49 protein-coding genes and 1 tRNA gene are annotated in these 47,567 nt (G+C 40.3%); 22 read left to right on the plus strand and 28 right to left on the minus strand.

Annotated features, from left to right (window positions below):
• The first annotated feature begins 106 nt into the window (after positions 1-106).
• On the plus strand, positions 107-847 hold the full coding sequence (locus tag ASE55_RS07675) for an ABC transporter substrate-binding protein (protein ID WP_056217441.1): 741 nt from the start codon (positions 107-109) through the stop codon (positions 845-847).
• Between the two features lie 225 nt (positions 848-1,072).
• Here the strand turns inward: ASE55_RS07675 and ASE55_RS07680 are convergent, their stop codons facing one another.
• Together ASE55_RS07680 and ASE55_RS07685 are read right to left on the minus strand one after the other, a co-directional pair.
• Positions 1,073-1,522, minus strand: a complete 450-nt coding sequence (locus tag ASE55_RS07680; RefSeq protein ID WP_048509783.1) for a GAF domain-containing protein — start codon at positions 1,520-1,522, stop codon at positions 1,073-1,075.
• Positions 1,523-1,534: 12 nt separating this feature from the next.
• Positions 1,535-2,962: a TonB-dependent receptor gene (locus tag ASE55_RS07685; protein ID WP_056217443.1), complete on the minus strand. Its 1,428-nt coding sequence runs from the start codon at positions 2,960-2,962 to the stop codon at positions 1,535-1,537.
• A gap of 54 nt (positions 2,963-3,016) precedes the next feature.
• On the opposite strand from ASE55_RS07685, the gene ASE55_RS07690 reads away from it, so the two are divergent.
• The 3 genes from ASE55_RS07690 (at position 3,017) to ASE55_RS07700 (ending at position 4,734) form a co-directional block, all read left to right on the plus strand.
• Entirely contained in the window at positions 3,017-3,784 is a 768-nt protein-coding gene (locus ASE55_RS07690) for an MBL fold metallo-hydrolase (RefSeq protein ID WP_056217446.1), read from the plus strand.
• Positions 3,785-3,860: 76 nt separating this feature from the next.
• Positions 3,861-3,940 (plus strand) — tRNA-Leu (locus ASE55_RS07695).
• 557 nt (positions 3,941-4,497) lie between these two features.
• Positions 4,498-4,734, plus strand: coding sequence for a hypothetical protein (locus ASE55_RS07700; protein ID WP_056217448.1), 237 nt, complete (start codon positions 4,498-4,500; stop codon positions 4,732-4,734).
• Positions 4,735-5,098: 364 nt separating this feature from the next.
• Here the strand turns inward: ASE55_RS07700 and ASE55_RS07705 are convergent, their stop codons facing one another.
• Entirely contained in the window at positions 5,099-6,925 is a 1,827-nt protein-coding gene (locus ASE55_RS07705; protein ID WP_082474370.1) for an erythromycin esterase family protein, read from the minus strand.
• Positions 6,926-7,104: 179 nt separating this feature from the next.
• On the opposite strand from ASE55_RS07705, the gene ASE55_RS07710 reads away from it, so the two are divergent.
• Positions 7,105-8,163 (plus strand): sensor histidine kinase, encoded by a 1,059-nt coding sequence (locus ASE55_RS07710; protein WP_056217453.1) that lies wholly within the window; start codon positions 7,105-7,107, stop codon positions 8,161-8,163.
• Positions 8,163-8,840, plus strand: coding sequence for a LytR/AlgR family response regulator transcription factor (locus tag ASE55_RS07715; protein WP_056217455.1), 678 nt, complete (start codon positions 8,163-8,165; stop codon positions 8,838-8,840). The genes ASE55_RS07710 and ASE55_RS07715 overlap by 1 nt, the downstream gene beginning before the upstream one ends.
• Before the next feature lie 181 nt (positions 8,841-9,021).
• On the opposite strand, the gene ASE55_RS07720 is transcribed toward ASE55_RS07715, so the two are convergent.
• Positions 9,022-9,399, minus strand: coding sequence for a Fur family transcriptional regulator (locus ASE55_RS07720; RefSeq protein ID WP_056217458.1), 378 nt, complete (start codon positions 9,397-9,399; stop codon positions 9,022-9,024).
• Positions 9,400-9,469: 70 nt separating this feature from the next.
• Between ASE55_RS07720 and ASE55_RS07725 the strand changes: the two genes are divergently transcribed.
• The 6 genes from ASE55_RS07725 to ASE55_RS07750 all read left to right on the plus strand — a co-directional run bounded on the left by ASE55_RS07725 (position 9,470) and on the right by ASE55_RS07750 (position 14,369).
• The gene (locus ASE55_RS07725; protein ID WP_056217460.1) at positions 9,470-9,808 is read left to right on the plus strand and encodes a MerC domain-containing protein; all 339 of its coding nucleotides are present in this window, start codon (positions 9,470-9,472) and stop codon (positions 9,806-9,808) included.
• Positions 9,809-9,833: 25 nt separating this feature from the next.
• On the plus strand, positions 9,834-11,036 hold the full coding sequence (locus ASE55_RS07730) for a GTP-binding protein (RefSeq protein WP_056217463.1): 1,203 nt from the start codon (positions 9,834-9,836) through the stop codon (positions 11,034-11,036).
• A gap of 3 nt (positions 11,037-11,039) precedes the next feature.
• A complete protein-coding gene (locus ASE55_RS07735; RefSeq protein WP_056217465.1) occupies positions 11,040-11,951 on the plus strand; it encodes an NAD(P)/FAD-dependent oxidoreductase in 912 nt (303 codons plus the stop codon).
• A gap of 54 nt (positions 11,952-12,005) precedes the next feature.
• On the plus strand, positions 12,006-13,418 hold the full coding sequence (locus ASE55_RS07740; RefSeq protein ID WP_056217468.1) for an alkaline phosphatase: 1,413 nt from the start codon (positions 12,006-12,008) through the stop codon (positions 13,416-13,418).
• A gap of 94 nt (positions 13,419-13,512) precedes the next feature.
• Entirely contained in the window at positions 13,513-13,839 is a 327-nt protein-coding gene (locus ASE55_RS07745; RefSeq protein WP_056217472.1) for an ArsR/SmtB family transcription factor, read from the plus strand.
• 56 nt (positions 13,840-13,895) lie between these two features.
• Positions 13,896-14,369: a DUF6428 family protein gene (locus ASE55_RS07750; RefSeq protein WP_056217564.1), complete on the plus strand. Its 474-nt coding sequence runs from the start codon at positions 13,896-13,898 to the stop codon at positions 14,367-14,369.
• A 96-nt stretch (positions 14,370-14,465) separates the two neighbouring features.
• Here ASE55_RS07750 and ASE55_RS07755 read toward each other — a convergent pair whose 3' ends face one another.
• Both ASE55_RS07755 and ASE55_RS07760 read right to left on the minus strand, forming a co-directional pair.
• Positions 14,466-14,690, minus strand: a complete 225-nt coding sequence (locus tag ASE55_RS07755) for a hypothetical protein (protein ID WP_056217475.1) — start codon at positions 14,688-14,690, stop codon at positions 14,466-14,468.
• 169 nt (positions 14,691-14,859) lie between these two features.
• Complete coding sequence (locus ASE55_RS07760; RefSeq protein ID WP_128414524.1) at positions 14,860-15,210, minus strand: hypothetical protein; 351 nt, start codon at positions 15,208-15,210, stop codon at positions 14,860-14,862.
• 51 nt (positions 15,211-15,261) lie between these two features.
• Here ASE55_RS07760 and ASE55_RS07765 point away from each other — a divergent pair, with 51 nt between their 5' ends.
• The 3 genes from ASE55_RS07765 (at position 15,262) to ASE55_RS07775 (ending at position 17,930) form a co-directional block, all read left to right on the plus strand.
• On the plus strand, positions 15,262-15,558 hold the full coding sequence (locus tag ASE55_RS07765) for a hypothetical protein (protein WP_056217479.1): 297 nt from the start codon (positions 15,262-15,264) through the stop codon (positions 15,556-15,558).
• 589 nt (positions 15,559-16,147) lie between these two features.
• Positions 16,148-17,209, plus strand: a complete 1,062-nt coding sequence (locus tag ASE55_RS07770; protein ID WP_056217567.1) for a 3-oxoacyl-ACP synthase III family protein — start codon at positions 16,148-16,150, stop codon at positions 17,207-17,209.
• A gap of 214 nt (positions 17,210-17,423) precedes the next feature.
• Positions 17,424-17,930, plus strand: a complete 507-nt coding sequence (locus tag ASE55_RS07775) for a hypothetical protein (RefSeq protein ID WP_056217481.1) — start codon at positions 17,424-17,426, stop codon at positions 17,928-17,930.
• Positions 17,931-17,951: 21 nt separating this feature from the next.
• Here ASE55_RS07775 and ASE55_RS07780 read toward each other — a convergent pair whose 3' ends face one another.
• From ASE55_RS07780 to queG, 4 genes are all read right to left on the minus strand, one after another.
• A complete protein-coding gene (locus ASE55_RS07780) occupies positions 17,952-19,262 on the minus strand; it encodes a cryptochrome/photolyase family protein (protein ID WP_056217484.1) in 1,311 nt (436 codons plus the stop codon).
• The gene (locus tag ASE55_RS07785; protein ID WP_056217487.1) at positions 19,259-19,717 is read right to left on the minus strand and encodes an SRPBCC family protein; all 459 of its coding nucleotides are present in this window, start codon (positions 19,715-19,717) and stop codon (positions 19,259-19,261) included. Before ASE55_RS07785 ends, ASE55_RS07780 begins: the two co-directional genes overlap by 4 nt.
• 134 nt (positions 19,718-19,851) lie before the next feature.
• Complete coding sequence (locus ASE55_RS07790) at positions 19,852-20,529, minus strand: TIGR02117 family protein (RefSeq protein ID WP_056217569.1); 678 nt, start codon at positions 20,527-20,529, stop codon at positions 19,852-19,854.
• A gap of 345 nt (positions 20,530-20,874) precedes the next feature.
• Positions 20,875-21,825 carry a tRNA epoxyqueuosine(34) reductase QueG gene (gene queG, locus ASE55_RS07795; protein ID WP_056217490.1) on the minus strand — a complete coding sequence of 317 codons (951 nt, stop codon included), beginning with the start codon at positions 21,823-21,825 and terminating at the stop codon, positions 20,875-20,877.
• 122 nt (positions 21,826-21,947) lie between these two features.
• On the opposite strand from queG, the gene ASE55_RS07800 reads away from it, so the two are divergent.
• Positions 21,948-22,247, plus strand: coding sequence for a rhodanese-like domain-containing protein (locus ASE55_RS07800; protein ID WP_056217492.1), 300 nt, complete (start codon positions 21,948-21,950; stop codon positions 22,245-22,247).
• Between the two features lie 30 nt (positions 22,248-22,277).
• Complete coding sequence (locus ASE55_RS07805) at positions 22,278-22,898, plus strand: hypothetical protein (protein ID WP_056217495.1); 621 nt, start codon at positions 22,278-22,280, stop codon at positions 22,896-22,898.
• On the opposite strand, the gene ASE55_RS07810 is transcribed toward ASE55_RS07805, so the two are convergent.
• The 15 genes from ASE55_RS07810 to ASE55_RS07880 form a co-directional block, all read right to left on the minus strand.
• A complete protein-coding gene (locus tag ASE55_RS07810; protein ID WP_157844634.1) occupies positions 22,895-24,016 on the minus strand; it encodes a TlpA family protein disulfide reductase in 1,122 nt (373 codons plus the stop codon). The genes ASE55_RS07805 and ASE55_RS07810 overlap by 4 nt on opposite strands.
• 65 nt (positions 24,017-24,081) lie before the next feature.
• Positions 24,082-24,282: a bacteriocin-like protein gene (locus tag ASE55_RS07815; protein WP_056217502.1), complete on the minus strand. Its 201-nt coding sequence runs from the start codon at positions 24,280-24,282 to the stop codon at positions 24,082-24,084.
• 148 nt (positions 24,283-24,430) lie between these two features.
• Entirely contained in the window at positions 24,431-25,198 is a 768-nt protein-coding gene (locus ASE55_RS07820; protein ID WP_056217505.1) for an alpha/beta fold hydrolase, read from the minus strand.
• A gap of 12 nt (positions 25,199-25,210) precedes the next feature.
• The gene (locus ASE55_RS07825; RefSeq protein ID WP_056217573.1) at positions 25,211-26,155 is read right to left on the minus strand and encodes an NAD(P)H-dependent flavin oxidoreductase; all 945 of its coding nucleotides are present in this window, start codon (positions 26,153-26,155) and stop codon (positions 25,211-25,213) included.
• Between the two features lie 127 nt (positions 26,156-26,282).
• Positions 26,283-27,653, minus strand: coding sequence for a peptidylprolyl isomerase (locus tag ASE55_RS07830; RefSeq protein WP_056217509.1), 1,371 nt, complete (start codon positions 27,651-27,653; stop codon positions 26,283-26,285).
• A gap of 87 nt (positions 27,654-27,740) precedes the next feature.
• A complete protein-coding gene (locus ASE55_RS07835) occupies positions 27,741-28,664 on the minus strand; it encodes a PfkB family carbohydrate kinase (RefSeq protein ID WP_056217511.1) in 924 nt (307 codons plus the stop codon).
• A gap of 28 nt (positions 28,665-28,692) precedes the next feature.
• A complete protein-coding gene (gldD, locus tag ASE55_RS07840) occupies positions 28,693-29,250 on the minus strand; it encodes a gliding motility lipoprotein GldD (protein WP_056217515.1) in 558 nt (185 codons plus the stop codon).
• A 184-nt stretch (positions 29,251-29,434) separates the two neighbouring features.
• Complete coding sequence (gene mutY / locus ASE55_RS07845; RefSeq protein WP_056217518.1) at positions 29,435-30,478, minus strand: A/G-specific adenine glycosylase; 1,044 nt, start codon at positions 30,476-30,478, stop codon at positions 29,435-29,437.
• A 37-nt stretch (positions 30,479-30,515) separates the two neighbouring features.
• Entirely contained in the window at positions 30,516-30,971 is a 456-nt protein-coding gene (locus tag ASE55_RS07850; RefSeq protein ID WP_056217521.1) for a hypothetical protein, read from the minus strand.
• 78 nt (positions 30,972-31,049) lie between these two features.
• Positions 31,050-32,414 (minus strand): DUF5458 family protein, encoded by a 1,365-nt coding sequence (locus tag ASE55_RS07855; protein WP_056217523.1) that lies wholly within the window; start codon positions 32,412-32,414, stop codon positions 31,050-31,052.
• 21 nt (positions 32,415-32,435) lie between these two features.
• Positions 32,436-32,882: a type VI secretion system contractile sheath small subunit gene (locus ASE55_RS07860; protein WP_238585016.1), complete on the minus strand. Its 447-nt coding sequence runs from the start codon at positions 32,880-32,882 to the stop codon at positions 32,436-32,438.
• A gap of 256 nt (positions 32,883-33,138) precedes the next feature.
• The gene (locus ASE55_RS07865) at positions 33,139-35,235 is read right to left on the minus strand and encodes a M13 family metallopeptidase (RefSeq protein WP_056217529.1); all 2,097 of its coding nucleotides are present in this window, start codon (positions 35,233-35,235) and stop codon (positions 33,139-33,141) included.
• 350 nt (positions 35,236-35,585) lie between these two features.
• The gene (locus ASE55_RS07870) at positions 35,586-37,121 is read right to left on the minus strand and encodes an IS1182 family transposase (protein WP_056217532.1); all 1,536 of its coding nucleotides are present in this window, start codon (positions 37,119-37,121) and stop codon (positions 35,586-35,588) included.
• Between the two features lie 114 nt (positions 37,122-37,235).
• Complete coding sequence (locus ASE55_RS07875) at positions 37,236-39,263, minus strand: M13 family metallopeptidase (protein ID WP_056217535.1); 2,028 nt, start codon at positions 39,261-39,263, stop codon at positions 37,236-37,238.
• A gap of 141 nt (positions 39,264-39,404) precedes the next feature.
• Positions 39,405-40,655: a CinA family nicotinamide mononucleotide deamidase-related protein gene (locus tag ASE55_RS07880; protein WP_056217537.1), complete on the minus strand. Its 1,251-nt coding sequence runs from the start codon at positions 40,653-40,655 to the stop codon at positions 39,405-39,407.
• Between the two features lie 113 nt (positions 40,656-40,768).
• On the opposite strand from ASE55_RS07880, the gene ASE55_RS07885 reads away from it, so the two are divergent.
• Positions 40,769-41,245, plus strand: a complete 477-nt coding sequence (locus ASE55_RS07885; RefSeq protein ID WP_056217540.1) for a hypothetical protein — start codon at positions 40,769-40,771, stop codon at positions 41,243-41,245.
• A gap of 111 nt (positions 41,246-41,356) precedes the next feature.
• On the opposite strand, the gene ASE55_RS07890 is transcribed toward ASE55_RS07885, so the two are convergent.
• The 3 genes from ASE55_RS07890 to ASE55_RS07900 all read right to left on the minus strand — a co-directional run bounded on the left by ASE55_RS07890 (position 41,357) and on the right by ASE55_RS07900 (position 44,564).
• On the minus strand, positions 41,357-41,896 hold the full coding sequence (locus ASE55_RS07890) for a lipocalin family protein (protein ID WP_056217542.1): 540 nt from the start codon (positions 41,894-41,896) through the stop codon (positions 41,357-41,359).
• A gap of 89 nt (positions 41,897-41,985) precedes the next feature.
• Complete coding sequence (locus ASE55_RS07895; protein ID WP_056217548.1) at positions 41,986-42,720, minus strand: LytR/AlgR family response regulator transcription factor; 735 nt, start codon at positions 42,718-42,720, stop codon at positions 41,986-41,988.
• Between the two features lie 62 nt (positions 42,721-42,782).
• Positions 42,783-44,564 (minus strand): histidine kinase, encoded by a 1,782-nt coding sequence (locus tag ASE55_RS07900; protein ID WP_056217550.1) that lies wholly within the window; start codon positions 44,562-44,564, stop codon positions 42,783-42,785.
• A 129-nt stretch (positions 44,565-44,693) separates the two neighbouring features.
• Between ASE55_RS07900 and ASE55_RS07905 the strand changes: the two genes are divergently transcribed.
• From ASE55_RS07905 to ASE55_RS07920, 4 genes are all read left to right on the plus strand, one after another.
• Entirely contained in the window at positions 44,694-45,665 is a 972-nt protein-coding gene (locus ASE55_RS07905) for an SIMPL domain-containing protein (RefSeq protein WP_056217553.1), read from the plus strand.
• An 82-nt stretch (positions 45,666-45,747) separates the two neighbouring features.
• A complete protein-coding gene (locus tag ASE55_RS07910) occupies positions 45,748-46,098 on the plus strand; it encodes a hypothetical protein (protein WP_056217556.1) in 351 nt (116 codons plus the stop codon).
• Between the two features lie 135 nt (positions 46,099-46,233).
• Positions 46,234-46,911 (plus strand): SIMPL domain-containing protein, encoded by a 678-nt coding sequence (locus tag ASE55_RS07915; protein WP_056217560.1) that lies wholly within the window; start codon positions 46,234-46,236, stop codon positions 46,909-46,911.
• A gap of 153 nt (positions 46,912-47,064) precedes the next feature.
• A complete protein-coding gene (locus ASE55_RS07920) occupies positions 47,065-47,445 on the plus strand; it encodes an STAS/SEC14 domain-containing protein (protein WP_056217576.1) in 381 nt (126 codons plus the stop codon).
• Positions 47,446-47,567 lie beyond the last annotated feature (122 nt).

A 47,567-nucleotide genomic window follows, 5' to 3' on the forward strand; every position in this document is an offset into this window, starting at 1 on the left:
ATTCTTATTAGTAATAATATGTAATAATTAGTTTCCAATAAAACATTCATATAGAATCTATTATCTAAAAACTTTTGTAATTTTAGGCAACCTCTAAAATATAGTTATGAAAGTTGTTTCCCTGGTTCCCTCTATTACCGAGGCGTTATTTGATTTGGGCTTAACCGAAAATGAAGTCGTAGGAAGAACAAAATTCTGTATCCATCCTGAAGAACAGGTAAAAAACGTAGCTGTTATCGGCGGGACAAAAAACATCAATATTGATAAAATCAAAGCACTGCAGCCCGACCTGATCCTTGCCAACAAAGAAGAGAACGTCAAAGAACAGGTAGAAGCACTGATGGATGATCATAAGGTAATCGTAACCAATGTTGAAAATATTGAAGACAATTACTATCTGCTTAAACAATTGGGCAACCTATTTAATAAGGAAGACAAAGCCCAGCTTTTCAATCTGAAAATTTACGAAGTCCTGAACCTGGCGAAAATCAATGTTAAAATAAAAGCGGCCTATCTTATCTGGAAAAATCCGTACATGACGATCGGCTCAGATACTTTCATCGATAAAATCTTAGGCGAAATCGGTTTTGAAAATGTATTCAAGGACAGGACGCGCTACCCGGAGATCCGTACAGAAGACCTCGCTGAAGCGGATCTGATCATGCTTTCTTCAGAGCCCTTCCCTTTTAAAGAGAAACATATTGAGGAACTGAGGGAGTTCTATCCTGATAAAAAAATGATGATTGTGGATGGGGAAGCTTTTTCCTGGTACGGGACGCATATCGCCAAGTGCGGAGATTATTTTAAGGAACTGACTGCAGAAGTGGAACAGGCTTTTGTGAGTTGAATTTCAAAAAAATTTTAAATCTGCTTCTTCTTTAATCTTACTTATTTTTATTGACCGGAAAATTAAATCCGAATAAATCTGCATAATGAGTTCATCATAGTTACAACACCGTTCCGAAAACCCTGCTGTTGGATCTATTCAATTGAATTAAGACTAAAATAACAAGCGACTCCAGTCCTTCGGTCCGGAGTCGCTTGTTCAATATTTCAATATGCTGAAATGTAATTATAAAATTTTTGACACTTCATTGCACAGCCATTCAAGCAATTCGCGGTCTTCATCTGTAAATGGATCTACCGTGTGGGAATCAATATCTATCTGACCGATGTTCTGTCCGTCTTTAAAAATAGGGACTACAATTTCCGCTTTGGTATCGATGGAACAGCTCAGGTAATTGCTTTCTTCGTTCACATCCGGAACCACGAATGTTTCATTAGAAACCGCAACCTGTCCGCAGATTCCTTTTCCATAAGGGATAATGGTATGGTCTGTAGGTGCTCCTACGTAAGGCCCCAGCTTTAATTCGTCTTTATCGCCGTTTTTAAAATAAAAACCCGTCCAGTTAAAATAGGAAATTTCCTGGTCTAAAAGGTGGCATACCTTTTCAAGTTTTTCTTCGGTATTGTGTTTAGGACTTTCCAGGATTGACGAAAGCCTTTTTTTTAATTCTGACATTGTATGTTGTTTTTAAGAGAATTGTCTTAAGGAAAGCTCTTCTTTATAGCCGAACATTCCGCGTTCTTTGATCATTTCCGCAACGCCTTCCGGAACCTGTGTTTCCCAGCCTTTGATATTGCAGCTTATTTTTTTCAGAATATCTCTTGAGTAAATTTCCAGGAATTCAGGATTGTAGTTTTTAATGTCTACGATACGGTCGTTGTGCTTGAAATATTTATACAGTTCCTTTAGGTTTTCTTCTACTTTCAGGGTGGAAGAATCCAGCAGCTCATGTGTCTCAGGATCTTTATACGGATACAGGTATACCCTCATCCCGTTTCTGAAGAATTTACCGAACGCCTCTAAAATTCCGCCGGATAAGTTCTTGTAATACTTTTCGTCAAAAACCATCAGCAGGTTGTTAACCCCCATCGCCACACCGATATTTCCATTGGTATAGGAGGCGAAATAATCAATCAGTCGGTAATATTCCGAATAATTTGAAATGATTACGGTATATCCCAGTTTGCCCAGGACATCTACCCGGTCCAGGAAATCCCGCTCATCAATATCCCCGTCCGCCCGAAGGTTGGAAATGGTAATCTCAATAAGGATCTCCGTATCTTCATGGGTACAGATGGCATCTTTCAGGAACATATCCATACCGTTTTTCAGCATGTCGATATTCACTTTGGTTACCGGCCTGAAGCTCCCTCTTACCGCAAAAATATTCTTTTTGTATAAAACATCTGCAGGAAGCATATTATTGCCTTCGGAATTGAAAATAACGGCATCTGTCATCCCATGCTTTACCAACTGCAGAGACATCAGCCTGTTATCCACATATTCAAAGCCCGGCCCGCTGAAATCAATCATATCAATTTCAAGGTTGTCCTTGGCAACGTCATCATACAGGGACTCAATCAGGTTTCTGGGATTATCGTAATAATGGAATGCCCCGAAGATCAGGTTCACCCCAAGATTCCCTAATGTTTCCTGCTGTAAAGTGGCATCATTTTCCTTGAATTTCACATGGATAACAATTTCATTATAGCCTTCGTTCTCTTTTACCTGAAAGCGGATGCCTACCCAGCCGTGGCCCTTTACCGTTTTATCAAAATTAATAGTGGTTACGGTATTGGCATAGGAAAAAAACTTTCTGTTGGGGTTGTTTTCCCTGGAAATACGCTCTTCGATAAGGGATACTTCGTAGCGAAGCATTTTCCGTAACCGGTTTTGGGTAACGTACCGGTTTTTCACCTCTTTTCCGTAGATCGCATCACTGAAATCCTTGTCGTAAGCAGACATGGCCTTGGCGATTGTACCGGAAGCTCCTCCTGCTCTAAAAAAGTGCCGTACAGTCTCCTGCCCTGCTCCAATTTCCGCGAAAGTACCATAAATAGTAGGATCTAGATTAATTGTTAATGCTTTTTGTTTAGGAGTCAGTTTCTGATACATTAGGACATTAAATTTTTCGTAAATTTACCAAAATTAAACCAACCTGAAAAGAAAATGAAGTTGAAATTTTTAGGAACGGGAACTTCCCAGGGCGTGCCCGTAATCGGCTGCACCTGCGAAGTGTGCACGTCAGAAAACCCCAAAGACAGCAGGCTCCGGTCTTCTGTGATGGTGACGACGGATGAACACAGGAAAATACTGATCGACTGCGGTCCGGATTTCAGGCAGCAGATGCTGGCCAATCATGAACATACGGTTGACCTTACCCTGCTCACGCACGAACACAATGACCATGTCATCGGGCTGGACGATGTACGCCCCCTGATTTTCAAGAGCGGGAAAGATATGCCGCTTTACTGCTACTCAAGGGTAGGAAATGAAGTCAGGAACCGTTTTCCTTATGCTTTTGCTGATGTTCGGTACCCCGGAGCGCCGGCTTTTGACCTGCATGAAATTGAAAACAAACCGTTCACCGTCCTGGATACGGAAATTACGCCGGTTGAAGTGATCCATTACAAAATAACAGCTTTCGGCTATAAGTTTAAAAAGCTGGCCTACCTTACGGATGCCGGCTTTATCTCTGATACGGAAAAGGAAAAGCTCAATGATCTTGACGTACTGATTGTCAACTGCATCAGGAAATTCGATCCCCACCCTGCCCACTTTATCCTTCCCGATGTGATCGCCCTGTTTGAAGAGCTTAAACCTAAAAAAATGTTCCTGACCCACATCAGCCATCATCTTGGGCTGCATGATATTGAGGACACCCTGCTTCCGTCCGGCATGCATTTAGCCTACGACGGTATGGAGATCAATTTTTAAAATTTTCTTAAAAATATTTTTAAGTATTGATAAAAGTTTCTATATTTGCACACCAATTAAAAGCATGGTAACACCGGCCCAGGTGGCGGAATTGGTAGACGCGCTGGTCTCAAACACCAGTTCTTAGGAGTACCGGTTCGATCCCGGTCCTGGGTACAGAAACCCTCTGAAATCATTTGATTTTCAGAGGGTTTTTCTTTTTAGCTGATTAAAGCGATAAATAGTTTTTCACACATCTGCACCCTAACCTACATTTCATAAATTAACTTATCCACTCCATTTCATTCATCAGCCAAATAAGAAAATGACGCAGTTGTATTTTTACAAAAGATCACCCTATGCTTAATACTCCGAATTACTGTATAATCTTCTGTTGTCTCCATGACTTTTTTTTGCAAACTAATTTACGTAATGCGACAAAACTTGACGCATTATAGCAGACTTACCACAAAAAAATCCCCGAGGCTTTCCCGGGGATAAAACTAATAACCATGAAAACTCAAATTAAACATGAGTATTTTTATATACGAATAAGTATTATAGTTGGTTTTGATTTACAAAAAAAATGCGGGAATAATTCTGTACTGGGAATATTACTGATTTGACTATTGAGTAAAGGCACCCCCAGCCTTAGCCGAGGAGTGAAAGATCTGATTACGTGATTAGGATCCAAAATTATTCCTTATATTCGGAAAACTAAAAATCAATAACTTATGAGCAATCAACAATTAGATGATCTTAATCAAGAAAATGCCGATAAAAAAATTGCAGATATCCTAGGTATCACATACGAAGAACTTTCAGAATTAGAATATGACTTTGGAGATATTGAAAGCAACGATGGACAAATATATCAAAACTATATTCAATTTAATCCAGAAATACGCAAGGATATCCTTAAAAAAATCAATTTAGATTCTGATAATACTTATTATTTCGATCCTGAGTAAACAATATAGCATTTAAATAAAAATTTTTGAATTAATTTCTTATTGAAAACCGAATTATTGCATTTTCACCTAACATGAAAATGAACTCAATGATGATTATACTTTATATAAAGATGGCACAGTAATCCATGATTTTGATGAGCATCGTTATCCCGGTAGATACAATCTGAAAAGAAGACTATACGCCAGTGAATTAAAGGATGAAATTAAATCTAGATTAATAAATGTAACTAATCAAGAAGATAAAGAATTGGCTAGAACTCTTTTAAATTTATAACAGAATTCCCCGATAAGATAATAAATCAGAAAAATATATCTTATTCTAAATGATAAGTGATTGTGCAGATTAACTTACCGGCTCATTTTACTCAGCAGCCAAATAAGAAACTGACGCAGTTGTATTTCTACAAAAGACTACCCCATCAAAGGTCTTGCTTAATACCCCATCATATTTATAATCATCCTCGTCTCCTGATTGTATATAAGGAATATCCAGCTGTTTCATAGGTACAGTAAGCCATGATGCCTTTTTTTGTTTCAAAGCCGGGATGTTTAACGGAAGAAAATACAAGTCATTTTTTGCTTTTCCAAATACATAGGAGTAAGTGCCACGGTACGCTTTTTCAAAGGGAAAGGATTTCCATACTTTCTGTGTATAGTTCTGGGCAGCGGTGTAACTGCCCGAAGCAGAGGTAAAAGCAATAGGTACGTAGGACTCTTTAAAATAGTCTGTAAGCCAGGCTCCCATTTTTTTGGAATGATCAGCCGTCAGATTTGAAATATGTGCATTGTGTGCCCATACCAGTATTTTGTCATCTGGATGATGTTGTGAATAAAATTGGATATTGTCAGACATATAATGATCCCGCGCATCCGGAGCGTAATTATAGAATCTCGTATCAAGCCACTGCAGACAGACTCTCAGATAGGTTTGTAACTGAAAATGTTGTTCAGCGTTCATATCATAGTTCTGTACATTAACCATTGACTGCAGATCAATTATTGCCGATTTTAAATCATCTGCTAAACTTTTTATAGCCTCCGGCTTATTTTCAGGATTGTTTTTAACGATTAAGGTGTCCAGCTTCTGATTGATCCTTTGAATCTTATCCACAGATGCAGGATTATATTGTCTCAAAACCTTTTCTATCATTCCGCGTGAAGAACGCATCCTGATATCTTCCATATCGATACCGATAAGTTTTACTTTTTTTTGATGGCTCAGATTATATCGGTTTATCCAGGTGAATAACTCGTTCATTTCAGAAGTTTTCCATAACTTATAAAACGGCATGGCGAGAAGGTTTTCTTTAATGGCCGGAGTCTGGGTATTCAGCATATCATTCATCTGATCACAGGTGGGGATTACTTCTTCCAGTGCAATGGTGTTAAATCCTTTCTGCGTCACCAAATATTCCAGCAACCTCAGCTTAAACTGCAAAGCTTCATGGGTACCGTGTGTAGGTTCCCCGATACCCACTACTTTCGCATCGGCACACAATTTACCGATGGCCGCCATATCCTCATACTTTGGCTGAATACTGACCGAGGTCAGCGGATAAATATGTTTATTTAACCACGTTATATTTTTGGCATCAGGCTCCTGATAGAGACTTGCTGGTTCATTCACTACCGATCCATCTACTTTTACGGTGATGTTATCTGCCCAGGCCAAAGCCGGTTTATTAAAGGTCAGGCCGTAATAAAAGCCAGCCCAGGATTCTTTAGCATCGACGGTATATTTTACTGTTACAAGCTGCCATTGATTTAATAATGGCCTTTCCGTTTTAGCAAAGCTGGTAAAGATTTTTTTTCCTGTTAAACTTTGAATGAAAATCCCCAACGCCTCATCTGAGGCATGCGCAAGTTTAATATGGGCACTGATCTCAATGGTGCTGATATGCTTTGATGACGCCAGGCCATACCCATTATAGACAATCGCGCTGGATGCCTTGGAATTATTGTCAGCCTTAAACTGCAATGCATATTTTCCCTTATATACATTGTTAGAATCCAGCTGAATCCCATAATCGGGTGATTGAATTGCTCTTGTCCATCCCCGGGAGATGCTCTTTTTACTGTTAAGTTCAAAACTGCCGTTGACGGTTTCCTGAACATACGTCTGCTGGGCGTAGCTGTTACTTTTAAACACGGTCAGCATAAATAGAATAGCACATAAGAAGTTTTGCATGCGGTAATTTTTTGTTTATTAGACTGCAAAGATAAATTTCAGATGAAACGCTGCTTAAGTTTTTCGACAGACGGCCTGCGCTGCCCGATTAATTGAATTACAGATGCTTTTTGTCGGGTACACCATACTGATCGTCGAAAATTACACTATTATAAACCTGTTTTCTTTAAATTAGCACCGTGCTGAAAATTCCAAAATTTACGTTCCCTGTTGTGTTTGAATGGCTGATATGGCTGTTTTATGTCGGAATATACAAGTATTCCTATTTTGTAGAACAGTCGGATCTGCCCCATATCCCCGAAACTAATTTCCCTTACCCGGAGATCTGCGCTTATGGCTTCGCCGTTACGTTATATCTTATCCCCTACTATCGCCGGGCGGTACCGAAGATGCTTGAAAGCAGGCGATATGGTTTACTTCTGATTTCTACAATAGTACTGCTGCTGTTTTTCAGCATTTTCAATAATGCCGTAATAGCCCGGCTATTTATGGGTTTTACCAACGGTCCCCTTCATCATTATTTTAATCTGCATTATAAGGCGAGATATGTAGATTTCAATCTGCTCCTTACTGATTTTCTTGCTTTTTCCTGTCTCGCTTTTGCACGTTATTCGTATCATAAAGAATTAATTAACCGCCTCATAGAAACGGATCATCTCAAACTGCAGATAAGCATGCTTAAGTCACAGCTTCATCCTCATTTCTTATTTAATACACTAAACGGTTTATATGGAATAAGCTTAACCCACTCCGAAGACACTCCCCGCTATATTTTAATTTTATCGCAGATGATGCAGTATATTTTATATGACTGTGACCAGGATTATGTAGAAATCAGTGATGAAATTGATTTTATAAAAGGGTACTTTGAACTGGAACAGAAAAAGTTTCCTGCGGCGAATATCAGTTTTAAAGTTAACGGGATAGCCAATAATATAAAGATCCCTCCGTTATTATTTTTGCCGCTCATAGAAAACAGCTTTAAACACGGCCGGCATAAACTTATAGACCATGCCGAAGTCAACGCAAGACTGACGGTGTATGATGACCACACCGAATTCATCATATCCAATGATGTTTTGCCGGAGATACTCCTGATAAATAAAGAGAAAAAAGGAGGAATAGGACTGGCTAACCTCCACCAACGCTTAAATCTTTATTACAGCGGCCACCGTCACCAAATGACTGTTTTACAAAATGAACACACCTATTCAACCACTTTAATATTAAAGCATTGATGAACTGCATAATAATTGACGATGAACCGCTAGCGCATCAGGTGATTGCGCATTACATCAGTAAAATACCGGCGCTGACACTGGATGCCAGCTTCCGCAATACGGTTGAAGCTTTTGAATACCTCAACAAAAAAAATACAGACCTGCTTTTTTTAGATATCGAAATGCCTCTGGTTGACGGAATTCATTTTTTAAAATCATTAGCAGACCCACCTGCCACAATTTTCACAACAGCGCATAAACAATATGCCTATGAGGGATTCGAGCTTAATGCAATCGATTATTTACTGAAACCCTTTTCTTTTGAGCGTTTTGTAAAAGCTGTTGAGAAAGCCGAAACTTTCCGGATGACTGCCACAAACCACCAAAGCAATATATTGCATCTTAAAGACGGAAAAGGTACCCAGATCATTAACCAGCTGAGTATTACCCATATTGAAGGATGCGGGGATTACGTAAAAATATATACACCCAGCCGGATGTTGATCATTTATCACACCCTTAAAGCCTTACTTGAAAAACTGGATAAAGATTTATTTCTGCAGGTGCACCGTTCCTATATCATAAATACATCAAAAGTCAGCTGCATTATGCCGAATAATGTAATCCTGGAAAATCAGGTCAGTATACCTTTAGGCCGGTCATTCAAGAAAGAAGTTATTGAAAAGCTTTCATAAAGTAACGGTTACATGCATGTAACAAAGCAGAAAGTGGTAATGTAATGATAACAGAATCTCAAATATCTTTCCGGAAGAAGTTCCTGTGTTCAAAAAAACGCTTCATCCAATCATTACCAATATGGCTTTAGGTTCCGGTATAATCTCAGGTTGCTGGTTTTACAATCATAAAAGCCCGCGGCTAAGAGCATTCCGGGCAGATCCCGCTCACCACGAAATTACAGTTATGCACTGTAAATTTTTCCGGCAGCTGAATTTTGGGAACAGCACTTTCAATGCAGATTACTTTTTTACAGTTTTCGCAGCTGAAATGGATATGGTCATGATGATGCCCCGTTTCACAATGCTGGCATGTCGCATATTTTACCACACCATCCATATTGATGATTTTATGAACCAGCCCTTCCTGGGTAAGACGGTCCAGTATACGGTATATCGTTACCCTGTCACATGTTCCGCCCATCAGGTTCTGAATTTCAGCATGTGAAAGGGCAACCCCGGAACTGCTGATCAGGGCTGTAATCTCGGCTTTGGGTTTTGTATTTCTGATCTGTTTCATTATTTTTACTGCAACAAAGTTGCATTTAATGTTATTTTGACTAATTTTGCAACAAAGTTACAATAAGAAAATGAACTTAAAAATTTTTGACCTTATCGGTATTTCGGCAGCAACCCTGTGCCTGATCCACTGTATTTTATTTCCGCTGATGATGATCATTCCACTGGGTATTCCGCACAGTCCGTTAATAGACGCGGCATTTCTGGCAATCGGCTTAACCGTTGTTTTCAGGATCACGAAAACCATCGGTTCAGTTAGGCTGAAAACTCTTTTCTGGGTTTCCATTGCCCTGATTGCCGTTTCTGTAGGCCTGGATTTTATGTTTCACTTTCATTCCGGGCTGATTTATTTCGGAGCCGCAGGCCTGATCACAGCGCACATCATCAATTTTAAAAATCACAAACACTAACTAACTTCTGTTTTATTCTGAACTTATGCAAAAAAGAATTCCTGTTACTGTTCTCAGCGGCTTCCTGGGCGCGGGGAAAACTACCCTTCTCAACCACGTGCTTCATAACAAAGACCATCTTAAAGTTGCCGTCGTAGTAAATGATATGAGCGAAATTAATATTGATGCCAGGCTGGTGCAGAATGAAGATTCACTTTCCCGAACAGAAGAAAAGCTGGTGGAAATGAGCAACGGCTGTATATGCTGTACATTAAGAGACGACCTTCTGGTAGAAGTGGAACGCCTGAGCAGGGAAAACCGTTTTGATTATCTGCTGATTGAGGGCACGGGAATTGCCGAACCTCTGCCGATTGCCCAGACCTTTTCCTACGCCGATGAAGAAAGCGGGATTGACCTTTCTCTTTTCAGTTATATTGATACGATGGTAACGGTAGTGGACTGCCTTAACTTCCTTAAGGATTTCGGTTCCGGCGAATTGCTAACAGACAGGGAGCTTACTGATATCGAAGGAGATCACAGGACAATTGTGAACCTCCTGACTGACCAGGTTGAATTTGCAAATGTGATCATCCTCAATAAAACCGATCTGGTAACGGAAGAAACAGTCGGTTTCCTGAAAGCCGCCATCAGGAAACTCAATCCCGGTGCAAAATTCATCAGTTCGGAATTCGGGAAAATAAATCCCAATGAGATCCTGAACACAGGACTTTTCAATTTTGAAAAAGCCCAGGTTTCCGCCGGATGGCAAAAAGAGCTACAGAAAGAACATCATATACCGGAAACCGAGGAATACGGAATCGGCTCTTTTGTGTTCAGGCAGAAAAGACCTTTCCATCCGATGCGCTTCTGGACCTACCTGAATCAGGGATACCCTGCCGGTATTATGCGTGCAAAAGGACTGTTCTGGCTGGCTTCAAGACCGGATGACGCCCTTAATTTTTCGCAGGCAGGCGGTTCCTTCCGTCTGGAAAAAGCAGGGGTCTGGTGGTGCAGTATGCCGATGGGTCAGCGTGCCATGCATGTATCATTTGCAGAAAATCAGGATTTTATAGAAAACAGATGGGATAAAGAATGGGGTGACAGGATCAATGAAATGGTTTTCATCGGACAGGATCTGGACCCGGAACAAATGTTTCTTGACCTTGAAAAATGCCTTCTGAATGACAGCGAAAAGCATCTTTTTGACCGGAAAACACCATTATCAGACCCATTCCCTAAAAATATTTAAACAATGAAAAAATCATCATCCAATCATTTCGATGTCATCATCATCGGCGGAAGCTATGCAGGCTTGTCTGCAGCAATGGCGCTCGGAAGATCGCTCAGAAAAGTTTTGATCCTGGACAGCGGAAATCCGTGCAATGCAAAGACGCCTCATTCTCACAATTTCATTACCCAGGACGGTAAAAAACCGGCTGAAATCTCAAGGCTTGCCCTGGAGCAGGTTTTAAAGTATGACACGGTTAAGCTGATTAAGGAACAGGCCGTCAAGGCAGAGAAAACAGATTCAGGATTTGATATCAGCACAGGATCTGAAGAATTCTCAGCAAAGAAAATCATTTTGGCCACCGGCATCAGAGATATTCTTCCCGGGATCATCGGCCTGAAAGAATGCTGGGGCATTTCAGTAATCCATTGCCCGTATTGCCACGGTTATGAATTCAGGCACCGGAAAACCGGGATTATGGCTAACGGTGACAGGGCCTTCCATATTGCAGGCCTGGTTAACAACCTAACGGATGACCTGACGGTATTTACCAACGGGGAACCTGAATTTTCCGAAGAACAGTTCAATAAACTCACCGAAAACAATATTCCGGTTATTGAAGATCCCGTTTCGGAAATCATCCATCGCGGTGGAAATCTGTCTGAAATTATTTTGTCAAACGGGATCTCCTTTCCGATGGACGCGTTATATGCATCTCTGCCTTTTCAGCAGCATTCGGATATTGCAGCGCAACTGGATTGTGAGCTGACGGAAACCGGGCATATCAGGGTAGACAGTTTCCAGAAAACAAATATTGACGGTGTTTTTGCATGTGGGGACAATGCTTCACCAATGCGTTCGGTTGCCAATGCGGTTTATGCAGGAAGTGTTGCCGGGGCAATGGTTAACCACCAGCTGGTACAGGAAGCTTTTTAACATTCAGTTCATCAGCGTTAAAAAAATAAAGTATAAATTAGAAAAAATTTCATTATGAACAGGCGGAAATTCCTTAATGCTTCTGCATTACTTACAGGGGCACTGGCCGTGAATCCTTTAGGCCTATTCGGGAAAAATCCTGAAACGGAGCTGGGCTTCAAAGGCAGAAAAGCTAAGAATATCATCTTTATGATCAGTGATGGGATGAGCAACGGCACCCTTTCAATGGCTAACCTTTACTCTAAAAATATCTTGGGAAAGGAAACCAACTGGATGAACCTGTACCTTGAACATAAAGCTTCGCGGGCATTAATGGATACTGCATCCGCAAGTTCTATTGTTACCGATTCTGCTGCGGCAAGCTCTTCTTTCGGAGGCGGTTTCAGGGTAAACAACGGTTCGCTCAATGTAGGCCCCAATGGAGAAAACCATCTTCCGGCCTGGCAGAAATTTAAAAAGAAAGGAAAGAAAGCGGGATGCGTAACAACAGTAACCATTACCCATGCCACACCGGCAGGCTTCTGTATCAATTCTGCCAGAAGAAATGCCGAGCCCGAAATTGCCGAAATGTATGCGGAATTTGGTTTTGATGTGATGATGGGCGGCGGTGACGAGTTTTTTAACCCGGCAAAAAGAGCAGATAAAAAAGATGTTTATTCTATGTACATGGCAAAAGGCTATCAAATCCTGAAAGACCGTTCCGGCCTCAAAGCCATTGATAAGAATAAGCCTGTTCTCGGTATTTTCAATACGGGTGCGCTCCCCTATTCCATCGACAGGAAGAATACGCCGGCGCTGCAGAATACCCCTACCCTTGCGGAAATGACAAAAGCAGCCATCGACCACATGAAAGACCATAAAGAAGGTTTTGTACTGCAGGTTGAGGCCGGTAAGGTAGACTGGGCAGCACATGCCAATGATGTAGCCGCGCTGATTCATGATCAGCTTGCTTTTGATGAAGCCATAAAAGTGGTGATGGATTTCGCAGAGAAAGATAAGGACACGCTGGTTATCATCACAACCGATCATGGAAATGCCAACCCGGGAACGATATACGGTCCGGATGCTACCAGGAACTTCAACAGTATTTCCGATTATAAATTTACAAATGAATATCTGCTGAACAGCATCCATCCGGATTTTAATCTTCGGCAGGTCAGAGACCTGATTTCAGGAAACAACGGATTCTCTGTCTCAGATGATGAGGCCAACCATCTTTTAAATTATTATAAAGGCCTGGAAAAGGATGAAGAAGGGCTGTACAATTATAAGCGGCTGCCCTATAAAGCCTATTCTGAGATCCAGAAAAAACACAACAGCGTTGGCTGGATCAGCATGGACCACAGCGGCGATTATGCAGAGCTGGCAATGTACGGGCCGGGAAGTGAACTCCTGAAACCTTTTGTTAAAAATACCGACTTACATTACCTGATGTTAAAGGCTGCTAACGTGGAAAATGTATTTTAAAATACATTAAACAAACGGCGGCTTTAAGTTATTATAATATAAAATGTTTTTCAGTCCAGTAATTAATCGTAATATTGCGATAGAATTTTAACTTATGGGGGCAACCAAAACCGGTCATTTTACAGATGAACAGAATAAAATAGCCATTATTGCCAAAGCACTGGGGCATCCGGCAAGGGTCGCTATTATTGAATACCTGCTCAAGGCAGATACCTGCATCTGCGGTGATATTGTCAATGAACTGCCTCTGGCACAGGCAACGGTATCCCAACACCTGAAAGAACTGAAGAATGCAGGACTGATTAAAGGGACTATTGAAGGGACTGCCATCTGTTACTGCATTGATGAAAACAATTTTGGAATACTGAAAGATTACTTTTCAAAAATCATCGTGACGGCTACCAATCGGAAATGCTGTTAAGGCATTTTTTTACTCAAATCTATCGCAATATTGCATTTAACCAATACATAAAAATCATGAAACTATCTGAAATCAAAGAAATTTTACCTACGCTGAACAATGTTGAATTTCAGCTGGAAAACGGGGATCTTGTTCCGGAACACTTCCATGTAACCGAAGTGGGAACTGTTACAAAAAATTTCATTGACTGTGGCGGAATGGTCCGCAGTGAAAAAACCGTAAATTTCCAGCTGTGGAATGCTGATGATTTTGAGCATAGGCTGAAACCGGCAAAGCTCCTTGGTATCATCAGATTATCAGAAGAAAAATTAGGTATTGAAGATCACCAAATCGAAGTTGAGTACCAGAACACCACAATAGGAAGATTCGATCTGGAATTTAACGGGAAAAATTTTGTCCTTAAAAACAAAACAACGGCCTGCCTGGCTCAGGATGCCTGCGGCATTCCTCCGGAGAAACAGAAAGTGAAATTGTCTGATCTCTCTCCTGATCAGGCGTCCAGCTGTACCCCGGGTTCCGGATGCTGCTAAAACCTACACCTAAAACCAGGAACTATGGATCAGGCTTCCTTGCGTAATTCTATACAACTGATAATTGAATTGTATCTGAAAAACCAATTTTCCTGATTATGAAACTTCCGACATCTCTACTTTCTCCTGTTCCGGTTTTTCTATTGTGACGAAATCGGATGAGGGCATGGAAAGCGTACTGAGAAAAGTAATGGTGGTACGGTTGCCGTGTTCATCTACTTTTAAGATGATAGCTCTGCAGCAGGGTGATGCATTGAAGTAGTTTTCATAACGGGCTCCGCACTTGAAGCATTCCGTGATGGTAATGTCAATTTTTTCCATAATTCATTTTGTGTTGCATAAAAACCGGCCAGCCATGAACCGACCGGTAAAAACTAATAACCACACTCAAAAAACTGAGATGTACTTTTACTCAATAAGCCGCTGCTCTGTCTGCAGATTGCTTATTCAGTTATTTTTTACCGATGAAATTTTTGGGTTGATATAGAATTCAGTCTTCTACCTGCAGCTTATTGAGTTGTGCCACTATATAAAGCGCATCTATAATTTTCATGTCATCAGTTCTTGTGTTTTTCACCTGCCTTATATAAGCAGGATCTTTTTTATCTTCTTTTAGAATCATATTTACTGAACTTGTGTAACGCGCCGGTAACCACTGATCGATGAAATCAAATTTCCTATCGTTCATTTCCTGATTGTTAGGGGTCGACAATTTGCCCATATAAATGAAATAATTTATTAAACCTTTTTCGTAATTTTGTGCCTGTCTTTCGTAAGACAATGATACAGCAAATATACGATTATATATTTGACAAACAACACATTGTTGTAATTTTTTCAATTATTTATTGTTTTATTATTTTTTAACCACGAGAGAAAAACCTTAATCATCATGAAAATTTACGAGAAAATCCGCGAGTACAGCAAGGGAAAGGGAGAAACCATGAAACACATAGCAGATGGATACGGCGTTACGCCGCAGTCTATCCAGCTTTATTTCTCAGGAAAGAATGCCATGCCCCTCAGCTTTTTGTCATGGTATATTGAAACCCATCCGGATATTGACCTGTACGCGCTCTTCAGCAAAGAACAACAGAATATTGTTTCTGAACCGAATGCTGAATACCGCAGGAAATCCAAAAGCGATATAATCGACCGGATTGTAACCATTCTTGAAAAAGAACTATAGCCGATACCTTTTTAAATCAACAATTCCGCACATCACGAAAATCCTGCCCGGAGAAATACATCTGCGGCAGTATGATATCATGATATCAATTGATAGAAGAAGTATGAAGTAGTACAACAACCCTATTACTCATTACCTCTTACCTATTACGCATAACCATCACTCACAACTCATAACTTATCACTCCTGACCTTTCCAAAAAACCGCATTACAATCATAAACATTTTAAAGTTTCTACATTTATTCTGTTATTCTATTCATGCCATCGTTAATTATGTTAAAATTTTTATGATATCGGTTTTTTATATGTTTATTTATTTTTAATGAGTTACCTTTATCGAAAATTGCGAAAACACAAAACGTTCTGATATTTTATAGTACTTTGATCTGTAATTTAATTCAGAAAAAAGTATTAACGGATGAAATATAATCAGGCTATGATCATCAAATAAACGGCTGGTTTGTCGGATTTAGATCATTAATCAACATGTTTTTGTTTTTGATATGGAGGAGGTTTATTGATATCATGCTGAACTCATATTCAGCTATTTTATTTTTAAAGAAAAAAAGATTAGAATCTTATTTGAACATGACAAGCAAAATCACAGGTGTAGGAAATTACATACCCTCAGAAACCATCACCAGGTTATTTTTTGACAATCATATTTTCCTGAATGAACAGGGTGTTTTGTTAAAAGATGACAACGCTGCTATTACAAGCAAATTACAGAAAATTACCGGTATTGAAGAGAGAAGATATGCCAACAGCACGCAGGTAACTTCAGACCTCGGCCTTATTGCCGCACAGGCTGCCATAGAAAATTCAGGAGTTGATCCTGAAACTTTAGATTATATTATTTTTGCCCATAATTTCGGAGATGTGCGTTTCGGTACCATTCAGTCTGATGCTGTTCCGAGCCTTGCCTCAAGGGTAAAGCATCTTTTAAAAATCAGGAATAATTTCTGCGTGGCGTATGACGTCCTTTTCGGATGCCCGGGCTGGCTTGAAGGAGTGATCCAGGCGAATGCATTCATCAGATCCGGCATTGCCAAAAAATGCCTGGTGATTGGTGCAGAAACCCTGTCCCGCGTTGTAGACGTCCATGACAGAGACAGTATGATCTATGCTGACGGTGCCGGTGCAGTAGTACTGGAAGCCAATGCTGATGATGATTCCGGAATCAAATCCCATTTATCAGCCTCGCATACCCTGAATGAAAAAGATTTCCTGTTTTTCGGAAAATCCTATAACAATGAAAGCTGCCCCGATACCAAATACATCAAGATGGACGGGAGGAAAATATATGAATTCGCGCTCGTTAATGTTCCGGATGCGATGAAGAAATGCCTAGACAGCAGCGGATATTCCATTAATGAGCTGAACAAGATCATCATTCACCAGGCCAATGAAAAAATGGACGAAGCGATTGTTGACAGGTTCTACCAGCTGTATGATGTTCCGACGCCTGAAAATATTATGCCTATGGTCATCAGCAAACTCGGAAACAGCAGTGTGGCCACCATTCCTACCCTGCTTACCATGATTCTTAATGATGAACTGGAACTTCACAACATTAAAAAAGGCGATGTGGTACTTTTTGCATCTGTCGGTGCAGGAATGAATATCAATGCGCTTGTTTATAAGTTTTAAACCATAACGGAAAGCAGCCTGATAATTTCAACGGCTTTCTGTGTACAGTATAAAGATTAAAAGACTGATATCAATAATATATCAGTCTTTTTTATTTTAAAGCTTCAAAAAAGTCTCCCATCAGGAATTTTAAAATAATTTTATCCTTTTTAACAATTTACTTATCTTCGTTTTTTTCAAAACGATATTATTAATTTGCCTTAAGAAAGTACGTATGCCCATCAATGCCTCTCACAGACTGATTCCGATGACGGATTTTGTTATTGAATATTATTCACATGAAGGATATGCCGATCTTCAGACCTTAAAGCTGATGAATAATTATGCGAATTTTCTGAAAATGCCCCTTACCCTGGATCTGTTTGTACCGATAGACCAGGCGGGAAATATCCTGAAAGAACCAAAGAATTACGTCTCCTGGAAATCGCTCGAACATAACCGGAAAGAACCTGGCCATAATTTAAGCAGCATTCCTTTGGATGAATACAGGCTGTATCAGGAAGCTGAGCAGAAATGTCTTTTTGAAGGTTTTAAAATCGCTTATAACGGCTATTCCGTAGTCAGGATCACCGCTGCATACAATGAATCCATTGAGCTTTCATTCAACAAAAATGAGCGTCAGTTCCAAAAATTCAAAGATGTGGAGTCGCTCACGTATTTTGATGAAATCTACCTGAATGACACCGCACTGAAAAAACTCGGACTCACCACTACATTATAAGTTGGCAGTACTGATGACTGCCTAACTTTTCACCGCTTTTCCGTACACTTCCAGTGCTCTTTTCCTGGCAGACACGTGTTCTACGATCGGTTCGATATTCCGGTCTGCTTCACTGAGCCATTCATTGATGTATTGATGATCTTTATCGAACTTTCTGGTCTGTTCGGAAGGATTGAAGACCCTGAAATAAGGCGCCGCATCACAGCCGCAGCCTGCTGCCCACTGCCAGTTCCCGTTGTTGGAGGATAATTCATAATCCAGAAGTTTACCGGCAAAATAAGCTTCACCCCAACGCCAGTCGATCAGCAGATGTTTCGTAAGGAAGCTGGCCACCACCATTCTTACCCGGTTATGCATGAAGCCGGTTTCATTGAGCTGGCGCATGCCCGCGTCTACAATCGGATATCCGGTTTTCCCTTCGCACCAGAGCGCAAATTCCTTTTCATTATTCCGCCACTCTATATTTTCATACTTTTCTTTGAACGGATGATTGATCACTTTCGGGAAGTGATGGAGGATCTGCATAAAAAATTCCCGCCAGATCAGCTCATTCAGCCAGGTTTCGTTATGTTCGCGTGCAAACTGTACACATTTACGCACAGAGATGGTCCCGAAACGCAAGGCCACACCCAGACGGGTGGTATGGTTCATACCCGGAAAATCCCTGTATTTGTTATAATCATCAATAACCAATTTTTCCAGAGACGGCTTATGAAACGTAACATCCGTCTTTTTGAAACCGATATCTTCAAGATCAGGAAAGTTTGGTGCCTCATATTTCAGGAAATGTGAAAAATCTGTTGTAAAGCTTTCAGTTTTACCTGAACCCAGGGTCTCTTTCCATTTCCGGGAAAACGGAGTATACACGGTATAAGGCGTTCCGTCCTTTTTTACCACTTCATCTTTTTCAAAAATGACCTGGTCCTTAAAACTTTTAAATCCGATATTCTTCTGCTCGATAAAATCTTTAATCTCTTTGTCGCGTTTTACCGCTGCCGGTTCGTAATCCGTATTGGTGAAAACCGTACCGATCTTATAATCTTTTACTATTTCCCTGAATATTTCCAGAGGCTTCCCGGTAAAAACACGAAGCCCGCTTTTATATTTTTTAAGCTCTTTATGGATTCCATTTAAAGCCTGATGAAAATAATCAACTCTTTTATCCGATTTATTATCCAGTCTATCCAGGATTTCCTTATCGAAAATAAAAACCGGAAGTACATCAGATCCTGCTTCCAAGGCATGGTAAAGGCCGGCATTATCTTCCAGCCTGAGATCCCTGCGGAACCAGAAAATATTGACGGGATCCTGCGCTGTAGTATCTTTTATCATCTGTTGAAACGTTCTTCCAGGATTTTAAACCGGTACCCAAAAATATGGTTCAGTTTAGACTTTACGAAAAGTGTATGTGCTATTTCTCCCAGGAACCCGAAAGGCAGCTCATAGTCAACCGTATCTTTCATCAGAACACCGTTTTCATTTTCTATGAATTCATGATGGTGATGCCACAGCTTGTAAGGACCTTTTTTCTGGAAATCGGTAAAGCTTTTTCTCAAATTTACCTGGATGATTTCTGTTTTCCATTTCATTTTAATACCTAACAAGGGAGAAACGAAATAATCAATGATCATCCCTTCATAAATCTCATCATTGTCAAAATGTGTTAAAACGGTAAATTTCATTTCTTTCGGAGTGATTTCAGAAAGATTGTTAGCGGAAGAAAAGAATTTCCATGCGGTATCCAGGTCGCAGTTGAGCTGCTGTTCACGGTAGAGACGGTGCTTCATTATTTTTTATGACGTTGAACTGCAATAAAAATACCACACTATCAATTGTCTGTATTTTATCTGATCGGTTTAAATATCAGCCTTGAAACAGCTTGCTTCTCATCAGCTTTCAGAACAGGAAAATCATAAGAATATTATTTATAATGAATGAAAATCCCGTAATCCGTAGGAGTCCAGAGTGCGGCTTTCTGTCCGGCGGCTTTTAACGCGTTATTGGTCCAGGTATTACAGGTATCCAGAAAGCTGTAGGTTCCCTGGGCGTCGTAAAAAGCATCATTGTTGCCGTATACTGCTTTGGTAGGAATCAGGATAAAGTTCCCTTTTTCGTCGCGGTCAAATTTTTTCTCAACAAAAGCTGTGAGTTTCTTGTACTGGTGTCTGCTGATCATGATCATTTTACAGTCGGCTCCTTCTTTCATCGTACGGTAATACGTGCAGTGCATCGCGGATTCGCTCAGCCAGAATGCCGCTTTAAAGGCAGTTGAAAATTTAAGGTCTGCCCAGGTCGGGGTGTCCAGGTAAAAGCCTTTGTCGCCCCAACCGATCCCTACGAAGTTGTAATCTATTTCCCCGGATTTTGTATTGGCAAACGGAATTTTGGCTCCCCAGTCCTGCAGATCGTTTTTCACGGGCATAACGATATCGGTATGTACACCGTTGGTATAGATATAAACCGGGATTTCTTTTTTTTGCCCGTCGTCTTTTGCCGGAACTTCAATAAAAGGAAGAAGATACCCTAATGCGACATACATTACTATAATTCCTACCAGGATTCCTAAGGCTTTAAGAATAAGTATTGCCATTTTTTTCACCGTCATGTTTTTTTTAATATGATTGATAAATTAACGTATAATTTTTATAAAGGTATTTTGTCTGAACGGAAATTTATTTAAATTTAAGTACAAAATATTCACAAATATGCGTAAAAACAACAAATCAAACAAAAGATTTAAAGTAAGAGTAAAAGTGGCTCCGAAAAGAACGCAGAAAAAACGTTAATTTCCGGCCAGAATTTATGTATTCGGAAGTTTTGTTCTCTTTAAATGTTTTTGTTACATCCTATTCAGTTTCTTTACAGCTCTCGTGTAAAGAACGGGAACTTTAACTATTCATTCCGGGATGATGAAATTTCGTATAGAGGTTTGTATTCAGAAGTGTTAAATTATATCGCTGTCTGAAGGCTTTTCCAGAAACTCGATATTGCGTTTCAGGCCTGCAAATTTTGTCCGCTTTACGGGTGATTTCCTGAAGATTTCCGAGAACAGTTCCTGGGTCAGTTCCTTCCATTCCCCTTTTTTAAAATTCTTTAATGCTTCATTCGGACGGAACCTGCTCTGGTGGTTGGGCATTGAAAACCTGTTCCACGGGCACACATCCTGGCATACGTCACACCCGAACATCCAGTCGTCCATCTTATCCTGAAAATAGTCCGGAATCTCACTTTTAAGCTCAATAGTCGCATAGGAAATACATTTGCTTCCGTCGATCAGTTTCTCTGAAACAATGGCACCGGTAGGGCACGCATCAATGCATTTCCGGCAGGTCCCGCAGTGGTCTGTCGTTTCATGATCTGCAACCAGTTCCAGGTCACAGATAATTTCTGCCAGGAAGTAAAAGGAGCCGTTTTGTCTGGTAATCAGGTTGGCATTCTTCCCTACCCAGCCGATCCCGGATTTCCTGGCCCAGCTCCGTTCCAGAACCGGAGCGGAATCTACAAAAACACGGAAACCGAATTCACCGATCTCTTCCTGCAACTCAGCCACCATATCACGCAGGATTTCTTTAATCACTTCATGATAATCTTCTGCATAGGCATATTTAGAAATCTTAAAATTGTCTAAGGTTAAGATTTTCTCTTCCGGGAAATAATTATACGAAAGGGAAATGACCGATTTTGAGCCGTCTACCAACAGCCTCGGATCCAGCCTTTTATCGAAATGGTTTTCCATGTATTTCATTTCGCCATGGAAATTATTCTTCAGCCAGTTTTCCAGCGGCCTCGCCTCTTCTTCCAGGAAATCCGCTTTCGAAATACCGCAGGCCTGAAACCCAAAGCGTTTTGCCGTGGACTTTATAAGTTGCGAATATTTTTCAGCGTTTGAATTCATGATTTTTACCTTGCAAAACTAAGATTATTTTATAAATTTGTTTGGGCTTTGAATCATTGAATTGCTGTATTGCTCTTTTTTATGATTTAAATCCAAGTTCTAACCTTAAATATTAATATAACATGTCTTTATCAGAAGTTTTAAAATCAGGAAATTATGAATTAATCGACGTTCGCGAACCTATGGAATTGGAAATGGACGGACATATAGATGGTGCCAAAAATATCCCGCTAGGTGAAGTGGAAGACAGACAGGATGAAATCCTATCCCTTGAAAAACCGGTAGTGATCTTCTGCAGAAGCGGAAACAGAAGCGGAAAAGCATTGGAATATTTAAATGCTCAAGGCTTAAAAGACGGCCATAACGGCGGCGGCTGGGCTGAACTCAAACAGGCCATCGAAGCAAATCAGGGAACTTTTTAAAGTTCCTTTTTTTATTTAAAACCGACACTCATGAATTTAAAGGAAAGGTTCTCTGAAAACTGTTTCTTATTCACAGAAGACAAAAGTCTTGTTGAAGGCTTATGGTCTGATATTGAGAAAAAGTATACCGAGAAAGGCAGGCATTACCACAACCTCGGACATCTGGAGCATATGTTTGCTGAGCTCGATGCTGTAAGAAACAAGATCGGGAATTTTACCGCGATCTCATTTTCCGTTTTTTACCATGATGTAATTTACGAGGCAACTTCAAAAGCAAATGAGGAAAAAAGTGCGGAGTTTGCTGCATCAGCCCTGCGAAAGCTAAACATGCCTCATGATGCGATTGAAACAATTTCCAACCAGATTACTGCTACAAAATACCATCAGAAATCTGATGACCCCGATACGAATTACCTTCTGGATGCTGATCTTTCGATTCTCGGAAAGAATCATCAAACCTATATTGAGTATACCAGAAAGATCAGAAAAGAATATTCCATTTATCCCGATTTGCTGTATAAGCCGGGAAGAAAAAAGGTCCTGAACCATTTCCTGGCATTGGAAAGTATTTTTAAGACTGAGGATTTTAGAGTTCAATATGAGGGTAAGGCGCGGGAGAATATCACCAATGAACTCAAGGGATTTCATTAAAGATTATTTTTTAGAAAAGTTTCAAGCTCTTCGGAGGATATATCTTTTTTAATGATTTTTCCTTGTGAGTCTAAGAGAAAATTAGTCGGGAACTTTTTAATCTGAAATTTTGTTGTTTCAATTCCATTTTCATCAATGAGGTTTTGCCATACCAAATTATTTTTAGTTATTACCTTCTGCCAATTAGGGATGTCCTGAGTTCTGTCAGTTGATATACCGATATATTCAAAACCATTCTTATTATACATATCATATATGGATTTATGCTTTGGCATTTCTTCCAGGCATGGCTTGCAATAAGAAAACCAGAAATCTATTAAAGTATATTTTTTCCCTAACGCCGATGTAACCTTTTTGCCATTGACCTCCATTGGTGGGAAAACATTTCCATTGTCAAAATATTTTAATGTCATCAGCTTATCATAAAAGATATTTCCTACCTGCGACTTTGTTATTGAATCATCAAAACTTTTGAAAATATTTTCATAAATCAGTTGATAATTATTAACCTTAAAAACCAAATTCCAGAAAAGCACATAAGATTTTGGGTTTTTCTTTACATATGCTTCATACAAAGAATTTTCTTTATTTAATAATTGAGTAAAAGACTTTTTAAGTAATGTTATACTATCATCTTTTTTATCAGTGCTTTTGATAAGATTATAATATTTACGATTAAGTATATTTTTTTCAGAGTTTATTTTCGAAAAAAAAGTATTGAACTTTAAAATTTCATCATAAAGTAGATTATGTTTTGAAAATTTAACAGCTCCATTGTCCGAATCAAATTTTACAGTTTGATCTGAATCTTTAAGATAAAAAATTTCAGAATTTATATAACTCTTATTTTTCTCCAGAGGAATTCCCAATTTATAAGGCCTCGGAAAATTATCTGTGATGGATTTAAGGTTAAATAAAAATTCATTTCCTTTAAGTCTCGAAGAATCTAAAACAGTATAATTATTCATATATGTTTTATCACAGGCAGAAGCGATCATAATGTTCTGGGGCGAAACTTTTTTATCAGATTCATCTCTAACAGAAATGATCATTTTTTTCTGGCAGAAAACTGTTAAGAATATAAAGTGAAGCGAGAGTATTAAGAGTTTATTTTTCATAATAAAATAAAAAATGCCAAGAAAAAGAAAACCTGGCATTCATTATTATTAAATTAATAAAAATCTTAATTAATCTTTTTTGGAGGGCAAGCACAACACTCTTCTTTCGGTCCGCCGCCTAATCCCAAATCAATTGTAACTGATCCACAAGCACACCATGATGAACTACCACAACCGCCTGTGCCAAGATCAAAACTTGCAGGTTCTCCTCCTGCCCCATTAACTTTTTTCAATTCATTTCTCGAAATTTTTTTTAAATTTTTCATAGCTATATTATTAGTTCCGTCATTATTGACAATTCAAATCTAATAATAATATTTCACTTTTATAAGATTATTAGATTTTTTTTATAAATTCGCTAAGGTTTTACGATAAAATTAGTTCCAATAATGCAGAAGGCATCATAATATGTTTTTATACCCTGTTGATAAAGCCCGCACATTTTTGCAGCACCACATCCGGCATTTCCTTATGCGGTGTATGCCCGGCCTCCGGGATGATGAACCTTTCTGCACTTCCGCTTACCTGGGAAACTGTTTTTTCCACCTGGTCCAGTGTTCCGTATTCATCTTTTTCACCCTGTATAAATAACAGCGGCGCCTTTATCTTTTTTAAAAGAGATTCAATGTTCCAATTTCTGAACTGTTTGCTGAGCCAGATTTCCGTCCAGGCTTTTACGATCATTTCAACCTTATCACCATGGTATTTTGCCAGGCGTTCAGCAAGATTAGTGGTCTGATAAGCTGTTAAGGAATCTTTTACTCCTTTTACGGTTACATCTTCCACGAAAATATGTCCGGCTTCGCAGATTACGGCTTTTACTTTTTCAGGGTATCTGGCTGCGGTAATAAGCGCAATGGTACCGCCGTCGCTGTGGCCGAAAAGGATCGCTTCCTCTACGCCCAGGATATCCAAAAGGTCATCCAGCACATCGGCTTCCAGTTCCATGTAATTATTTTCCCTTTCATGAGTAAGCATCGGATAAGATTTCCCATATCCAAGACGGTCGTAAACCAGGACATTGCATTGCACCGCTGTTGCCAGTTGTTCAGGAAAATCGCGCCAAAGCTGCGTGCATCCTAACGAATCATGCAGAAAGACCAGTACCGGCCTGTTTTTAAATAAATTGGTGTATTCAGTATATAATTTTTTGCCTCTGACATCAATGATTTTCCTTTCCATCAATACAGTTCACTATAATCCGGGGTTGCCTGCTTCATTAAATTCTGCCAGTAAATTCCGGAATACCGTTTCTACAGGAAGTACTTCATCAATTAAAGCGGAAACCTGCCCGATCTCCAGTTCACCTTCCTCCATATCACCTTCGAACATTCCGCGCTTTGCCCTTGCCCGGCCCAGAGAGGCGATCAGGGAGTCTTTATTCCTTCCGGCTGTATAAATATCTTCCAGTTCATTAAAGAACTTATTTTTCACCATTCTTACGGGTGCGAGTTCTTTTAAAGTCAGATGGGTATCGCCTTCCTGGAGTTCCGTAATTTTCTGTTTCCAGTTATCGTGGGCGCTGGCTTCAATGGTTGCCGCAAAACGGGACCCGATCTGTACGCCGTCCGCTCCGAGAATCATGGCTGCTTTCATCTGCGAACCGAGGGCAATTCCGCCGGCTGCAATCAGGGGTTTTGAGATATGTTTTTTCACATTGGGAATCAGGCAGAACGTTGTGGTTTCATCCCTTCCGTTGTGGCCTCCCGCCTCGAATCCTTCGGCTACTATTGCATCAACACCAGCGTCTTCACACTTCATGGCAAATTTTGTAGAAGATACCACGTGGGCAACCTTTAATCCTTCTTTCTGCAGGGTTTCCGTATAAGTTTTCGGGTTTCCGGCAGAGGTAAAGACAATTTTCACGCCTTCTTCCAGAATGATCTGAATGACTTCATCCAGATTGGGATAGAGCATCGGCACGTTAACACCGAAAGGCTTATCGGTAACCTGTTTGCATTTCCGGATATTTTCCCTGAGGATATCAGGATACATACTGCCGGCACCAATCAGGCCAAGGCCTCCGCAATTGGAAACCGCTGAGGCCAGCTTCCAGCCGGAATGCCAGATCATTCCTGCCTGGATTACCGGATACTGAATACTGAACAGCTGCGTAATTCTATTTTGACTTTGCTGCATTTCGTGAAGTTTTTTAGCCGAATTAAAATCTATAAAATTGCTCATGCCGTAAAAATACTAAAAACTACGATGTAACGGGGCTTTAAGGCATAAAAAAACCTTCAGGTATATTCTGAAGGTTTTGGTTTTATTTCTTAACTGAATCTTTCTTCCAGCTTCCTTTAAGATTACATGTATCATAACGGCCGTCAATTGAAATAAATGTGGTCGGGAGCCTTGAACTCACAAACTTCTCAACCATTTCATTTCTCTTTTTGTTGAGTGCCATCTGCTTGATCCGGTCGTAATCGGTTTCCAGCGTAATCTGGTGTGCAGGAATTACATCTTCAACTTTTACAATCTTCACCACTTTTCTCTTTCTTTCATCTTCATCATCAAAAGCATTGGTAATATCCCCTTTGTTTAAACCGGCCAGCTCGTAGCTGATGGTTCCGGGAACGGTTTCTCTTTCAATTTTATTGGAACCGTCAGCTCCCGGAATAACCCCGGCATTGAACTTGGTTCTTTTATCATCTGAGAATTTAAAGGCTGCGTCTTTAAAAGTTATTTTACCGCTCTGAACAAGTCCTTTGATACTGTCCAGCTTTACTCTTGCCGTTTTCACTTCATCATCCGTAGGCGTTGCCATCAGAAGAATATGCTTTGCTTCGTAGATCTTTCCTGATTTTTTTACCAGCTGGATAATGTGATACCCGAATTCCGTTTCTACAGGTTCTGATATTTCCCCTTCCTGAAGGTTCAATGCTGCCGCCTCGAAAGGTTTTACCATCTGTCCTTTTGAAATGTTCTTCATCAGACCGCCGTTGGAAGCGGATCCCGGATCTTCAGAATAAATCCTCGCCTGGCTTTCAAAGGTTTCGCCTCCCTGTATATCTTTCTTGATTTTATTAAGCCTGTTGACCAGATCCTGCTTATGGGCTTCCGTCAGCTTGGGAAACATCATGATCTGGGACAATGACACTTCATCCTTAATCTCAGGAAGCTGTGCTTTATACTGATTATAAAAGTCGGTTACTTCGTTAGGCGTAACATCAGCCTTTTCGGTAATTCTCTGGTATTTGGCCTGTCCGTAATACTGGTCGATATCGATTTTCTCAATCGCATTTTTCATTTCATACCCGTTTCTGAACTTATAGGCCGTCAGCATTGCTTTTTCATCCGGAAACTGGGAAAGAAGCTGCTGGTATTTTGCATTAGCCTGCTCTTTAATTGCTGCAGAACGGTTTTCAATCAACGTATCTTTTCTGGCTTCATATACCAGAAGTTTATTGTTCAGAAGATTTTCCAGAAACTCACACTTATCAATATTGGAAGCTCCCTGCTGTTTTGCATAATTCATCTGCTCATTCACATCAGATTCCAAAACAATTTCATCACCGATTACCGCTGCAATACCATCGATGAGATCTCCCTGTTTCAGCTGGGCTTTCATGGTATTGGCCCCCATCATCATGATGAAAATTCCAAAAAGAAAAGTGATCTTAAGTTTATTTGTCATTTTACTATTTTAAACAAGTTGCAAATTTAGAATTCTTAATGAATTACACTAAATTTTTTATTATAAATATTTCTTAAAAAGAAGGAGTTACTGGAGTTCTATATCAAAAGTTGTCAGTTCTTTAAACTGTCTCAATCTTTCAAACATATCCTTTTCATTTACTTCCTGGATTCTCTCCGTCCCGAATTTCTCTACCGTAAAAGAAGCCATTGCAGAACCTACGATCAATGCAGATTTCATGGTTTCAAAATCAGTTTTCCCTTTTTTGGCAAGATATGCTGCAAAGCCTCCGGCAAACGTATCTCCGGCTCCGGTAGGATCGAACACTTCTTCCAGCGGAAGTGCTGGGATGGCAAATACTTTATCTTCATGGAAAAGCAGGGCACCGTGCTCCCCTTTCTTGATAATTACATATTCAGGGCCCATATCATGGATTTTCTTCGCTGCTTTTACCAGAGAATATTCTCCCGAAAGCTGTCTTGCCTCTTCATCGTTGATGGTAATAACATCGGTTTTTGCAATCATGTCCATCAGGATATCCCAGGCGCTGTCCATCCAGAAATTCATTGTATCCAGGATAACAAGCTTCGGGCGGTTGTGCATTTTTTCAAGCACTGAAAGCTGCACGCCAGGATGAAGGTTCCCCAACAGCAGAATTTCTGCATCCTGCATGGATTCAGGAATCTTAGGGTCGAAGTTCTCCAGGACGTTGACTTCTGTTGCTAAAGTATCTCTTGTATTGAGATCATTGTGGTATTTTCCGGACCAGAAAAAGGTCTTTCCTTCTTTTACGATCTCAATCCCTTCAATATTGATGTCCCTGTCTGTAAACATATCAAGATGCTCCTGCGGGAAGTCTCCTCCCACTACAGAAACAATTCCGGATTTTACCCCTAAAACGGATGAGGTGATCCCGATATAGGTAGCGGCACCTCCTAAAATTTTATCTGTTTTGCCGAACGGCGTTTCAATAGCATCAAATGCAACACTTCCTACAACTAAAAGTTTCATATTATTTTCAAAGTATATTAAAAGTAAATTAATTTTTCCATTCAAAGGTATCCAGCAGGTGCTTCATATCTTTTTTGATATAATCCACCGCGGGAGCCAGGGAATCAGGCTTCGGCCTCGTGTTAAAATATAAGTAAGCCGTTACGAAATGTCTTGTACTGTCTGTAATATAAAATTGCAGGTTGGAGGCACTCTGCCCCTTCAGTTCATAAAAATTTCCGTAGACTTTTTTATCAGGATATTCAAAAGACTTGGTATCAATGGCGCTTGCTTTAATGGTATGCTCATACACCATTTTTTCAGCTTCCCGGATGTGATCGGCAAAATCATTCTGTATCGGGTAATACGTTACAAAAATCTTGGCTTTCATTTTGGGATAGTTCAGGTAATACCAGCAGGGCTTTTTGGCATCTGTCATTTTTGCAAAATCAGAGTATTCAAAAGTATAGGAACAACTGTTCTCAAATTTCTGGTATTTCGGTGCCGGATATTCCAGCCGGAGTTCCCCGTAAGGCTTCGGTACAGAATCTTTTCCGCAGGATACCAGAAGCAGGGCTGCAAAAATAAAAAGGGCATTTTTAAACATTTTGCAAAAGTACAAATTAGATTTCAGATTTCAGGAGACAAATTTCAGGATTTCAGCGGGTTTAAATCCCGGTCAGAGGCTTCAGACCTGTCTTCAGGCAAAGTTTGTGATCCATTTAAATTATATTCTGTATGAAATGTAAAATATTCAGATTGGAAATTCTTCAAGGCTCATCTATCATTAATTAAAAAAACAGTTCTTCACTTCTGCTCCGGATATAATTTTCCAGCGGTTTCGGAAATGACTTTTCTTGAGATCCTGCATCATCGGTAATGATATACTGGTTTTCAGCAGCAAAGCGGTCCCAGACCGATTGTGAATCTATTTCAACATTAAAAATTTCCAGGCTCAGGTTTTTATGGGTAAGCTTATGCTGCATGGTTCTTACGCTCCTGATAAAAGGCATCAGCTCTTCCGGAATTTCCTCAGGGAACTCAAACAGCTTTTTCCAGATGAAATCATCTTTTCTCTGGCGGATTAAAAACTGTCCGTTCCTGTGAACAAAATAATATTTGAGATGAAGATCCTGAACCTTTGCTTTCTTTGTTTTTACCGGAAATTCCGAAACCCTGTTTAATGAAAAAGCCAGGCAGTCTTCACGCAACGGGCATTCATGACAGAGCGGATTTTTCGGTTTGCAGATTTCCGAACCCAGGTCCATCATCGCCTGGTTAAAATCCCCGACATTTTCCGGCAGGACCAACTGGGCCAATTCTGAAAAATAGGTAAACGCGCGGGAACCTGAAATATCAAAATCATCAGCAAAAACACGGCTGAGAACCCGGTAAAAATTACCGTCAACAGCAGGCATCTTACCGTCAAAACAAATGCTGGAAACGGCTGCTGCTGTATACTTCCCTACGCCCTTCAGCTTTAAAATCTCTTCATACTGATCCGGAAAAGTTCCGTTATACTCATTCATAATCTGCTGTGCAGCCTTATGTATATTGATGGCTCTTGAATAGTAGCCCAATCCTTTCCAGTACAGAAGAACCTCATCTTCTTCAGCATCTGCCAGAGTTTGTACATCCGGAAATCTTCCGACGAAATTATTGTAGTGCCCGAGCCCCTGGCTGATCCTGGTCTGCTGGAAAACAATTTCACAGATCCAGATTTTATAAGGATCCCTGGTCTGCCTGAACGGCAGGTCCCTGGCATTTATTTTATACCAGGCCAGAAGTTTAGTGCCTATCTGCTTAAAGTTTGAATCTTCTTTTGTCTTTTCCAAAAAGCCATCTCATTTATGCCTGCAAAGATAAGATAATTTACTCTTCTTTCTTTACGGAATAAACCGGCGCCGTTTTCAGCCATTGGTATTTCAGATTTTTTTCTTTGGCAATAAAAGGATAGCCTTCCAGCTTTTTAAGATACATGTACATGGAATCTTTTTTCAATTTCAGCCTTTGGTTAGACAGTATCTGAAGCGGAAAAACAACAACAGAATCCCTGTTCGATTTCAACACCTGTCCTGAAGCAATTTTATAGATAAAAACAGACGGGCCACGTCCGGAGGAACTGTCTGCCAGTTTTACATCCGAAGCAGAAACCACCATATCACTGGCGTTAAAACATTCCTGCTCATCCATAACGTAAGCGGTCCCTTCCTCCCTTTCATTGGCAAAAAGGTCAATTTTATGCTCGTTGTGGAGTTTTTTATCTTCGCAGCTTACTGAAAGAGTCATGAAAAGTACCGGTAAAAAGTACAGCAGCTTTCTTTTCATCGTTATAATTTTAATGATTTGGTAGAAAAAAACCGATGTAAAGTGCATCGGTCTTTTTTTATTGTTGATAAATATTTTTTATTCCTGAGTATATTCTGCATCCCATTCGTTCCCGTCATCTCCTTTGTGTCCGTCAAGCTTAATCACAAAACTTTTGGTAGGGAAATAAGGGGTTAAACGGATATCCAGCCATACACGGTCTTTGTTGACCCTGTCCTGCTCGAAGCGGACAATCTTAAATTTTTCGATCAGTTTATCCGGTCCTTTGATATTATCCAGAAACTGAACTACCTGTCTTCTCAAATCATCCTCATTTTTAGCATTCCAGTTTTCGAACGCTCTTCTGTTCAGGAAATCCAGCAGTACTTTGGTTACATAATCGAATACACGGACTACGGAATAGGTCTGAAGGCCGATATTATCTCCTGTAAACAAGGTTTTTGCAGAGAATGCCATGATTTTCCCGTATTCATTTACCATAGGAACCAGTCCCATTTTTTCCAGTTGGGAGATTTCGCTCTTTTTAAGCTCGAATTTTACGGCGTCCACTTCGTTGATGTTCCCGTGCTTTTTACCTGCCGCTACCTGGGACATCAGTGTTTTATGGATTTTTCCTGCCAGTGAAGTAGAAGGCGGAAGCTCAACATTCTCCTCCTCTCCTATTTCTTCTGCTTTTCCACGGCCTACCAGCCAGTTACATGTCATAATCACATTACTTCTGTGAAGCTCGCCGCCCGTAAGGTTTGCTGAGTGGAATAAGTCTACTACATCATCAGGTTTATCAAGATTGGCAAAATCCGTAACCATCATTACTTTGTTCTCGTTACAGATCTTCGCCCATTTTTCGATCACTTTATTGGATCCCAGATATCCGGGGATCGCAAGGATGGAATAATTATCCCTCAGATCAAGGCGGTCATAGTAATTCTTAAATTCTTCCGAGATCGCATCGATGAAAACTGGGTTGTCAAGGTCTGAAACCTGGTTAAGGCTTGCATTGACGATGCTTACGTTATCCACTTTATCCAGTTCGGTATTTTTGTAAAACTGGGCAACTGTTCTGTAGTTGGTTTCCAGTTCACGAACGGTATCAAGTGTATTTTTAAGGTTGAGCTTTAAATTCTGTTCTGCGGACTGTGCTTTATTTTTACACATATCTGCCATTTTATCTGCAGATTCATTTCCTTCCAGAAGATCCACCCAAAGGTTTATTTTTTGAAGCAGCTCCTTCCGTTCTTCTGCTTTATTGCTGTCGGTAAGAAAAATCTCTTTTCTTGCTTTCCTGGTAGGGTTCATATTGGCGATGCCGTCTACAACGGATTCTACAAAACCAAAACCTCCTATTTTATTGAGTTCGGCAACCGGATTGCCCTTTGGCTGACCTGCATGTTGCTGCTGTCCCTGCTGTTGCTGGTTTTCAGCTGCCTGTAATTTACTGTCCATGATTAATTTAACGTCTTTAGATTATTTTTCAAGTTCCTGAGCCACTTCTTTTAGCACTTCGACAAACGCCGCCCGTGTCTGGTCATTTTCCAGCATATTCCGAAGAATTTTATTGGTTTTCAGCTGGCGTACAATCTTGTTGTACTGTTCCTGTTCCATGCTGAGCTGCTGTAAATAATCTGATTTCTGGGTAAGACTTTTCGGAGTGAAGTCGCCGAGACTCTGAAAACGGAACTCTTCTTCCACCACATTGCCGTCTTCCGTTTCGTGCTGCACACTTACAGAAGGCTGGAAATGCCTGAAGACGTCATCCATTGTTTTTAAGCCGGTCACAATTTCAGGTACATAAGATTCGTCGGTAGTAAGCTGGCTTACAATCAGCGATTTATTTTCCTGTATGTTCTGAATAGCTTCATTAGCGTCCACTTTTATTTCGTTTCCGCCAACGCCATAATTAAACATTGCCATATTATTGTTATTTTGAGATGTTATAAGTTGGTGTGAATCGTTTTTATCAGCATCAAATAGCTGACCAATCCAATGTTTAAATTTAAAAAAAAACTGTAACATAAAAAATTTTGTCAAGGTTTTTATTAAAATATTTAATAATCCGTTAAAATATCAATCATATTAATATTTTATCCTTTTACTAAGCTATGGAAAAATAAAACAAAAACGCACCGTTTCTGATGCGTTTTTATATTCTGAAAATTTTGAATCCGGTTTACCAGATTTTTATCCTGTCCTGAGGAGCCTTATACATTTTATCTCCCGGCTTGATATAAAATGCTTTAATGAATCCATCCTGGTTCACCAACGGCCCGAAAGCCCTGAATACACCCGGGGAATGCGGATCCGTCTTTACCTGATTGGTCATGTACTGGTCTGTGGATTTTGTACGCCAGACCGTTGCCCAGCTCATGAAGAACCGCTGGTCCTGCGTGAACCCGCTGATCGGTCCCGGATTTCCGTGATCTTTAAGGTACATCTGAAGTGCGTCATACGCCACCGCTACTCCGCCCAGGTCGCCGATGTTTTCACCGCTGGTGAATTTACCGTTTACAAAACTTCCTTTTACCGGCTCGTAAGCGCTGTACTGTGCTGCCAACTGCCCCACTTTTGCGTCAAAGTTCTTACGGTCTTCATCGGTCCACCAGTTGTTCAGGTTACCGTCGCCGTCAAACCGTGAGCCACTGTCGTCAAAACCGTGGGAAATCTCGTGGCCTATTACCGCCCCTATTCCACCGAAATTTACGGCAGCATCGGCTTTGGGATTATAAAACGGAGGCTGAAGAATGGCTGCCGGGAACACGATTTCGTTATTTGAACCGCTGTAATAGGCGTTCACCGTCTGCGGAGTCATGCCCCATTCTGTCCTGTCAACAGGTTTCCCTACTTTATCAAGGCTTCTCTGGTATTGCCATGCGGAAACATTCTGAAGGTTGGAGTATAATGTAGCTCCCTGTTTCGGGGCTTCTACTTTAAGTTCGCTGTAGTCTTTCCATTTATCGGGATAGGCGATTTTTACCGTGAACTTGGATAATTTCTCCTGCGCTTTTACTTTGGTTGCGGGAGACATCCAGTCCATATCATCAATATGGGTCTTGAATGATTTCAGGATGTAATCAATATAGGTTTCCATCTGCTGTTTCGCTTCAGGCGTAAAGTATTTCTCAACATAGAGTTTACCGAACGCTTCCCCGAGGACACTGTTTACGAGAGAAAGGCCTCTTTTGTTCATCGGACGCTGTTCTTTCTGCCCCTGAAGGTATTTGGAATAGAAATCAAACCTCACCTGTTCCAGTTTTTCATCCAGGTTGCTTGCATTGCCGTTAATTAGATGGTATTTCAGATAATCTTTCAGCAGAGGAAGGTTTTTCTGTGTCAGGAACGAGTCCATATTCTGATAATATTTCAGCTCCCCGACAATGACTTTATCGGTATTTACACCGGCTTCTTTCAGGTATTTTGCCAGATTGACGTTTTTGACCAAAGCAGGAAGTTCCGATGCATTTTTCGGATTGTACCTTAGGTTTGCATCCCTGTTCTGCTCAAGCGTCAGCAGGTAATTGGCCAGCTGTTTTTCAAAATCAACAACATTCTTTGAAGCAGCATCAGCATTTTTATATCCTAAAACACCGAATAATTTCCCGACATACGCCTGGTACTCTGCTAATGTTTTGGTATTGGCTTCGTTCACTTTCTGGTAGTAATCCCTTCCCAAACCAAGATCAGGACCTCCAAGATATACGGCATTCATCTTGGAATTTTTCATATCTGCGCTTACCCTCCAGCCGTAGAATGAATTATCACCCAGTTTCGTGGCTTCGAGCAGATATTTCTGAAGGTCATTCAGATTTTTAATGGCATCAATCTTTGCCAGGTCTCCTTTTATCGGAGCCAGGCCTTCTGTATTTCTTTTATCAACGTCCATAAAAGAGGCATACAGGTTCTGGATCTTTTGTCCCTCGGAACCTGCGGTATAATTTTCGGATAAAATTTTATTTAAAATATCCAGAGAAGAATCGTCTACATTTTCTCTCAAGGCATTAAAGGATCCCCAGCTTGCTTTATCAGAAGGAATCTGCGTGGTTTTCACCCAGTTTCCGTTGACATAGCTGAAAAAGTCATCCTGCGGACGGACGCTTTTATCCATGTACGACAGATTAATTCCCTCTTCTTTTATTTCTTCTTTTTTCACCGTCTCCGTAACTACTTCTTTAATAGGTTCAGGCTTTTGACTGGCCGTTTTTGATGCACCACATGAATTTAAAAATACAAGCCCGGATAAGGCCAGTATTCCGATATTTATCTTTTTCATTAAATATAATTTTGATTTACACAACTTATCAAATATACGAAATATGATGATTAGTTATCACTGATAAATGATTAATGGTAAAAATCTGGTATCTAAAACAGGTATTTAATCATTCTCTGCACAAGCTACCCAATGGTTTTTGCCTTTTGTTTTTCATAAAAAAAGAATCCGTCTCACAACAAAAGTTGAGACGGATTTTTATTTTTTTATCAATTTATATTCATTTAAAAAAAAGGAAAAGTTGTCCACCTCAGGCAACTTNAAGAATCCGTCTCACAACAAAAGTTGAGACGGATTTTTATTTTTTTATCAATTTATATTCATTTAAAAAAAAGGAAAAGTTGTCCACCTCAGGCAACTTTCTTTCTTAGGTTGTGTGCTAAAGCGTGTAATCCGAACTCTAATTCGACTTTTTTCAATCCTTTGAGCGTGAATCGCTTAAAATTATTGCAATGTTTCAGATGTGCAAACACGGGTTCTACTTCAACCGGGCGTTGTTTTCTTTTTTTAATGCCTTTTTCACTGTTTAGAAGCTTTCGTATTTTCTCTTTGTAATCTTCCAAATGATGGTTTCGCTCGATGCTCCGGTTTTCCTGGGAACTGTGGCAAACGCTTCGTATTGGGCATCCTTCGCAGTTTTTTGCCTGATAATGCGAGAGCTTTTGAGGATATCCGGTCTTGGTTTTCCTGGTGCTTTCGTGCGTTTTCTCCATTTTTTGTCCCATCGGACAAACATAAAAATCTTCTTCCCCGTTATAATGCAGATTTTCTTTGCTGAAAGTCTTGTGTTTCGCCTGATAATGGGCATCCTGCTCCTTATCGAAGGTGTTGTATTTTACAAACGGAGTGATTTGGTTTTGTTCCAGTAATTCATAGTTCTGCTCGCTTCCGTAACCCGCATCGGCAGTGAGTTCTTCCAGTTCATTCATCCTGTTTTCGCCATATAATTTCTCAAAATTTTCCAGATGAGGCTTCAGCGTATTGAAGTCGTTGGCTTGCTGATGAATCGTGTAATTTAAAATAAATTGATTCTCGGTAGAAATCTGCGCATTATAGGCGGGTTTGAGCTGTCCGTTCATCATATGATCCTCCTTCATTCTCATAAAAGTAGCATCTTCATCAGTCTTGCTGTAGGAATTCCTCTCTGCCAAAATCGCTTCCTGAGCTTCGTATTTACCGAGGTTTTTCTCAAAATTGTTTTTAATGTAATTCAGTTTGGCTTTGGCTTTCTTGTCGGACTCTCTTTTACTGTCGCTGCCTTTTAATTTGGCATTGATATTTTCTACGGTCTGCCGTATTTTTTCTTTGCTGATCTCTTTGAATTCCGGTGGTTCCGGGTCTTTATCTTCTTCCCGGGCAACACTTTGGGCGTATTTCCAAAGTTCCTCCAGCTGGCGGAGCATTTTTTCTTTGTTGGTTTTAATGGCATTTGCCCAAACAAATGTGTAGCGGTTAGCCTGTGCTTCGATTTTGGTTCCGTCCACAAAAACCTGTCTCAAACTCACCAAACCTTCTTCGGCCAACAGCAAAACCACCTGCGAGAAAATATCCTTGAAGGCGGCTTCAAGTTTATGGGTTCGAAATCTGTTCACGGTATTATGATCCACGATGCTCATATTGGAGAGCCACATGAAGTTGATGTTTTCGCGAAGCGCTTTTTCGATTTTCCGGGAGGAATAAATGTTGTTCATATAGGCAAAAACCATCACCTTGAGCATCATTACGGGATGGTAACTGGGATTTCCTTCTTTGCTGTAGGCTTTTAAAAGCGGTTCTATATTGATCCTCTCCAGAATATCATTGACGACCCGAACCGGGTGATTCCCGGGAATCAACTCCTCAAAACTATACGGAAATAACACAGTCTGATTTTGGTTATTTGAAATTCATACACAAATATCTGATTGTCAGATATAAATATACGAAAAACCAAAATAATAACCAAAAAAAATCCGCCTCAGTTGTGAGACGGATTCCTATTATTTCATTACGGTATTGTATTACCAGATTTTAATTCTGTCTGCCGGTTTTTTATACAGTTTGTCTCCTTCCTTAACATCAAATGCTTTGTAGAAGGCATCAACGTTTGTTAAAGGACCGAAACTTCTGAAATACCCCGGAGAGTGCGGGTCTGTTTTCACCTGGTTTACCATGTATTTCTCGCTTGACAGCGTTCTCCAAACAGTTGCCCAGCTCAGAAAGAACCGCTGATCCTGTGTATAACCGCTGATTTTCCCAGGATTCCCTTTGTCTTTCAGATACATCTGTAAGGCATCATAAGCGATATTCACGCCCCCTAAGTCGGCAATATTTTCACCGTTGGTAAAGGTTCCGTTTACGGTGGTTCCTTTTACCGGCTCATATTTATCATATTGTGAAGCCAGTGCTTTTGTTGCTTTCTCAAAGTTGGCTTTGTCTTCCGGAGTCCACCAGTCTACCAAATTCCCGTCTGCATCAAACTGCGCCCCTGAATCATCGAATCCGTGGCTCATTTCATGACCGATTACCGCACCGATTCCACCAAAATTAACGGCAGCATCTGCTTTAGGATTAAAGAACGGCGGCTGAAGGATCGCGGCAGGGAAAACGATTTCGTTGTTTACCGGATTGTAGTACGCATTCACCGTCTGCGGAGTCATTCCCCATTCTGTCTTATCCACCGGTTTCCCGATCTTAGCCAGGTCTTTATTGTACTGCCATTCTGTAATATTCTGAAGGTTGGAATACAGGTTTCCTCCTTTGGATTCCGGAACAATATCCAGTTTTGAATAATCTTTCCATTTGTCCGGATAAGCAACTTTTACCGTAAACTTATTCAGTTTTTCCATGGCTTTTACCTTCGTGGTGGAAGACATCCAGGCAAGACCGTTGATGTGCACGGCAAAACTTTTCTTTAAATAGTCGATCAGTTCCACCATCTGCGCTTTGGCTTCTGCCGGGAAGTATTTATCAACATATAATTTTCCGAAAGCTTCACCTAAACTCCCGTTGATCAGCTCATACCCTCTTTTGTTCAACGCTCTCTGCTCCTGCTGGCCTCTTAAATATTTACCGTAGAATGCAAATTTGGTATCGCCCAGTTTCTCGCTTAAATAAGATGCACTTCCGTGAACCATATGGAATTTAAGGTAATCTTTGATAACCGGAAGGTTCTTCGTACTGATAAATTTATCCAGGTTTTTGTAATATCCAAGTTCCCCGATGATTACTTTATCTGCATTTACCCCAACTTTTTTAAGGTAACCCGGAAGGTCAACATTTTTAACCAGTCCTGAAAGCTGTGCCATGGTCTCAGGGTTATACTGAAGGGTATTGTCCCGGCTCTGCTCGTTGGTAAGATAGGTCTGGGCAATGCTTTTTTCGTAATCCACAATTCCTTTTGCGGCAGCATCAGCATTTTTATAGCCTAATTCTTTAAGCATGGAAGCTACATACTTTGTATATTCTGCAAGGGCTTCCGTATTTTTTTCATTGACTTTCTGATAGTAGTCTCTTCCCAAACCAAGTGATGCATTACCTAAGTACACCGCATTCATTTTAGAATCTTTAAGGTCTGCATCCACACCCCAACCGTAGAATGTATTTTCACCGTCTTTGGTTACGGAAGTTAAATAATTCTGAAGGTCAGTAAGGTTTTTAATGGCATCGATTTTATTCAGGTTTGCCTGGATCGGCTTGATCCCGTCGGCATTCCTCTTCTGCATGTTCATGTACGTTGCATACAGGTCCTGAATTTTTTTACCTTCTGTTCCGTCTGCGAACTTGTCTTTCAGAAGAGAGTTCAGAATGGTCATGGAGTTGTTGTCCGTATCGTCTGCCAGTTTATTGAAGCTTCCCCAGGTTGGTTTATCGGAAGGAATCTTGGCGGTTTTCATCCATGTTCCGCTTACAAAGTTATAAAAATCATCCTGCGGACGAACGGATTTATCCATCAGGCTAATATCCAGACCGTTGTCTGCAGACTGGGCGCTCACATTCTGTGAACAGATCCCGGCAAGTAAAAGCAGGGAAAGCGTTAGTTTTTTCATTATAATTACAATTTATACAATAAGTATATATTTTTTAAAATTTGTTACGTTCAGCAATAGAATTTATAAAACAGCAGGAAACAGCAGCTTCTTTCACATTTCCGTTTCTTCTTACTGATCTCGGGATAAAACTGTAAACGATCAGTTGCCGATCAACAGTGATACCAGATCCTGAAGAACTTTCTGTGAAACAAAATACATAAAATCCGGCCTTTCAAGATGCGGCAGGAATAATTTTGAAGTCACGACCTGATCATCAATCCTGATGCTGTAGAAGACCGTCCCCACCTCTTTGCCGTCTTCCCCTTTTCCGGGCCCGGCGACTCCGGTGGTAGACAGCGCGATACGGGTATCAAATAACCGCTGGCAGCCTTCTGCCATTTCTGTGGCCACCTGCTCACTGACCACGGTAAATTCGTCAACGGTTTCCTTTTTAACTTTTAAGATCTCTATTTTCCGGTCTGTTGCATACGCTACAATTCCGCCGGTGTAGTAAGATGAACTGCCGGGATTTGCGGTAAGCATTTTCGCAAGCTCTCCGCCGGTACAGCTTTCTGCCGTAGAAATTGTCAGCTTTCTTTCCGATAAGATTTCTGTCAGGATTTTTTCAATTTTATCCCCGGAGGTGGCAATCACATGGCCGCTGATCAGAGGGAGCAGTTTCCGGATTTCATCTTCCAGCTGCTGTTCCAGAAAAGGCTCGTTTTCACCGGTTGCCGTAAGTTTCAGCTTGACACGGGTGCCTACCGGAAGATAGGACAAAGCAATGTTTTCAGGCAAAGCCAGTTCCCAGCCTTCAATGGTATCTGCCAGAATACTTTCCGGAATCCCGACTACCGATACAATCCTTGATGAAATATAATGCAGGCTGAATTTGCTATGCAGATAAGGAATAATCTGGTCTTTGATGAGCGGCTTCACTTCATACGGAACACCCGGAAGGCTGAACAGCAGTTTCCCGTCCTGCTCCATCATCATACAGGGTGCCGTCCCGAAATGGTTCTGGAAAACCGTAGATTTTGTAGGCACAAAAGCCTGCTCGCGGTTTCGCTCCAGGATCTCCAGGCGGCCGCGTTTTTCCAGGTAAGCTTTCAGATGGCTAAAGGTAACCTCATCCAGGGCAATTTCATCATTGAAAAATTCAGCAATGGCTTTTTTGGTTTTATCGTCCCGTGTCGGGCCCAAGCCGCCCGTAGTGATAATTAAATCCCCGGTTTCAAAAGCATACTCTATTGTTTTTTTGATGGTATTTATCTCATCTGAAATGGTAAGGATCTGCGAAACCTGTATGCCTATGTTTTTAAGCTCCGAAGCAATAAAATTGGAATTGGTATCTATCGTATTTCCTGAAAGGATTTCGTCACCAATGGTAATCAGAACAGCATTTTTCATATCGTAATGTTCGAAAAAAATTCTTTTACAAATGACGGGAAATTCTCTTTGCCGGACAATATAAATTGATTTTTTATATTTTTGACATAAATTGTTTAAAACTATAATTAAATATGTCTACATATGATGATGCTTCATGGCATTACGGAGGTGATTTTCCGGCAGAACTTCCCGGGAAAAACGGTGCAACCCACACGGGTATGTTCCTGAACTGGTGCATTGATAAGGATTTGATTTCTGATGAACTGAAAGAAGATGTCCCGGAAGAAATAGAAATCGTAAAGCGCAGGGAAATTACAGGTGCTGAATTTGTGATGGATGCCATGGACGGAAAGTTTTCCGAGCATGATTTGAATACCATGGGAAACAGCTTTGCAAAAGACTACTATAAAGATGATACGGATTTCGGAAACAGGTTCAGCTCATTTGCCGATGATTACGTGAATCTTTTTGACACCAAGGCTGAAGAAAACGACTATGAATATGAAACGTTTTACCACATCGAGGATACGTACGAAAACTACGACCTGATGAAACAGGTTATTGATTACCGTTTTGAGGAATGGAAAGAATATAAGCGTTTAAACTAAAAAAATAAAGTCTGTCATTCCATCGGAACCTATTGCTAAAAATGCTTTAGATTTTTATGGAATGACAGACTTTGTATATTGTTTTTAGAATAATTAGCTTCTGATAATGATCTAGTTATGTTTTACCCAGATCAGGTCGCCCGTATTATAGCCGAGACTTTTTGCCTTTTCAAGGAATCTCTGCCTGATGGTTTCCGGAATTTCTTTTGTTCTTGAAAGGATCCAGATGTATTTCACACTGTTTCCTACAACCAGAGCATACTGGTAATTATCATCGATATCAATTACGTTATATCCTGCCCAGATCGGTTTGAAGAATGAGACTTTCAGCCTGGCTTCTGTCGGGTCATTTACAAATTTAGCCTCGCCTACAGATTCTTTCCATTCTTTTTTCACATAGTTGTAACCCCGGTTGGCAACGCGTATGGTTCCGTCTTCATTTTTGGAATAAGTAGCTGTTACATTATCCATATCTTTTTCAAACCTGTAATCAAAACGGGCGATTTCGTACCATTTTCCCAGGTAACGGTCAGCATTGAAATCTTTTACAGGCGTTGCGCCGTCAGGAATGCCCACGGAACATGAGTTTAAGATAATCAACCCTAAAATACCCAGTGAAACGGGAATCGCAATTTTTTTCAGTATTTTCATAACAGACCTATTGATGTGGTACCGTAAACTTCAAAAATGATGCCTTAAATTGATGTTTAACTTTCATTATCTGCAAGGCATTGTTTATATCAGGAAAAGACTTTCAGGAAATCTTCTTTGAAACTTCCGGAGATTTCAATTTCCGTATTGTCTGACAAGGTGGCGGTTCCGCTTTTATGATAGGATTTCACAAAACCTGTATTGATGATATGCGAACGGTGAACCCGGACAAACGGTTTTTCCAGCAGGTCATCGAAGTGCTTTAAAAAACGGCAGACCATTTTCTTTGAGCCGTCTGTAAGGTAAACCTGCGTAAAATTCCCATCTGCCTGAAGCCTGATGATGTCTTCTGTCTTTACCACATCAAAACCCTGCAAAGTCGGCAAAATTAATTGTTGTTTTTCAGGTCTCAGTTTCAGATTTTCGAGGAGGATTTTGTTGCGGTTAAGCTCTTCTTTCTTTTCAATGCTTTCCGCTGCTTTATTCACGGCTGCAATGAGTTCCTGGATATCAATCGGTTTTAAAATATAATAGCTTGCAGACTTATTTAAAGCCTGAAGTGAATATTGTGAAAATGCAGTGATAAAAATGGTTTCGTAAGAAAACTCACGGGTAGCTTCCAGTACGTCAAAAGCATTCCCGAAAGGCATCTCCACATCCAGAAAAACAAGCTGTGGACGCTTTTCGGAAATCAGCGGAACGGCTTCTTTGATATTTTCAGCCTCGCCCATAATCTCAACCTGCGGACAGTATTTGGTGAGATAATTCCTCAAGACATCCCTTGCCATTTTTTCGTCGTCTACGATTACGGATTGTATTTTCATTATATCAGGTTTTAGGAAAAAGGATTTATTAATTAGGTAAAACTTAATGTTGAATTAGCTTTCTAGAGTTTATAGCTTATTTCTACCGAAACGCCCGGTTCGGTCTTTTTATCTGTGATTCTGCATTCAATATTCTGTTTGTACAGATTATTGAGAAGCGAGATCCTTTCCAGCGTATTTTTCATGCCGCGGCCTTCGCGTGTTTTCTGGTGCTCTGTTTTTTGTTTTCTGCTTTCCTCAATCCCGATTCCGTTATCCTCGATCCTGATTATCAAATGCTGTTTATCTTTTTTAAAGCTCAGCTTCAGAAACCCTTTGGTGGTTCTGTAACGCAGACCGTGCCAGATTGAATTTTCCAGAAACGGCTGTACGAGCATGCCGGGAACCTTCAGGCTCTGGGTATTTAAATGTTCATCAACATCAATTTCATAATCGAATTTATCGGTAAAACGTGTTTTTTCCAGTGCCAGGTAATTCTGAAGCAGGTCCAGTTCCTGCCGGAAGAGAATAAAATCTTCGGTAGAATTTTCCATGACGCCGCGCATAAGCTTTGAGAACCTTGTTAAATACTGATTAGCTTCCAGTTCATTGTTGGTTGAGATAAAATGGTTTACACTGTTTAAACTGTTAAAGATAAAATGCGGGTTCATCTCACGGCGCAGCGACTGTAAGGCGATTTTCTTGTTCCTGACCTGTACCTTTTTCAGAGTCCTGAAAATAAAGACAACCAGGATGATCAGAATTATCAAGGCAGCAATCAGTCCGTAATTGAAAATATTTTTCTTGCGGATCAATTCATCCTTAAGCGTTTTTTCTTTTTCCAGCTGGGTAATCCGCTGTTCCGTATCTTCAAGGATCTTATTGTCCACCAGGCTTCTGTCCTTGGCGACCAGCTCAGGAAGTTTCCCCAGAAAATCCCGGTACAGCCGGACGGAAGCACCGGTATTTCCGGAAACATCAAAAAGGCTGTCGAGTTTCCTGACACTTTTCTGCGCTTCCAGGGTATGGCCTTTCTCCAAGGCAATGCTGTATGATTTTTTAAATAAGCCAATGGCACCTTGTGTATCGTTTTTCCTGATGTAAATATCGGCCAGTTCCTGGATCTGCTCCACTTCTTTCCTGGAATTCCCTTTCACAAATGCTTCTTTTAAGACTTTCTTTTTGGCTTCAATGGCTTTGTCGAATTTTTTATTCTCAACATAAAAATCCGTCAGCTTCCGGTTGATTTCCAGGGCCTGCTGCGGAGCTTCTTTTTTGGAAATTTTATAGGCATTGTTTAAATTTTCTTCCGCCATCTGGACGTTTTTCTGCCTGATATTTACATCTGCCATCTGGCTGTAGCTCATGGCAAGATCTGCCTGGTCATTTTCCTTTTCACTGATCCGGATATTGTCCTGAATGGCTTCTGCCTTCATTTCAGGGGAAGCTGATGAAAGCCGTGCCGCATCATTGGAATTAACGGAACGGGCTCTGGAAGGCCCGGGTTCTGCCTCTGCCGCCCTGCTGTAGTTGCTGATGGCCGGGGAAATTTTGTTCTGCTTTTCCTGGGACTGTGCCAGTCGGCGGCTTGCTTTCTCTATATTGGGATTATCTTTAAGCTTTTCATAGATGGTTTTCGCTTTTGAAAAATACCCTTCGCTTTTTGAAAAATTACCGTCATTGAAGAATGCTTCGCCAATCCGGTAATAAGAATCGGCCTGGGCAGATTCGTCCTTCGTGTCAACGGCTTTCTGAAGTTTTTTGCTTTGCGTCTGAACTTCCTGTGCCACATTAACCGCCTGGGAATACATGGTACTCCCGGAAAGCATCAATAACAGCAATAAAAAAAATTTACCCGTTTTCATAAAACAAAGATATGCATATCTGCAGTCTGCCGGAAACTATTCACCAAGTGAGACTGCGCTTTTACCAAGTCCGGAGTTTACCGCCGGGCTTTTGAAGCTAAGTTTGCGGCATAATTCAAATATAAAACAATGAAAAACATCTTATTAACCGCTTCGGTTTTATTTTTCAACCTTTCTTTTTCACAGGTTTCGGGGAATATCAATTACCGGAATCAGGTCCAGTACAGCGATTCCAACATCAATATTGCGACCCCTGCTGCGAATGGAAATTTTATCAGTGTTAAAGGACTGGCCAATGTAAAAGCAGAGCAGTATGTTGCCATATTCAGCGTTACGCAGACCGGGGAAAGTGCAGAGGAAGTCAACAAGATGATGGATCAGCGGATCAATACGGCCCTGGACCTTATCAGACTTAATAAAAGTACAGGCATTTATGTGGATATGATTTCCTTTGTTCCGGTTTATCAGTATCATGTCGAGAAAAAAACATTCAGTAAAAAGACATATAATGAGGTTCCTGCCGGGTTTGAGCTGAAGAAAAATATCCATCTTAAATTTACCGACCCGTCTCAGCTCAATGATTTTATATCCATTCTTTCACAGAACGAAATCTACGATCTGGTGCGTGTCGATTATTTTGCAGGCAGTATGGAAAATGTACGGAAAGAGCTGATGAACAAGGCGAAACTGGTTTTACAGGAAAAAATAAAAAATCTGGAGGGCTTTCTGGGTGAAAGCTTCGCTGCAGCTGAAAAAAGCATCAGTGACGGCTACAGGACTTCCCTGCCTACGGAAATGTATAAATCTTATGAAGCATACAACAGTTCTTCACTGGCATTAAATAAGTTTACCAATGTCACCCAGGCTCCTAAATCCACCACCTCTTATTACCAGCCAATATTGGATAAAGAATTTGATTTTGTGATCAATCCGGTGATCCATGAGCCCGTTATCCAGGTGATGTACGAAATCAAATTGACGGTAAGCCGTGAAAAAGAAAAGCCGCAGGAAGCTGTTCAGCCTGTAAAAGAAACCAGCCGTTATATCTTAATTACACCTAACGGAGAAGTAAAAGACCTGAGCCTGCTTACAAAACCTTAACATTAATTGAAACTGCGTTAACAGTCAGCCGTTTAGCATTGGCTACATTTGTAAAAACAATCACCACACCTCATATCATCTCATGAAAAAATCTGTATTTCTTCTCCTGCTTCCTGCACTGCTTTTTCAGAACTGCTCCTTCCTGGAACAACGTAACTTTATGGAAACTAAAATTATTTCGAGTAATAAAAATGAAAAGATCATCTATAAATACTATCAGACCAGACAAGGTGAGTATAAAGTTGATTTTTATTCTGTACGCCAATCGGACTCAACGAAATTATTTGAGCATACGATTGATCATACGCTTTTTACGGCAAATACCTATTCTATCTCTGAAAATAAAAACGGGCTTATCATAAAAACAAAATTATTTCCTGAAGAAAGAAAGCTGGTAACCCAGGGCGGCAAATCGATTATTTTAACCCGCTGATAAAACGGCCTGAAAGAAATTAATCAAACTGATCTGATTATTCCATTTTACCCAGTGAAACTTCCCGTTCACCAAGTCTTCAGGTTTCCGGCTTTAATATTCCCTACTTTTACTTTAGAATTAAAAAAGGAAATTATGAAACTGACACATTTTTTATTAATCGGATTCTTTACACTGACAAGTTTTGCAAATGCACAGGAAGTAAAGAAAAATGCTGTTGAGGTAACCGGTGTTGCTGAAATGGAAGTGGAACCGGATGAAATCATCTTTAATATCGGAATTAAAGGAGATAATAAAAACGACCTTGCGACCAACGAGAAAAAATTATTTGACATCCTGAAGGAAAGCGGAATAAAAAACGAAGACATCAAATTCAAATCGATGTACCAGAACCTATATTCCAAAACTAAAATCTTTACCAAGAGCTTTCAGTTTAAAGTGACTAAAAAAGCGGACATGTCCGGACTGTTTGAAAACCTTAATCAGAAATGGGTAAGCAATGTCAACATCGCGGAAATCAAGAATACAAAAATCGCGGACTTCAGGAAAACCGTTAAGATCAATGCTTTAAAAGCAGCGAAAGAAAAAGCAGACTACCTGATGGAAAGCATCGGTAAAAAAGTCGGAACCCCGCTTGAGATTACGGAGATCGAAGATTATACCAGCGATATGATTTTACCTGTTGCCTATAAATCTGCCCGGGTAAGCAATGTACAGATGGAAGCCGCAGATACGGGAATTGATTTTTCTTTTGACAATATTGAAAATATCAAGCTTAAATACAGCATCAAAACAAGGTATGAAATCCTTTAGACGCAATCACCTGTCCGATATTTCTTTTCGAAATATGGCCATTGAAGCTTAGAGTTACTCTGGCTGCCGGAATGATTTTGTTATATGATCAGAATTTATAATGGTTTAGTTTTTGTTATCAACGTAAAATCAAACCACAACAGATATAACGATATGATAACGATTATTCCAGAAGCTCCGGAAAATGTTGCCGCTTTCAGCGCAACGGGAGAGATCACAAAAGAAGATTTTGAAAACCTTGTCATTCCTCATGTAAAACAGAAGGTAGAACAGTATAATGAACTTAATTATTTGCTTTACCTGGATACAGATCTTGATAAGTTCACCATGGGTGCCTGGATGCAGGACGTTCTGTTAGGATTAAAAAACCTGACCAACTGGAACAGGGCCGCTATTGTGACAGACAAGGAAGGCGTACAGAAATTCACTGATATTTTCAGTGTGGTCATGCCGGGGGAATTCAAATCTTTTCCTAAAGAAAACCTTTATAATGCATTATACTGGTGCAAAAACGGAGATGAGGTAGAAGCTTAGGCAAACTATCTTTATTAAAATATAATCGGCGGACTCAGATGAGCCCGCCTAAGAACGGTGAATTTGAGGAAGGCACCATGTCGCTTCGTGCAAAAATCGATATGGCCTCTCCCAGTATGAAT

The sequence above is a fragment of the Chryseobacterium sp. Leaf201 genome (assembly GCF_001421435.1).
Classification (GTDB): Bacteria; Bacteroidota; Bacteroidia; order Flavobacteriales; family Weeksellaceae; genus Chryseobacterium.

Excerpts from the sequence above, each read along its gene's own strand:
- ASE55_RS07675 (WP_056217441.1), top strand. The coding sequence starts at position 107 with ATGAAAGTTGTTTCCCTGGTTCCCTCTATTACCGAGGCGTTATTTGAT.
- ASE55_RS07680 (WP_048509783.1), bottom strand. The coding sequence starts at position 1,522 with ATGTCAGAATTAAAAAAAAGGCTTTCGTCAATCCTGGAAAGTCCTAAA.
- ASE55_RS07685 (WP_056217443.1), bottom strand. The coding sequence starts at position 2,962 with ATGTATCAGAAACTGACTCCTAAACAAAAAGCATTAACAATTAATCTA.
- ASE55_RS07690 (WP_056217446.1), top strand. The coding sequence starts at position 3,017 with ATGAAGTTGAAATTTTTAGGAACGGGAACTTCCCAGGGCGTGCCCGTA.
- ASE55_RS07700 (WP_056217448.1), top strand. The coding sequence starts at position 4,498 with ATGAGCAATCAACAATTAGATGATCTTAATCAAGAAAATGCCGATAAA.
- ASE55_RS07705 (WP_082474370.1), bottom strand. The coding sequence starts at position 6,925 with ATGCAAAACTTCTTATGTGCTATTCTATTTATGCTGACCGTGTTTAAA.
- ASE55_RS07715 (WP_056217455.1), top strand. The coding sequence starts at position 8,163 with ATGAACTGCATAATAATTGACGATGAACCGCTAGCGCATCAGGTGATT.
- ASE55_RS07720 (WP_056217458.1), bottom strand. The coding sequence starts at position 9,399 with ATGAAACAGATCAGAAATACAAAACCCAAAGCCGAGATTACAGCCCTG.
- ASE55_RS07725 (WP_056217460.1), top strand. The coding sequence starts at position 9,470 with ATGAACTTAAAAATTTTTGACCTTATCGGTATTTCGGCAGCAACCCTG.
- ASE55_RS07730 (WP_056217463.1), top strand. The coding sequence starts at position 9,834 with ATGCAAAAAAGAATTCCTGTTACTGTTCTCAGCGGCTTCCTGGGCGCG.
- ASE55_RS07735 (WP_056217465.1), top strand. The coding sequence starts at position 11,040 with ATGAAAAAATCATCATCCAATCATTTCGATGTCATCATCATCGGCGGA.
- ASE55_RS07740 (WP_056217468.1), top strand. The coding sequence starts at position 12,006 with ATGAACAGGCGGAAATTCCTTAATGCTTCTGCATTACTTACAGGGGCA.
- ASE55_RS07745 (WP_056217472.1), top strand. The coding sequence starts at position 13,513 with ATGGGGGCAACCAAAACCGGTCATTTTACAGATGAACAGAATAAAATA.
- ASE55_RS07750 (WP_056217564.1), top strand. The coding sequence starts at position 13,896 with ATGAAACTATCTGAAATCAAAGAAATTTTACCTACGCTGAACAATGTT.
- ASE55_RS07755 (WP_056217475.1), bottom strand. The coding sequence starts at position 14,690 with ATGGAAAAAATTGACATTACCATCACGGAATGCTTCAAGTGCGGAGCC.
- ASE55_RS07765 (WP_056217479.1), top strand. The coding sequence starts at position 15,262 with ATGAAAATTTACGAGAAAATCCGCGAGTACAGCAAGGGAAAGGGAGAA.
- ASE55_RS07770 (WP_056217567.1), top strand. The coding sequence starts at position 16,148 with ATGACAAGCAAAATCACAGGTGTAGGAAATTACATACCCTCAGAAACC.
- ASE55_RS07775 (WP_056217481.1), top strand. The coding sequence starts at position 17,424 with ATGCCCATCAATGCCTCTCACAGACTGATTCCGATGACGGATTTTGTT.
- ASE55_RS07780 (WP_056217484.1), bottom strand. The coding sequence starts at position 19,262 with ATGATAAAAGATACTACAGCGCAGGATCCCGTCAATATTTTCTGGTTC.
- ASE55_RS07785 (WP_056217487.1), bottom strand. The coding sequence starts at position 19,717 with ATGAAGCACCGTCTCTACCGTGAACAGCAGCTCAACTGCGACCTGGAT.
- queG (WP_056217490.1), bottom strand. The coding sequence starts at position 21,825 with ATGAATTCAAACGCTGAAAAATATTCGCAACTTATAAAGTCCACGGCA.
- ASE55_RS07800 (WP_056217492.1), top strand. The coding sequence starts at position 21,948 with ATGTCTTTATCAGAAGTTTTAAAATCAGGAAATTATGAATTAATCGAC.
- ASE55_RS07805 (WP_056217495.1), top strand. The coding sequence starts at position 22,278 with ATGAATTTAAAGGAAAGGTTCTCTGAAAACTGTTTCTTATTCACAGAA.
- ASE55_RS07810 (WP_157844634.1), bottom strand. The coding sequence starts at position 24,016 with ATGAAAAATAAACTCTTAATACTCTCGCTTCACTTTATATTCTTAACA.
- ASE55_RS07815 (WP_056217502.1), bottom strand. The coding sequence starts at position 24,282 with ATGAAAAATTTAAAAAAAATTTCGAGAAATGAATTGAAAAAAGTTAAT.
- ASE55_RS07820 (WP_056217505.1), bottom strand. The coding sequence starts at position 25,198 with ATGGAAAGGAAAATCATTGATGTCAGAGGCAAAAAATTATATACTGAA.
- ASE55_RS07825 (WP_056217573.1), bottom strand. The coding sequence starts at position 26,155 with ATGCAGCAAAGTCAAAATAGAATTACGCAGCTGTTCAGTATTCAGTAT.
- ASE55_RS07830 (WP_056217509.1), bottom strand. The coding sequence starts at position 27,653 with ATGACAAATAAACTTAAGATCACTTTTCTTTTTGGAATTTTCATCATG.
- ASE55_RS07835 (WP_056217511.1), bottom strand. The coding sequence starts at position 28,664 with ATGAAACTTTTAGTTGTAGGAAGTGTTGCATTTGATGCTATTGAAACG.
- gldD (WP_056217515.1), bottom strand. The coding sequence starts at position 29,250 with ATGTTTAAAAATGCCCTTTTTATTTTTGCAGCCCTGCTTCTGGTATCC.
- ASE55_RS07850 (WP_056217521.1), bottom strand. The coding sequence starts at position 30,971 with ATGAAAAGAAAGCTGCTGTACTTTTTACCGGTACTTTTCATGACTCTT.
- ASE55_RS07855 (WP_056217523.1), bottom strand. The coding sequence starts at position 32,414 with ATGGACAGTAAATTACAGGCAGCTGAAAACCAGCAACAGCAGGGACAG.
- ASE55_RS07860 (WP_238585016.1), bottom strand. The coding sequence starts at position 32,882 with ATGGCAATGTTTAATTATGGCGTTGGCGGAAACGAAATAAAAGTGGAC.
- ASE55_RS07865 (WP_056217529.1), bottom strand. The coding sequence starts at position 35,235 with ATGAAAAAGATAAATATCGGAATACTGGCCTTATCCGGGCTTGTATTT.
- ASE55_RS07875 (WP_056217535.1), bottom strand. The coding sequence starts at position 39,263 with ATGAAAAAACTAACGCTTTCCCTGCTTTTACTTGCCGGGATCTGTTCA.
- ASE55_RS07880 (WP_056217537.1), bottom strand. The coding sequence starts at position 40,655 with ATGAAAAATGCTGTTCTGATTACCATTGGTGACGAAATCCTTTCAGGA.
- ASE55_RS07885 (WP_056217540.1), top strand. The coding sequence starts at position 40,769 with ATGTCTACATATGATGATGCTTCATGGCATTACGGAGGTGATTTTCCG.
- ASE55_RS07890 (WP_056217542.1), bottom strand. The coding sequence starts at position 41,896 with ATGAAAATACTGAAAAAAATTGCGATTCCCGTTTCACTGGGTATTTTA.
- ASE55_RS07895 (WP_056217548.1), bottom strand. The coding sequence starts at position 42,720 with ATGAAAATACAATCCGTAATCGTAGACGACGAAAAAATGGCAAGGGAT.
- ASE55_RS07900 (WP_056217550.1), bottom strand. The coding sequence starts at position 44,564 with ATGAAAACGGGTAAATTTTTTTTATTGCTGTTATTGATGCTTTCCGGG.
- ASE55_RS07905 (WP_056217553.1), top strand. The coding sequence starts at position 44,694 with ATGAAAAACATCTTATTAACCGCTTCGGTTTTATTTTTCAACCTTTCT.
- ASE55_RS07910 (WP_056217556.1), top strand. The coding sequence starts at position 45,748 with ATGAAAAAATCTGTATTTCTTCTCCTGCTTCCTGCACTGCTTTTTCAG.
- ASE55_RS07915 (WP_056217560.1), top strand. The coding sequence starts at position 46,234 with ATGAAACTGACACATTTTTTATTAATCGGATTCTTTACACTGACAAGT.
- ASE55_RS07920 (WP_056217576.1), top strand. The coding sequence starts at position 47,065 with ATGATAACGATTATTCCAGAAGCTCCGGAAAATGTTGCCGCTTTCAGC.